53 protein-coding genes and 1 CRISPR repeat array (2 of these 54 only partly in view) are annotated in these 57,404 nt (G+C 70.6%); of the genes, 43 read left to right on the top strand and 10 right to left on the bottom strand.

All coding sequences use genetic code 11. The features are described from left to right. From infB to OHB21_RS34775, 7 genes are all read left to right on the top strand, one after another. Nucleotides 1-1,899: the 3' portion of a translation initiation factor IF-2 gene (gene infB / locus OHB21_RS34805; protein WP_113974927.1), read on the top strand. The gene continues 1,038 nt to the left of window position 1, outside the view; 1,899 of the gene's 2,937 nt are visible here — the last part of the coding sequence; its start codon lies beyond the left edge, outside the window; its stop codon occupies nt 1,897-1,899. 108 nt (nt 1,900-2,007) lie between these two features. Beyond that, nucleotides 2,008-2,298: a DUF503 domain-containing protein gene (locus OHB21_RS34800; protein WP_067512966.1), complete on the top strand. Its 291-nt coding sequence runs from the start codon at nt 2,008-2,010 to the stop codon at nt 2,296-2,298. Between the two features lie 56 nt (nt 2,299-2,354). Then, entirely contained in the window at nt 2,355-2,798 is a 444-nt protein-coding gene (gene rbfA / locus OHB21_RS34795) for a 30S ribosome-binding factor RbfA (RefSeq protein WP_067512903.1), read from the top strand. Between the two features lie 12 nt (nt 2,799-2,810). Then, the gene (locus OHB21_RS34790; protein ID WP_067512905.1) at nt 2,811-3,806 is read left to right on the top strand and encodes a DHH family phosphoesterase; all 996 of its coding nucleotides are present in this window, start codon (nt 2,811-2,813) and stop codon (nt 3,804-3,806) included. Between the two features lie 528 nt (nt 3,807-4,334). Further along, the gene (locus OHB21_RS34785; protein WP_067512968.1) at nt 4,335-5,636 is read left to right on the top strand and encodes an MATE family efflux transporter; all 1,302 of its coding nucleotides are present in this window, start codon (nt 4,335-4,337) and stop codon (nt 5,634-5,636) included. Between the two features lie 48 nt (nt 5,637-5,684). Further along, the gene (locus OHB21_RS34780) at nt 5,685-6,686 is read left to right on the top strand and encodes a permease (protein ID WP_195125551.1); all 1,002 of its coding nucleotides are present in this window, start codon (nt 5,685-5,687) and stop codon (nt 6,684-6,686) included. Continuing rightward, the gene (locus tag OHB21_RS34775) at nt 6,683-8,080 is read left to right on the top strand and encodes a TIGR03943 family putative permease subunit (protein WP_195125552.1); all 1,398 of its coding nucleotides are present in this window, start codon (nt 6,683-6,685) and stop codon (nt 8,078-8,080) included. The genes OHB21_RS34780 and OHB21_RS34775 overlap by 4 nt, the downstream gene beginning before the upstream one ends. A 138-nt stretch (nt 8,081-8,218) precedes the next feature. Then, a CRISPR array of direct repeats spans nt 8,219-8,856; the repeat unit is 28 nt; unit sequence GTGCTCCCCACGCACGTGGGGATGGTCC. 75 nt (nt 8,857-8,931) lie between these two features. Here the strand turns inward: OHB21_RS34775 and grpE are convergent. After that, nucleotides 8,932-9,411: a nucleotide exchange factor GrpE gene (grpE, locus tag OHB21_RS34770; RefSeq protein ID WP_067512911.1), complete on the bottom strand. Its 480-nt coding sequence runs from the start codon at nt 9,409-9,411 to the stop codon at nt 8,932-8,934. A 92-nt stretch (nt 9,412-9,503) separates the two neighbouring features. Between grpE and OHB21_RS34765 the strand changes: the two genes are divergently transcribed. The 8 genes from OHB21_RS34765 to OHB21_RS34730 all read left to right on the top strand — a co-directional run bounded on the left by OHB21_RS34765 (nt 9,504) and on the right by OHB21_RS34730 (nt 18,627). Next, the gene (locus OHB21_RS34765) at nt 9,504-11,186 is read left to right on the top strand and encodes an Hsp70 family protein (protein ID WP_067512913.1); all 1,683 of its coding nucleotides are present in this window, start codon (nt 9,504-9,506) and stop codon (nt 11,184-11,186) included. An 8-nt stretch (nt 11,187-11,194) separates the two neighbouring features. Further along, nucleotides 11,195-14,368, top strand: a complete 3,174-nt coding sequence (locus OHB21_RS34760) for a hypothetical protein (RefSeq protein ID WP_195125553.1) — start codon at nt 11,195-11,197, stop codon at nt 14,366-14,368. Nucleotides 14,369-14,594: 226 nt separating this feature from the next. After that, nucleotides 14,595-14,846, top strand: a complete 252-nt coding sequence (locus OHB21_RS34755; RefSeq protein WP_067512917.1) for a FitA-like ribbon-helix-helix domain-containing protein — start codon at nt 14,595-14,597, stop codon at nt 14,844-14,846. Beyond that, nucleotides 14,843-15,259 carry a type II toxin-antitoxin system VapC family toxin gene (locus tag OHB21_RS34750; protein ID WP_067512919.1) on the top strand — a complete coding sequence of 139 codons (417 nt, stop codon included), beginning with the start codon at nt 14,843-14,845 and terminating at the stop codon, nt 15,257-15,259. Before OHB21_RS34755 ends, OHB21_RS34750 begins: the two co-directional genes overlap by 4 nt. 87 nt (nt 15,260-15,346) lie before the next feature. Beyond that, nucleotides 15,347-16,303 (top strand): metallophosphoesterase family protein, encoded by a 957-nt coding sequence (locus OHB21_RS34745; RefSeq protein WP_113974965.1) that lies wholly within the window; start codon nt 15,347-15,349, stop codon nt 16,301-16,303. Nucleotides 16,304-16,405: 102 nt separating this feature from the next. Beyond that, nucleotides 16,406-17,074: a 4'-phosphopantetheinyl transferase Npt gene (gene npt / locus OHB21_RS34740; protein ID WP_067512972.1), complete on the top strand. Its 669-nt coding sequence runs from the start codon at nt 16,406-16,408 to the stop codon at nt 17,072-17,074. Further along, complete coding sequence (truB, locus tag OHB21_RS34735) at nt 17,071-17,988, top strand: tRNA pseudouridine(55) synthase TruB (RefSeq protein ID WP_067512921.1); 918 nt, start codon at nt 17,071-17,073, stop codon at nt 17,986-17,988. Before npt ends, truB begins: the two co-directional genes overlap by 4 nt. A gap of 216 nt (nt 17,989-18,204) precedes the next feature. Further along, entirely contained in the window at nt 18,205-18,627 is a 423-nt protein-coding gene (locus OHB21_RS34730; RefSeq protein WP_067512923.1) for an EF-hand domain-containing protein, read from the top strand. 171 nt (nt 18,628-18,798) lie between these two features. Here OHB21_RS34730 and OHB21_RS34725 read toward each other — a convergent pair whose 3' ends face one another. Beyond that, entirely contained in the window at nt 18,799-19,209 is a 411-nt protein-coding gene (locus OHB21_RS34725; protein WP_228790842.1) for a PNPOx family protein, read from the bottom strand. 1,833 nt (nt 19,210-21,042) lie between these two features. Here OHB21_RS34725 and OHB21_RS34720 point away from each other — a divergent pair. Continuing rightward, entirely contained in the window at nt 21,043-21,873 is an 831-nt protein-coding gene (locus OHB21_RS34720) for a hypothetical protein (protein ID WP_228790845.1), read from the top strand. A 9-nt stretch (nt 21,874-21,882) separates the two neighbouring features. Here the strand turns inward: OHB21_RS34720 and OHB21_RS34715 are convergent, their stop codons facing one another. After that, on the bottom strand, nt 21,883-22,599 hold the full coding sequence (locus OHB21_RS34715; protein ID WP_067512976.1) for a metal-dependent transcriptional regulator: 717 nt from the start codon (nt 22,597-22,599) through the stop codon (nt 21,883-21,885). A 284-nt stretch (nt 22,600-22,883) separates the two neighbouring features. Between OHB21_RS34715 and OHB21_RS34710 the strand changes: the two genes are divergently transcribed. The 9 genes from OHB21_RS34710 (at nt 22,884) to OHB21_RS34670 (ending at nt 32,355) form a co-directional block, all read left to right on the top strand. Continuing rightward, entirely contained in the window at nt 22,884-23,867 is a 984-nt protein-coding gene (locus OHB21_RS34710; RefSeq protein WP_084538057.1) for a bifunctional riboflavin kinase/FAD synthetase, read from the top strand. Between the two features lie 165 nt (nt 23,868-24,032). Next, nucleotides 24,033-24,302, top strand: a complete 270-nt coding sequence (gene rpsO / locus OHB21_RS34705) for a 30S ribosomal protein S15 (RefSeq protein ID WP_067512929.1) — start codon at nt 24,033-24,035, stop codon at nt 24,300-24,302. Between the two features lie 210 nt (nt 24,303-24,512). Continuing rightward, nucleotides 24,513-24,911, top strand: a complete 399-nt coding sequence (locus tag OHB21_RS34700; protein ID WP_267465162.1) for an MmgE/PrpD family protein — start codon at nt 24,513-24,515, stop codon at nt 24,909-24,911. Further along, complete coding sequence (locus tag OHB21_RS34695) at nt 24,863-25,921, top strand: MmgE/PrpD family protein (protein ID WP_324192069.1); 1,059 nt, start codon at nt 24,863-24,865, stop codon at nt 25,919-25,921. Before OHB21_RS34700 ends, OHB21_RS34695 begins: the two co-directional genes overlap by 49 nt. 37 nt (nt 25,922-25,958) lie before the next feature. Beyond that, nucleotides 25,959-26,396: a phosphosulfolactate synthase gene (locus OHB21_RS34690; RefSeq protein ID WP_324192070.1), complete on the top strand. Its 438-nt coding sequence runs from the start codon at nt 25,959-25,961 to the stop codon at nt 26,394-26,396. After that, on the top strand, nt 26,333-26,818 hold the full coding sequence (locus OHB21_RS34685) for a phosphosulfolactate synthase (protein ID WP_328440121.1): 486 nt from the start codon (nt 26,333-26,335) through the stop codon (nt 26,816-26,818). The genes OHB21_RS34690 and OHB21_RS34685 overlap by 64 nt, the downstream gene beginning before the upstream one ends. A 404-nt stretch (nt 26,819-27,222) precedes the next feature. Further along, entirely contained in the window at nt 27,223-29,493 is a 2,271-nt protein-coding gene (locus tag OHB21_RS34680; protein WP_067512935.1) for a polyribonucleotide nucleotidyltransferase, read from the top strand. Nucleotides 29,494-29,588: 95 nt separating this feature from the next. Continuing rightward, nucleotides 29,589-30,884, top strand: a complete 1,296-nt coding sequence (locus OHB21_RS34675; protein WP_067512978.1) for a M16 family metallopeptidase — start codon at nt 29,589-29,591, stop codon at nt 30,882-30,884. A gap of 52 nt (nt 30,885-30,936) precedes the next feature. Beyond that, nucleotides 30,937-32,355: a tetratricopeptide repeat protein gene (locus tag OHB21_RS34670; protein WP_195125554.1), complete on the top strand. Its 1,419-nt coding sequence runs from the start codon at nt 30,937-30,939 to the stop codon at nt 32,353-32,355. 65 nt (nt 32,356-32,420) lie between these two features. Here OHB21_RS34670 and OHB21_RS34665 read toward each other — a convergent pair whose 3' ends face one another. Next, a complete protein-coding gene (locus tag OHB21_RS34665) occupies nt 32,421-32,738 on the bottom strand; it encodes an ArsR/SmtB family transcription factor (RefSeq protein ID WP_067512939.1) in 318 nt (105 codons plus the stop codon). A 97-nt stretch (nt 32,739-32,835) separates the two neighbouring features. Between OHB21_RS34665 and OHB21_RS34660 the strand changes: the two genes are divergently transcribed. Next, nucleotides 32,836-34,047, top strand: a complete 1,212-nt coding sequence (locus tag OHB21_RS34660) for an MFS transporter (RefSeq protein ID WP_067512980.1) — start codon at nt 32,836-32,838, stop codon at nt 34,045-34,047. 1 nt (nt 34,048) lies between these two features. Here the strand turns inward: OHB21_RS34660 and OHB21_RS34655 are convergent, their stop codons facing one another. Beyond that, nucleotides 34,049-34,450: a nuclear transport factor 2 family protein gene (locus OHB21_RS34655; protein WP_067512941.1), complete on the bottom strand. Its 402-nt coding sequence runs from the start codon at nt 34,448-34,450 to the stop codon at nt 34,049-34,051. A gap of 104 nt (nt 34,451-34,554) precedes the next feature. On the opposite strand from OHB21_RS34655, the gene OHB21_RS34650 reads away from it, so the two are divergent. Then, complete coding sequence (locus OHB21_RS34650) at nt 34,555-35,940, top strand: pentapeptide repeat-containing protein (protein WP_067512982.1); 1,386 nt, start codon at nt 34,555-34,557, stop codon at nt 35,938-35,940. A gap of 6 nt (nt 35,941-35,946) precedes the next feature. Here OHB21_RS34650 and OHB21_RS34645 read toward each other — a convergent pair whose 3' ends face one another. From OHB21_RS34645 to OHB21_RS34635, 3 genes are all read right to left on the bottom strand, one after another. Next, nucleotides 35,947-36,339 carry a VOC family protein gene (locus OHB21_RS34645; protein WP_067512943.1) on the bottom strand — a complete coding sequence of 131 codons (393 nt, stop codon included), beginning with the start codon at nt 36,337-36,339 and terminating at the stop codon, nt 35,947-35,949. Between the two features lie 114 nt (nt 36,340-36,453). Then, nucleotides 36,454-37,971 (bottom strand): carotenoid oxygenase family protein, encoded by a 1,518-nt coding sequence (locus OHB21_RS34640; protein ID WP_195125555.1) that lies wholly within the window; start codon nt 37,969-37,971, stop codon nt 36,454-36,456. A 19-nt stretch (nt 37,972-37,990) separates the two neighbouring features. Further along, entirely contained in the window at nt 37,991-39,211 is a 1,221-nt protein-coding gene (locus OHB21_RS34635) for an acetyl-CoA acetyltransferase (protein ID WP_195125556.1), read from the bottom strand. A 135-nt stretch (nt 39,212-39,346) separates the two neighbouring features. On the opposite strand from OHB21_RS34635, the gene OHB21_RS34630 reads away from it, so the two are divergent. The 10 genes from OHB21_RS34630 (at nt 39,347) to OHB21_RS34585 (ending at nt 48,363) form a co-directional block, all read left to right on the top strand. Continuing rightward, the gene (locus tag OHB21_RS34630; RefSeq protein WP_067512986.1) at nt 39,347-40,312 is read left to right on the top strand and encodes a winged helix-turn-helix transcriptional regulator; all 966 of its coding nucleotides are present in this window, start codon (nt 39,347-39,349) and stop codon (nt 40,310-40,312) included. Between the two features lie 151 nt (nt 40,313-40,463). Continuing rightward, nucleotides 40,464-41,642 carry an acetyl-CoA C-acyltransferase gene (locus tag OHB21_RS34625; RefSeq protein ID WP_067512946.1) on the top strand — a complete coding sequence of 393 codons (1,179 nt, stop codon included), beginning with the start codon at nt 40,464-40,466 and terminating at the stop codon, nt 41,640-41,642. A 42-nt stretch (nt 41,643-41,684) separates the two neighbouring features. Next, a complete protein-coding gene (locus OHB21_RS34620; RefSeq protein ID WP_067512988.1) occupies nt 41,685-43,397 on the top strand; it encodes a class I adenylate-forming enzyme family protein in 1,713 nt (570 codons plus the stop codon). Beyond that, nucleotides 43,394-44,356, top strand: a complete 963-nt coding sequence (locus tag OHB21_RS34615) for an NAD(P)H-dependent flavin oxidoreductase (RefSeq protein WP_113974924.1) — start codon at nt 43,394-43,396, stop codon at nt 44,354-44,356. Before OHB21_RS34620 ends, OHB21_RS34615 begins: the two co-directional genes overlap by 4 nt. 66 nt (nt 44,357-44,422) lie before the next feature. After that, the gene (locus OHB21_RS34610) at nt 44,423-45,526 is read left to right on the top strand and encodes an alcohol dehydrogenase catalytic domain-containing protein (RefSeq protein WP_195125557.1); all 1,104 of its coding nucleotides are present in this window, start codon (nt 44,423-44,425) and stop codon (nt 45,524-45,526) included. 273 nt (nt 45,527-45,799) lie between these two features. Beyond that, the gene (locus OHB21_RS34605) at nt 45,800-46,075 is read left to right on the top strand and encodes a type II toxin-antitoxin system Phd/YefM family antitoxin (RefSeq protein WP_067512950.1); all 276 of its coding nucleotides are present in this window, start codon (nt 45,800-45,802) and stop codon (nt 46,073-46,075) included. Continuing rightward, entirely contained in the window at nt 46,072-46,494 is a 423-nt protein-coding gene (locus OHB21_RS34600) for a type II toxin-antitoxin system VapC family toxin (RefSeq protein ID WP_198161873.1), read from the top strand. The genes OHB21_RS34605 and OHB21_RS34600 overlap by 4 nt, the downstream gene beginning before the upstream one ends. Before the next feature lie 163 nt (nt 46,495-46,657). Beyond that, nucleotides 46,658-47,404, top strand: coding sequence for a 4-hydroxy-tetrahydrodipicolinate reductase (gene dapB / locus OHB21_RS34595; RefSeq protein WP_195125558.1), 747 nt, complete (start codon nt 46,658-46,660; stop codon nt 47,402-47,404). A 5-nt stretch (nt 47,405-47,409) separates the two neighbouring features. Continuing rightward, the gene (locus tag OHB21_RS34590) at nt 47,410-47,904 is read left to right on the top strand and encodes a hypothetical protein (protein WP_113974964.1); all 495 of its coding nucleotides are present in this window, start codon (nt 47,410-47,412) and stop codon (nt 47,902-47,904) included. A gap of 6 nt (nt 47,905-47,910) precedes the next feature. Continuing rightward, nucleotides 47,911-48,363, top strand: a complete 453-nt coding sequence (locus OHB21_RS34585; protein ID WP_195125559.1) for a flavodoxin family protein — start codon at nt 47,911-47,913, stop codon at nt 48,361-48,363. Nucleotides 48,364-48,378: 15 nt separating this feature from the next. Here the strand turns inward: OHB21_RS34585 and OHB21_RS34580 are convergent, their stop codons facing one another. Next, nucleotides 48,379-49,002 (bottom strand): TetR/AcrR family transcriptional regulator, encoded by a 624-nt coding sequence (locus OHB21_RS34580; protein ID WP_195125560.1) that lies wholly within the window; start codon nt 49,000-49,002, stop codon nt 48,379-48,381. 345 nt (nt 49,003-49,347) lie between these two features. Between OHB21_RS34580 and OHB21_RS34575 the strand changes: the two genes are divergently transcribed. The 4 genes from OHB21_RS34575 to OHB21_RS34560 all read left to right on the top strand — a co-directional run bounded on the left by OHB21_RS34575 (nt 49,348) and on the right by OHB21_RS34560 (nt 54,179). Then, on the top strand, nt 49,348-50,046 hold the full coding sequence (locus OHB21_RS34575) for a DNA-binding response regulator (protein ID WP_067512995.1): 699 nt from the start codon (nt 49,348-49,350) through the stop codon (nt 50,044-50,046). Beyond that, nucleotides 50,010-51,323, top strand: coding sequence for an ATP-binding protein (locus OHB21_RS34570; protein ID WP_228790848.1), 1,314 nt, complete (start codon nt 50,010-50,012; stop codon nt 51,321-51,323). The genes OHB21_RS34575 and OHB21_RS34570 overlap by 37 nt, the downstream gene beginning before the upstream one ends. Next, nucleotides 51,316-52,332: a hypothetical protein gene (locus tag OHB21_RS34565; protein ID WP_067512960.1), complete on the top strand. Its 1,017-nt coding sequence runs from the start codon at nt 51,316-51,318 to the stop codon at nt 52,330-52,332. Before OHB21_RS34570 ends, OHB21_RS34565 begins: the two co-directional genes overlap by 8 nt. Nucleotides 52,333-52,988: 656 nt before the next feature. Then, the gene (locus tag OHB21_RS34560; RefSeq protein ID WP_195125561.1) at nt 52,989-54,179 is read left to right on the top strand and encodes a winged helix-turn-helix domain-containing protein; all 1,191 of its coding nucleotides are present in this window, start codon (nt 52,989-52,991) and stop codon (nt 54,177-54,179) included. Between the two features lie 194 nt (nt 54,180-54,373). On the opposite strand, the gene OHB21_RS34555 is transcribed toward OHB21_RS34560, so the two are convergent. After that, entirely contained in the window at nt 54,374-54,871 is a 498-nt protein-coding gene (locus OHB21_RS34555) for a toxin-antitoxin system HicB family antitoxin (RefSeq protein WP_067512962.1), read from the bottom strand. A gap of 147 nt (nt 54,872-55,018) precedes the next feature. Between OHB21_RS34555 and dapA the strand changes: the two genes are divergently transcribed. Continuing rightward, nucleotides 55,019-55,927, top strand: a complete 909-nt coding sequence (dapA, locus tag OHB21_RS34550; RefSeq protein WP_195125562.1) for a 4-hydroxy-tetrahydrodipicolinate synthase — start codon at nt 55,019-55,021, stop codon at nt 55,925-55,927. Then, nucleotides 55,924-57,404: the 5' portion of a ribonuclease J gene (locus OHB21_RS34545; protein WP_113974922.1), read on the top strand. 616 nt of this gene lie beyond the right edge of the window; 1,481 of the gene's 2,097 nt are visible here — the first part of the coding sequence; it begins with the start codon at nt 55,924-55,926; the stop codon falls past the right edge of the window. Before dapA ends, OHB21_RS34545 begins: the two co-directional genes overlap by 4 nt.

Here is a 57,404-nt window from a genome sequence, read left to right as displayed (position 1 = left end):
CGTCCCGGTGGCGCCCCGCGTCGCGGACGCAAGTCCAAGCGCCAGAAGCGCCAGGAATACGACTCGATGCAGGCGCCCGCCGTCGGCGGCGTGCGGCTGCCGCGCGGCAACGGCGAGATCATCCGGCTCGCCCGCGGCGCGTCGCTGTCGGACTTCGCGGAGAAGATCGACGCCAACCCGGCCTCGCTGGTGCAGGCGCTGTTCAACCTCGGCGAGATGGTCACCGCGACCCAGTCGGTGAACGACGAGACCCTCGAGCTGCTCGGCAGCGAGATGAACTACGTCGTGCACGTCGTCAGCCCCGAGGACGAGGACCGCGAGCTGCTCGAATCCTTCGACCTCACCTACGGCGAGGACGCGGGCGGCGAGGACGATCTCGTGCAGCGTCCGCCGGTGGTCACCGTCATGGGTCACGTCGACCACGGCAAGACCCGACTGCTGGACACCATCCGCAAGGCCAACGTCCGCGAGGGCGAGGCGGGCGGCATCACCCAGCACATCGGCGCCTACCAGGTCATGACGCATCTGGGCGAGGAAGACCGGCTCATCACCTTCATCGACACCCCGGGTCACGAGGCGTTCACCGCCATGCGTGCCCGCGGTGCGAAGGCCACCGACATCGCGATCCTGGTGGTCGCCGCCGACGACGGCGTCATGCCGCAGACGGTGGAGGCGATCAACCACGCGCAGGCGGCCGACGTGCCGATCGTGGTGGCGGTCAACAAGATCGACAAGGAAGGCGCGAACCCGGAGAAGATCCGGCAGCAGCTGACCGAGTACAACCTGGTGGCCGAGGAGTACGGCGGCGACACCATGTTCGTCGACATCTCCGCCAAGCAGGGCACCAATATCGACGCCCTGCTGGAAGCGGTCCTGCTCACCGCGGACGCGGCGCTGGACCTGCGCGCCAACCCCGATATGGACGCCCAGGGCGTGGCCATCGAAGCGCACCTGGACCGCGGTCGCGGCCCGGTGGCGACGGTGCTCATCCAGCGCGGCACGCTGCGTGTCGGCGATTCCATCGTCGCGGGCGACGCCTACGGCCGCGTGCGCCGGATGATCGACGAGCACGGCGACGACGTCGAGGCGGCCCTGCCGTCGCGGCCCGTCCAGGTCGTCGGCTTCACCTCGGTGCCGGGCGCGGGTGACAACCTGCTGGTGGTGGACGAGGACCGCATCGCGCGGCAGATCGCCGACCGCCGCAACGCCCGCAAGCGCAACGCCCTGGCCGCGCGCAGCCGCAAGCGGATCAGCCTGGAAGATCTGGATGCCGCTCTGAAGGAGACCTCGGAGCTGAACCTGATCCTCAAGGGCGACAACTCCGGTACGGTCGAGGCCCTCGAGGAAGCTCTCATGGGCATCGAGGTCGGCGACGAGGTGCGCCTGCGGGTCATCGACCGCGGTGTCGGTGGCGTCACCGAGACCAACGTCAACCTGGCCTCGGCGTCGAACGCGATCATCATCGGGTTCAACGTGCGCGCCGAGGGCAAGGCGACCGAGCTGGCCAACCGCGAAGGCGTGGACATCCGGTACTACTCGGTGATCTACCAGGCCATCGACGAGATCGAGAAGGCGCTCAAGGGCCTGCTCAAGCCGATCTACGAAGAGGTCGAGCTGGGCCGCGCCGAGATCCGCGCGATCTTCCGTTCCTCGAAGATCGGCAATATCGCCGGCTGCATGGTCACCTCGGGTGTGGTCAAGCGCAACGCGAAGGCGCGCCTGCTGCGCGACAACGTGGTGGTCGCGGAGACCACCACCATCGCGTCGCTGCGCCGGGAGAAGGACGACGTCACCGAGGTCCGCGAGGGCTTCGAATGCGGTCTGACGCTGACCTACTCCGATATCAAGGAAGGCGACATCATCGAGGCCTACGAGCTGCGCGAAAAGCCGCGCGACTGAGGCCGATCCGAGTTCCGAACGCCGCACCGGCGTGCGGTCGCCCCGCTAGGGGTGGCCACGCGGGGTGCGGCGTTCGCCTCGGTCCGACCAACACAAGAAGAGGTGTGCGTGTACCTGGGGGCGCTGGAGTTCGACATCCTGCTCGGCGATGTGCACTCGCTGAAGGAGAAGCGGTCGGTGATCCGTCCGGTGCTGGCCGAGCTCCAGAAATTCGGGGTGAGCGTGGCCGAGGCGGGGGAACACGACCGGTACCGGCGGACGTTGCTGGGGGTGGCCATGGTCAGCTCCGGCATGGACCACCTGACGGCCGTGCTGGACAAATGTGAACGCCACGTGGCGGCCCGTCCGGAGTTAGAGTTGCTGGCAGTACGCCGCCGCATCTTCGGACCGGAAGACTGACCTGACGGCACGCGGGCCCTCCGCCGCCGTCTCATCGAAGTGAGGAGGAACAGGCCATGGTGGATCAAGCCAGGGCGCGCCGACTCGCGAAGCGGATTTCCTCGATCGTGGCGACCGCGATCGAATACGAGGTGAAGGATCCGCGGCTGCGTTTCGTGACGATCACCGACGCGAAGGTCACCGGTGATCTCCGCGAGGCCACGGTGTACTACACGGTGATGGGCGAAACCATCGACGCCGAACCGGATTACGAGGCGGCGGCGATGGGGCTGGAGAAGGCCAAGGGCGTGCTGCGTTCCAAGGTCGGCGCGGGCACGGGCGTGAAGTTCACCCCCACGCTGGCGTTCGTCCTGGACAAGGTGCCCGATGCCGCGCGCGAGATGGAGGAACTGCTGGCGCGCGCCAAGGCGGCCGACGACGAGGTGGCCAGGGTGGCGGCCAACGCCACCCCTGCGGGCGACGCCGACCCGTACAAGACCGACCGCGACGACGACGAGTAGCGCGCGGCGCGGATGACGAACGGTGATCCCGGCCTCGACGCCGCCGTCGAGGCGCTGACCGGTGCGCGATCGGTCACCGTGCTGTGCCACGTGCAGCCCGACGCCGACACCATCGGCAGCGGGCTCGCGCTGGCGCTGGTGCTGCATCGCCGGGGCGTGCCGGTGTGGGTGTCGTTCGCCGAGCCCGCCGAGCTGCCCGCGTCCATGCGGACGCTGCCCGGGGTCACGCATCTGGTGCCGCCCGACGAGGTACCGCGCGCCGTGGATCTGGTGGTGGCGGTGGACTGCGGCAGCGCGAATCGGCTCGGCGCGCTCGCCGACCGGTTGGACGGCGCGCGCACCACGCTGGTGGTCGACCACCATCGGTCGAACACCCGTTTCGGGCAGCTGAACCTGGTGGATCCCAGCGCGGAGTCCACCACCAGCGTGATCGCGCGGCTGCTCGACGCGTGGGGCGAACCGATCGATGCCGAAGTGGCGCACTGTCTTTACGCCGGACTCGTCACCGACACGGGATCGTTCCGCTGGGTGCGTCCCGGCACGCATCAGCTCGCCGAACGGCTGCTCGCCACCGGCATCGATGGCGCCGAGATCGCGCGCGCCTTGCTCGACACGCACCCGTTCGACTGGCTGCCCATGCTTTCCCGCGTGCTCGGTTCGGCGCGGCTGGAGCCCGGCGCGCGCGGCGGCACCGGCCTCGCCTACGCGTTCGTGCGCCGCGACGACGTGACGGGCGTGGGCCCGGAGGAGATCGAGAGCGTCATCGACATCGTGCGCACCACCGCCGAGGCGGGAATCGCCGCCGTGTTCAAGGAATCTCGCACCGTGGACGGCCGCTGGACGGTTTCGTTGCGCTCCCGCGACACCGGACCGGGCGCGCGCGACGGCGTGGACGTCGCGGAGATCGCGACGGCGCTCGGCGGGGGTGGGCACCGGTACGCGGCGGGGTACACGACCCACGGTGGGCCGGAGGATGTGGTCCGGGCGCTGCTCGTGGCGCTGGGGTAGTGATGGTGCCGACGGATGTGATGCCGGTCCGCCCACGTCGGTTCCGGAGCACGATCGATCCGCCGCGGAGGTGCCCGATCGGAGAAGCGACAGGTCGACCGGTATCCGGTGCCGGCGAGCGCGACTCGCACAGCGTGTTCGAGGTGATCTGCCGCACCCTGCCCCGCGTGTTCCTGGACGTCGGGTCGCCGATGGACGCGGCGCACGGCCTGGCACGCCGCGGGTGGATCGCGTGACGTGGCGGCACATCCCGGCCGCCGCTGTGCCGGACGGAATGTCTCAGTGGCACCGGGCGCGACCGGGTTTGCCGCAGCCGTCGCGAGTCGCACTGTGCTGGTCGGGTCAGCCGAGGAATGCGGCATTACGGCGGTGCGGGCGGTACGCCGCGGAGTGCGGCGACCGACGCGGCGCGGACGCGGGGACCTATCAGCGGGCTTTCTACTCGGATGGTGAGAATCGTTGAGCAGCAATGAGATCGAGAAAGGCAGCGCGGCCGCAGCCGATCCGTCCGACGCCGGGCCGAAACGGATGCTGGCGCTGGCGCTGCCCACGCTCGGCGTGCTCGTCGCCGAACCGCTGTATCTGCTGTTCGATCTCGCCGTGGTCGGCAGGCTGGGGGCGCTCGCGCTGGCCGGGTTGGCGGTCGGCGGACTGATCCTCTCGGTGGTGAGCACGCAGCTCACGTTTCTGTCCTACGGCACCACGGCGCGGTCGGCGCGGCGGCACGGCGCCGGTGACGAGCGGGGCGCGGTGACCGAAGGCGTGCAGGCCACGTGGCTGGCGTTGCTGATGGGCACGGGGATTCTGATCGTCATGCAGATCGTGGCCGGGCCGGTCACCGCGGCAATCGCGGGTGGGGGCGATATCGCGGCCGAGGCGCTGGACTGGGTGCGGATCGCGCTGTTCGGTGTGCCGCTCATCCTCGTCGCCATGGCGGGCAACGGGTGGTTGCGCGGAGTGCAGCAGGTGCGCCGTCCGCTGTTGTATGTCGTTGCCGGGCTGGGCCTTTCGGCGGTGCTGTGCCCGCTGCTGGTGCACGGGCTGTTCGGTGCGCCGGATCTCGGGCTGGTCGGGTCGGCGGTCGCCAACGTGATCGGGCAGACGGTGACGGCCGCGCTGTTCCTGAGTCCGCTGCTGCGCGCGGGTGTTCCGCTCGCGCCGCACTGGTCGGTGATGCGCGCCCAGCTGGTGCTCGGCCGCGACCTGATCGTGCGCAGTCTGGCGTTCCAAGCCTGTTTCGTGTCGGCGGCGGCGGTGGCCTCGCGTTTCGGGGCGGCGTCGGTGGCGGCGCACCAAGTGGTGCTGCACCTGTGGAATTTCCTCGCGCTCACACTGGATTCGCTCGCCATCGCGGCGCAGACCTTGGTCGGCGCGGCACTCGGCGCCGGGAACGCCGGGGGAGCGCGGCGGCTGGCCCGGCGCGTCACCGCGTGGTCGGAAGTGTTCGCGGTGGGGCTGGCGCTGGTCTTCGCCGCCGGCTACGCCGTGATCCCGCGCCTGTTCACCGACGACCCCGACGTGCTCGAGCGCGCCGGTGTGGCGTGGTGGTTCTTCGTCGCGCTGATCCCGGTCGCGGGTGTGGTGTTCGCGCTCGACGGTGTGCTGCTCGGCGCGGGCGACGCCGCCTACCTGCGCACCACGACGCTCGCCTCCGCCCTGCTCGGGTTTCTGCCCGCGATCTGGCTGTCGCTGGCGTTCGACTGGGGACTGGCCGGCATCTGGACCGGGTTGGCGGCGTTCATGCTGCTGCGGTTGGCCGCGGTGGTGTGGCGGGCGCGGTCGGGAGCCTGGGCGCGCGTGGGCGCGGAGGTGCCCGCCGGGCGGGCGTGATCGGCCGCGTCGTTCGATAACGACTTTCATTCCTGGCAAGATGTGGGCATGCTCGAGCAGCTACCGGGGCGGGGTCTGCGGACCAAGGTGTCCTCCACGTATGTCCTGATCGGCCTGTTGGCCGTGGGCGTGCTGACGCAGGCGTGGTTGATGTCGGCGGTCGACTCGAGCGCGCGATTGCAGACCGCCATGACGATGTTCGTCGGCGTATTCGTGCAGGCTGTCCCGTTCCTGGTGCTCGGTGTGGTGGTGAGCGGAGTGATCGCCGCGTTCATATCGCCGAACCTGTTGCGGAAGGTGTTGCCGCGCAATGAGAAGGCGGCCATCGGTGTCGGGGGATTGGCGGGGGTCGCGCTGCCGGGGTGTGAGTGCGGTGTGGTGCCGGTGGCGCGACGGTTGATCGATCAGGGGGCGCCGAGTTCCGTCGCTTTGGCGTTTCTGCTGTCGGCTCCCGCCGTGAATCCGGTGGTTCTGGTGTCGACCGCCGTCGCGTTTCCCGGTGAGCCGGGGATGGTGGCGGGGCGGTTCGTCGCGTCGCTGGCCACGGCGGTGGTGATGGGGTTGCTGTGGTCGCGGTTCGGGAGTCCATCGTGGATGCTGCCGCGCGGCGGTGCCGACCACTGCGTCAGCGGGCGCACCCGCGCGGCGGTGTTCGTGGAGGCCGCGCGTCACGACCTCCTGCAAGCCGGAGCGTTCCTGGTGCTGGGCGCCGCGATCGCCGCCGCCCTGCACGTGATCGTGCCGCCGCACTGGTACGAGCAGCTGGCCACGCAGATGCTGCTGGCGATCCTGGTGCTCGCGATCCTGGCCGTGGTGCTGGCGCTGTGCTCGGAGGCCGACGCGTTCGTCGCCGCGAGCATGTCGTCGCTGCCGCTGCTGCCGCGCCTGGTGTTCCTGGTCGTCGGTCCCGCTGTCGACGTGAAACTGTTCGCGATGCAGGCAGGGACTTTCGGGCGCGCGTTCGCGCTGCGTTTCGCACCGGTGACCTTCGTGGTGGCCGTTGTGTGCGCGACGGTGGTCGGGTACGTGACGCTCGGCGGTGCGCGATGAGGCGCGAGACGCAGAATTTGCTGCTGTTGATCGTGGGCGTGGCGGTTCTGCGGACCACGCTGGATGGGACGTATCTGCGGTATGTGAAGGAAGGGTTGTATCCGTTTCTGCTGGTGAGTGGGGTGGTGATCGTCGGGCTCGCTGTGTATGCGATCGTGCGCGACATCGTCGACGAACGTTCTCGGCGTAGGGGGTTCGGGGGCGGACACCACCATGGATCTCTGGTGCTGGGGGGTTCGCCGGTTCACGAATCCGCCTGGCACGAACCGGATATCGGGCCGGCGGTCGGACCGGCAGGGATTCTCGTGCATCGGCACGGACCCGTGGGGTTCTCAGCCCGACGGGGTGTTACCGCAGCGGCTTCCGGCCACGAGGCCGATGCCGGAGCAGACTCCGCGACCGCCGCCGGCGCGGTTGGTATGGGAGCCGCCTCGGTGTACGAGGCTGATGCGGCGGCCTCCGATCGCGCGGTTGGTACGGGAGTCGGCTCGGCGGACGGGGCTGACACGGCGGCCTCCGATCGCGCGGTCGGTACAGGAGCGGCCTCCGCTTCCGGGGCTGGCGTGGCGGCCTCTACTCACGGAGTCGGTATGGACGCGGCCTCTGGCCGCGGGGCCAGCACCGCGGCGGCCTCCACCCGCAAGGCTGGTGCGGAAGCGGCCTCTGCTCACGGAGTCGGTGCGGCAGTGACCTCTGCCCGTGGGATCGGCGCGGCGGCGGCCTCTGCTCACAGGGTCGGCGAGGCTCCGGCTTCCGCCCACCGGGTCGGTGCCGCAGCGTCCACCCACAGGGGCGGCGCGGCGGCGGCCTCGGCTCACGGAGCCGACAACGCAGCGGCCTCCGCCGAGGGCGCCGGTACATCACCCGACCACTCCCACGAACACGGGCGCGTCCAATGGCTACTTCTCGCCCCCGTCATCGCCCTACTGGTCTTCACACCGCCCGCACTGGGCGCGAACGGAGCTCCGACGGGCGGCTCGGCGCGCCCGGCAGCTGTGTCCGAGATCCCCGAAATGCGCGAATTCCCGCCCCTCCCAGCCGAACCCGCCCCCACCCTCACCCTGATCGAGGTGATGAACCGCGCCAACCTCGACTCCACCCACTCCCTCGACGGCCGCGAAATCACCCTCTCCGGCTTCATCCTGCGCGCCGAACACGGCGACGGCCTCGACCTCGCCCGCGTCGCCATCAGCTGCTGCGTAGCCGACGCCCGCTACGTCCGCCTCCACCTCACCGCCCTCCCCCAACCCCTCCCCGAAGACACCTGGATCGAAGTCCGCGGAACGGTAGTCCCCAACAGCGCCCCCACCGACCCAGACCTGACCCCGACCCTGACAGTCCACGACTTTCGCTTGATCGAGCGACCGGAGAACTCCTACGAACGAATCCGCTGAGTGCGAGAGTCGACCCCATCGAGACTTCGCCAACTCGGCACAATTCACGAACCGCCCCGACGCGCCCTCCCGGAAGCCCGGATCGGAGTAGTGGTCGAAAAATGGGTTACCCACCGGTAGAGTGCCTGGTCAGGAAGTGTGCTCCCCACGCACGTGGGGATGGTCCTTTGGCGGGTTCCGCCCAGGTTTGGGTATCTCTGTGCTCCCCACGCACGTGGGGATGGTCCGGAACAGTCGCACGATGACCGACGAGAATGACCGTGCTCCCCACGCACGTGGGGATGGTCCGCGTTCGGCCTCACCACGGTCGGCAGCCTCGACGTGCTCCCCACGCACGTGGGGATGGTCCGTCATCACGTGACACGCGAGTAAGCTGGTCGTTGTGCTCCCCACGCACGTGGGGATGGTCCGAACGCTCCGCCGCGCCGCCGAACCCCTCTCCAGTGCTCCCCACGCACGTGGGGATGGTCCCTCCGCAGGAATCGGCGGAGGAGGCGGTGTCGGGTGCTCCCCACGCACGTGGGGATGGTCCTGCCTGAGATCCCCGAACCCACCGTCCGCTGCAGTGCTCCCCACGCACGTGGGGATGGTCCGTGGTGCGCCATCTCTCGGCGGGCGCGCGGCCAGTGCTCCCCACGCACGTGGGGATGGTCCGCCCTCATTGGTGACGATGACGCGCCGCGGACCGTGCTCCCCACGCACGTGGGGATGGTCCCCTGGCGACCGGCGCGCACGGAGTGATCCAGGGGTGCTCCCCACGCACGTGGGGATGGTCCGGAGTGAACGGCGATGCCTGACACCACGACCCGGTGCTCCTCACGCTCGTGGCGGCGTGTCGGGACGGTACGCAGTCAGTCCGACTCGGATTTGGCGAGTTGGCGCACCACCACGCTCGCGGGGCGGAGGGAGCGGGTGCCGACGGTGAGGCCCGGGGCGATGAGCGCGTCGACGGTGCGGTCTTCGGATGGGTCGGTGGTCGACACCACGTCTGTGGCTTCCATGGTCAGCGAGTCGAACGCTGTTCCGGGGCCCGGGGTGAGGAGGGTGGCGCCGCGGCCGGTGAGGAGGCGCTCGATGCGGGTGGTCACGGCGTCGAAGGCGGCGCGTTCGCGCTCGGATTCGGCGGTGGCGGCGCAGGCCGAAGTGTCGCCGTGGAGGGCGAAGAGCTCCACAACCAAGGGCAGGTCCGCCCCCGCGCGGTCGCGGCGGTCGCGCTCCTTCGCCTCGTCGGCCAGGCGGTCGAGGGTGGCGGCTTGGCGGGTGACCACGCGGGTCAGGTCCTCGACGCGTTCGGCGAGTTGGGCGAGGGTCTGCTCGACGGGATCGGTCATAGGCGCACTGTAGCCGCGCCGATCGGGTTGCGCGTCAGCCGGATTCGCCCGTCACGGGCCGGTGTCGGAGGGGACTGCTACCATCGCGTCCCATGGGGGTCTACGGCATCGACCTGGGCACTACCAATTCGGCGATCGCGCGAATCGACGCCGACGGCAGGCCAGAAGTACTCATCGGCATGAGCGGTGAATCGACGGTTCCGTCCGTCGTGCTGTTCGCGTCCGCGTTCGATCACCTGGTGGGTGAGGGCGCGCGCCGCCAGGCCCGGCTGGACCCCGAGCACGTGTGCTCGCTGGTCAAACGCCGGATGGGTGACGCGCAGTGGCGGTTCGCCGCGCACGGGGAGACCTGGTCGGCCCCGGCCGTCTCGGCGCTCATCCTCAAGAGCCTGGCCGCCGATGCGGAGTTCGGCGGCGGTGAGCCGGTGCGCCGCGCCGTGATCACGGTCCCCGCCTACTTCGGAGACGAGGAGCGCCGCGCCACCATCCAGGCCGGCACCTACGCGGGCCTCGACGTCGCGGGCGTGCTGTCCGAGCCGATCGCCGCCGCCTTCTCCTACGGTTTCGGCAGGCTCGACGGCAGCGTCGACGTCGGCAAGGGCGGCGCCCGCGAGACCGTGCTCGTCTACGACCTCGGCGGCGGCACCTTCGACGCCACCGTCATCGAACTGGCCGACCGCCGGATCTCGGTGCTCGCCGTGGAGGGCGACCACCAGCTCGGCGGCGCCGACTGGGACGAGCGCATCGCCCTGTATCTGTCGCAGCAGTTCTGCGCCGCCAACCCCGACGCCGAGGACCCGCTCGACGATTCGGCCGGTTCGCAGATGCTGGTGCTGGCCGCCGAGCGCGCCAAACGTGAACTCAGTGAGGCCGACAGCACCGAGGTGGTCGTCGCGCACGACGGCGTCCGCGCGGTCGTCACCCTCACCCGCGACCAGCTCGAGTCCATGACGGCCTCGCTCCTGCGCCGCACCATCGACCTCACCCGCGACTGCCTCGAGGCCGCCGCGAAACGAGGCATCACGCACGTCGATCGGCTGCTGCTCGTCGGCGGCTCCTCGCGGATGCCGATGGTGGCGCGTGAGCTGAAGAACGAACTGGGCCTCGTCGGCGAACTGCGCGACCCGGATCTGTCGGTGGCGCGCGGTGCCGCGCTCTACGGCGAGAAGCTGGAGATGGAGCGGCTCATCGTCGCCGACCTCGTCACCCGCGGCCGGCTGCGCGACGGCGCCACGCTGAACGAGGCGGCACCGGCCGATCTCGAACAGTCGGTGTCGCGGGTCGCCGCGTCGTTCGGCCAGCCGGTGAGCCTGGTGCGGCGCATGCTGGAGATCCAGGTCGACACGGTGGTGTCGCGCGGATTCGGTGTGCTCGCGCTCGATTCGCACTACGGCCTGGCCGCGGCGTGGCTGGTGCACCGCAACCAGACGCTGCCGGTGCGGGTCCGCCGCTCCTTCGGCACGGTCCGCGAAGATCAGGACCAGATCGAGCTGACCATCGTCGAGCAGCAGGGCCAAGCCGCGTCGGTGCGCCCCGAGGACACGAAAGTCCTTGTGGAGGGCCGTATTCGCGGCATCCCACCCGGGTATCCGGCGGGCAGCGAGGTGCGCGTGACGTTCGAGATGGGGTTCGACGGCGTCCTGCACGTCACGGCGCATCACGTGGACGCCGATATGCCGCTCACCTTGTCGGCGCAGACCGGGGCCACGCTCTCGCAGTCGGAAGTGGCGCGCGAACTCGACCAGGTGCAGCGCACGCGCCGCCGCGACAGCTGAGCCGCCCCATGCACGCCTTCGACCCGAACGACTACCGCAAGCGCGTCCTGGCCGCCGTCGAGCGCCGTGGCGGGCCCGAGCACTCGGATCCGTTCGAACTCTACGACATTCCGCTGGACGAGGCCGAAACCCTCAGCGACGCTGAGGTTTCCGCGCGGGTCGACGAGGTGTGGGGGTTCTGGCAGAAGCAACGTGACCACCCCAAGTACCGGGTGCTCGTCGGGTTGCTGGTGGAAAGCCACGACCGGCTGTCCTACCTGCTGCTCAACGCGTCGGCGCGGGGGGCCGAAGCCCTGCGGATCCGGCAGGAACGCGAACTGCGCGACGCCGAACGCTACGAGATGCTCGACACCGCCATCTCCCGCCTCGTGCAGCGCCACGGCGGCATTCCCGCCGCCAAGGTGGCCGGGCTCGAGGAGATCGGGGCGATGGGCGGGCTCACCGCCGCCGAGATAGCCGCCCGGTTGCGCAGGCATCGGGTCATCCAGGAAGCCCCGGCGCCCGCCGCGTCCGCTCCGGCCACGGTGCTCACCGACCAGCGGCGCAAACAGATCAAGCAACTACTCGGCGAATGGGAAAGGCTGGTCGACGGCCCGCCCGCGCCGACCTTGCTGGGGCTGCTCGGTCTCGATCCCACCCGAGCCACCCACACCGGCGAGATCCGTTTGCGCGCAGAAGCTTTGCGCGCGCGGGCGCGGGAACTGCCCGCCGGGCGGATGCGCGCGGTGCTGGACGAACTGCTCGTGCACGTCCAGGATCTGCTGGAGCCGGGTGGCGCCGTGGTGGCGGAGTACGTCGCGGCGATCCGCGAGGACGTGGCGGCCGAACTGCGGCCGAAGGTGCGCGCGGCGGTGCTCGTCGAGGACGAACTCGTGGGGGAGGACTACGAATTCCTGCGGGACGAGGCGATCGAGCTCGGGCTCGATCACGCGGGCGCAGTCGCGTTGCTGGCCGAACTGGCCGCCGATCTCGGTGCGCGCGTGGGGGAACCGACCGGGCCGAACTCCTTCTCGCAGGGGGCGGCGGCGTCAGGTTCGCACTCGCATGCACCCGCACCGGCGTCCGGCTCCTACTCGCAGACCCCCGGGGCTCGCTCGCGAACCCCAGCTCCAGGGCCCGGTTCCCATTCGCGAACCCCGGCCCCCGGGCCTGGCTCCTACTCCCGGTCGCCCGCTGCTGGTTCTCCCGCGCCGTCACGTCGGCAGTGGGAGGAGCCGCTGAAGGAGGCGCGCGCCGCGCTGCGGGCGGGCCGCGCGCAGGAAGCCGCCCGCCACATCGCGCGGGCGCGGCAATTCGACCCGGCCGGTGATGGCGCCACCCCGATCCGGTCGGTGTCCGACGAGGTGGAGCGCGTGCTGTCGGAGGCCGCCACGCACTGGCGCGTCGCGCTGGCCGCCGTCGCCGCCAAACGCTACGTCGAGGCGCTGGACCGACTCGGGCAGTTGCGCCGCACCGCGGCCGACGTGCCGCCGCCGAACGGGTCGGCGTCGGGACTGGACCAGCTCATCGCCGATGCCGAGCGTGCGGTCGCCGAGGTGGATCGCCTTGTCGCGGCTGCTGATTCGGGTCCGGCCGCCGACCGTTCCCGCACGTTGCTCGCCGCTCGCGACATGTGCGTCGACCACCCCGGTGTGCTCGAAGCGCTCGCCGCCACCCCTTTGGCCTCGCCCGGCGCGGTGCGCGCCTCGCGCCTGCCGAGCGGTTCGGTGGAGATCAGGTGGGAGCCGTCGTCCACCGCGGGTGTGAGCTACCGCGTCACCCGATTGCAGCCGGACGGTTCGTGGAAGGTTGTCGGCCGTACCCGCACCACCGATATCGAAGACGGTGGTGCTCCGGCCGGTGAGCTGGCGGTGTACGCGGTGGCTGCGGCGGATTCCGGTCGGTACTCCGAGGCGGTTCGCTCCGACGCGCCCCGAAGTCCTTCGGTGAATGAGAGTTCGGCGCCCGGTATCGGTGCGGTCGGTGGTGCCACGGCAAGTGCCGGTGCGAGTTCCGCGCAGCCCCGGTACGTCGCGCCTGCCTCGGGTTCGGCGACGGCTGGGAACGCCGCGACCGGGGAGGACGTCGCGAGTGCCTGGACCGCTACGACGTCCGAACACGGTGCAACCGCGCCGACATCCGGGCCGGACGTGAGCGCCGCGGCGGTGGACCCTACGGTAAGAGGTTCCGAGCCCGTCGCGGGCTCCGCAACGGGCACCGGGCCGACCACCGCCCCGGGCGGGCAGGAGCGAGTCGCTGATGCTCCGAATGCCGGTGGTGCCAAGAAGATCGACTACCGGCGTCCACCGCGCGCGGCGCGGGCCACCGCCCCCGCACCCACCCCCTCCGCGTCCACCGTCGAGACACACGTCCCCTCGGCGGATCCGGCGCAGCGTGAACTTCCTTCTGCCGGTGCGGAATCCAGCGCCGAACACTCGGTCGCCGAGGGGTCGGAACCGGGTTACGAACAGGTGCGCGCGGCGTCGATCCCGAACCCGGGCGATGCTGCCACCGGTGCAGTGGCCGGGCACTCGGGCGGCCGACTCGATGAGAGCGGCGAAGCATCGGCTGCCAGCGCGACGGCCGCAGCGCCCGCGGAGACCGTTCGATTCCCCGCGGGTTCCGTGCCGCAGCGTGATCCGTCTGCCGGCGCAGAATCGCCGTCGGGATCGCCCGGGGACGTCGCACCTGCGAGAGCCGCTGCGCCCCAGGGTGATCCGTCCTCGGGTACGGGATCATCCGCCGGAGCGCCCACTGCATCGCCTCCTGCCGCCGCGGGTGCCGTCTTGCCGCAGGATTCGCAGTCGCCCGACACGGCGGAGCCGAGTGCGATGTCGGCCGCAGCGGCCACCACATCGAATCACGCCGCACCGCAAGGTGATCCGATGCCGGACGGCATCCCCGTCGTCTCCGCCCTCCGCGAAAACGGCGGCCTTCTCCAGTTCGACTGGCCCACCGGCGTCACCGAGGTGATGGTCGTGGCACGCCCCGACGCGCCCCCACTCACCCCGGACGACCCGCAGGCCCGCGCCTGGAAGGTCACCAATATGCGCTACGAGATCGACGGCGGCGTCCGCGTCCCCGCCGACCTCCCGCGCCCGTGCCACGTGGCCGTCGCCTCCTGCCGCCGGGAACCGAACGGCCGGCTCATCGTCGCCGGCGGCTTCGCCCCCACCACCCACATCCTCTGGCCCCATCCCTGACTCCGGTTGACCGCGCCTGGGCGGTTGATTCCTGGGGCAGTGGTCATAGGCGATGAGGGATCTGGGGGTGTCCGCCGCTTCGTTCGTGGTCGGTCACCGATCCATCCGGCCGGATTCGAGCCGCCTGGTTCGTCGTGTCTGGAGGCGGAAGTCCGCGCGCCCGACAGGGTGCATGCATCGGGCGTACGATGACTGCATTGACAGCATTACGGGAGGGGTGAGGGCAGTGGTCAACCTGACGGTGCGGAACATTCCGGACGAAGTGCACCGTGCCCTGCGGCTGCGGGCGGCGGCGCACGGTCGGAGCGCGGAGGCGGAGTTGCGGTCGATCATCGCCGAGGCGGTTCTGCCGCCCGGTCGCGTGGAGCTGGGGTCTGTCCTGGTCGAGATCGGGCGGGAGGTGGCGCTCGGCGACGACGAGGTCGACGCGCTGGCGGCCCGTGATCGGACCCCGGTGCGGCCGATGGAGTTCGGGTGATCATCCTCGACACGAACGTCATCTCCGAACCGCTGCGCAAGACACCCGATCCGCGCGTCGTCGCCTGGCTCGACGCGCAGAATGTGGCGACCCTGTACCTCTCGGTCATCACCATCGCCGAGTTGCGGTTCGGTGTCGCGGCCATGCCTTCGGGAACGCGGCGAGATCTGTTGCGCGACAACCTGGAACGCCGGGTGCTGCCTTTGTTCGATGGGCGAATTCTCGACGTCGATATCCCGGCGTCCGGCGCGTACGCCGATCTCATGGTGACGGCCCGGTCGGCCGGAGTGGCGATCGGGATAGCCGACGGGCTGATCGCCGCCACGGCGGCGGCCTCCGATATGGCGGTCGCCACCCGCGATGTCGAGCCGTTTCGCGCCGCGGGGGTGCCCGTGGTCGATCCGTGGCAGTGAGGGGTCCGGAATGGGATCGCGCCGGGGAGCGTTCGCATCGGGCATGGTCGGGTGGCGGAAGGAGCTCGGTATGACAGGGTGGGTGTGGTGATACCCAAGTTGATGGCGGTGAGCGACATTCATGTCGGCCACCAGGGGAATCGTCCCGTCGTGGAGGAGATCCGGCCCGATTCGCCGGAGGACTGGCTCATCGTGGCCGGTGACGTCGCCGAGAAATCCGACGACATCCGGTGGGCGCTGGAGCTGTTGCGCAGCCGGTTCAAGCAGGTCATCTGGGTGCCGGGCAACCACGAACTGTGGACGACCGCCAAGGATCCGGTGCAGATGCACGGCGTCGCCCGTTACGAGTACCTGGTGTCGATCTGCCGCGATCTGGACGTGATCACCCCGGAGGATCCGTTCCCCGTCTGGCGCGGCGCGGGCAGCGAACAGTACGGCGGCGCGGTCACCCTCGCGCCCCTGTTCCTGCTCTACGACTACTCGTTCCTGCCGGAGGGCGCCACCACCAAGGCCGAGGGCCTGGCGATCGCCCGCGAACGCAACGTGGTGGCCACCGACGAATTCCTGCTCTCCCCGGAGCCGTACCTCACCCGCGACGCGTGGTGTCACGCCCGCGTGCAGGTCACCAAACGCAAGCTCGACGCACTCGGACCCGACACCCCGGTCGTGCTGATCAACCACTTCCCGATGGTCCGCCAGCCCACCGACGTGCTGTTCTACCCCGAGTTCGCGCTGTGGTGCGGCACCGAACTCACCGCCGACTGGCACACCCGCTACAACGTGGTGTGCTCGGTGTACGGGCACCTGCACATCCCGCGCACCTCGCACTACGACGGCGTCCGCTTCGAAGAGGTGTCGCTCGGCTATCCGAGAGAGTGGCAGCGGCGCGGGCTGCCCGACCGGCTGCTGCGCCAGATCCTGCCCGCCCCGGAGTACCCGCCCGGCACCCTCAACAAGTGGGGCGGCCACTTCCAGGTGACACCCGAGATGGAGGCGGCCGCCGCCGAGATGCGCAGCCGCGCCCAGCGTCGGCGGGGCGTCTGAGCGGCCGGTAGGCTCGATCGGGCTACGGAGTTGGTGGGCGCACGGGCGATCCGCCCGGCGGGAGGACGGTCCGCACCCGGACCGCGCGGAGAGGTGAAGACGCTGATCGAGAACATTCTGCCCGGCGGGATCGCCTCGGCGGAACTGCTGGACTACCCGGATGATCTGAAACCCCATCCGGCGGAAGAGCATCTCATCGCCAAATCGGTGGAGAAGCGCCGCCGCGACTTCATCGGCGCCCGGCATTGCGCCCGCCTCGCGCTGGAACAGCTCGGCGAGCCGCCCGTCGCCATCGGCAAGGGCGAGCGCGGGGCGCCGGTGTGGCCGCGCGGCATCGTCGGCAGCCTCACCCACTGCGACGGATACCGGGCGGCGGCGCTCGCGCACAAGATGCGGTTCCGTTCCGTCGGGATCGACGCCGAACCGCACGGCGCGCTGCCCGAGGGCGTGCTCGAATCGACCAGCCTCCCGGAGGAACGCGCATGGCTGGCGTCCACCGACACCGGCCTGCACCTGGACCGGTTGCTGTTCTGCGCGAAGGAAGCCACCTACAAGGCGTGGTTCCCGCTCACCACGCGCTGGCTCGGCTTCGAGGAAGCGCGCATCACGTTCACCGTCGACGAGGTGGGGGAGGGCACCGGCTCGGGCACCTTCCGCAGCGAACTGCTGGTGCCCGGCCAGACCCATGACGGCGGCCTGCCGCTCACCTCGTTCGACGGGCGCTGGCGCATCGGCGACGGTCTCATCCTGGCCGCGATCGCGCACGCATGACCGACGCCGGAACCCGCCCCGACGTGCTCGGCGGCCTGCTCATCGTCGACAAGGACGGCGGGTGGACCAGCCACGATGTGGTGTCACGCTGCCGGAAACTGTTGCGCACCAAGAAAGTCGGGCACGCGGGCACCCTCGACCCGATGGCCACCGGCGTGCTGGTGCTCGGCGTGGAACGGGCCACGAAACTGCTCGGCCTGCTGACGCTGACCACCAAGGCGTACACGGCGACCATCCGGCTCGGCGCGGCCACCAGTACCGATGACGCGGAAGGGGAAACGCTCACCACCTCGTCGGCGCTGCACGTCACCGACGCCGAGATCGCGGCGGGGGTCGCCGCGCTGACCGGCGAGATCCAGCAGGTCCCCGCCACGGTCAGCGCGATCAAGGTGAACGGGGAACGCGCGTACGCCCGCCATCGCGCGGGCGAGGAGGTGAAACTGGCCGCCCGCCCGGTCACGGTGTCGCGGTTCGACGTGCTGGCGCGGCGGGACGTCGCCGACGGTGGGTACGTCGACCTGGACGTGGTGGTGGAGTGCTCGTCGGGCACCTACGTGCGCGCGCTCGCCCGCGATCTGGGCGCGGCGCTGGGTGTCGGCGGCCACCTCACGGCGTTGCGCCGCACCCGAGTGGGCCCCTTCACCCTCGAGCACGCGCGCACCCTCGAAGCGCTCGCCGACGATCCCACCCTGAACCTCGGCATCGACGAGGCCATCCGAATCGCCTTCCCGCACCGCACCATCGACGCGGACGAAGCCGAATCCCTGCGCGACGGGCGCTGGCTCGACCCGGTCGGTATCGAGGGCGTGCACGCCGCCCTCACGCCGGAGGGGATCGCCATCGCGTTGCTGGAGGAGAAGGGCAAGCGGTCGTCGCCGGTGTTCGTGGTGCGCCCGCGCGGATTGGTGGACTGAGGGACTTGGGCGCCTCGCCAGTTGCGAGTGCGCCACGTGGTCGGGGGCAGTGCCGATTCCGTCATTCGCTGCCGTCGCGGGAAGGCGAGCCGCCGCCGGGTGTTCGAGGGAGCAGGCCCGAATCCCGGTGTGGCCGTGGGCTGCTGGGGGCGGGCGGTCCCCGTACAGTGGGCGGTGGTTGTAAGCGCCGGATTGTGGGCCGGGAAGGCAGTGGGTATGAGTGAGAAGCCGGTCGACACGTTCGAGTTGTGGGATCGGGATGGCGACGGGCTCGTCTCGGTGCGCGACATCGTCGAGGGCATCGGGTCGCTGGGGCTCGAGGTCGACACCGAGGCCGTGGAGCGGATGGTCGCGGCCGCCGACACCAACGGCGACTTCCTCGTCTCGCGTGCCGAATTCGACGCCGCGCTGGTGGCCGGGCGTCTCGACGTGAACGACGCCGACGCCGCCTTCCGCGTCTTCGACGCCAACGGCGACGGGCGCATCTCCGTCGAGGAACTGGAGAACCTCATCCGCCACGTCGGTGCGGGCCTGATCGATACCCCGGCCGCCGACCTCCTCGCGGCGGCCGACCACGACGGTGACGGTTACCTCTCCCCGTCCGAATTCCGCGCCCTCCTGGACGAACTCGCCCGCTGAGCGGGAGGCCGCGAGAGCGAGCGTTCCCCTCCGAAGTCCCGCCCCTGCGGGACGACCTGGCTCGCTGAGCGGGAAAGCCGCGCGAGCAGCCGTCGGCTGAGTCGTAACGCGCGTCGGTGAAGTCGCCGAGGCCCGTGGGTCGACCGGCCCCGGCCCTGACGGTGTGCGGGATCAGCCGACCGGTGGCATCGGGGCGGTCTCGTGGACCGTCACCACGACGGCGAGATCGCCGTACGGGGCGGAGCCCAGTGCCATCCGGTGGTACAGCTCGGCCAGTCCCAGACGCATGCCGTATTTGAGTTCCAGACCCGCCGTGATCTTGTCGAACAAGGGTCCCGCGTGGACGACTTCGGCGACGCCTTGATGCTGGCGGGAGCCGACCGCGGGCCTGCCGCGCCAGTCCCCGGCCTGCACGATCACACGCGGATCCCGAGCCAGCTGCCGCGCTTCGCTGGACCCGGACGAGAGACGGAACGCGAGCCGGCCGCGATCGATCGGGATCACCAAGTGGGCGACGGTCGGCCAGGGTCCCGATGCCACCGACCGGGTCACCCGCACCGTGCTCGCGTCCCACCAGAGCATGCCGGGATGCCATTCACTCGGCCGGTCGTGCGTCCCGGCCGGAGCGACAGGCGCGGCCGGAGGACGAGGTGCCGAGAGCAAATCGGCCGGTGCGGAGTTGCGGCCGGGCGGGGTGGGTCCGGGTGATCCGCCACCCGGGCCGGGAGGTGGGGGAACAGGGACTCGAGGCGTAGTGGATGCGACAGCACGGCTGGGAGGTGCGGCGACCACGGCGGCACGACCGTGGGGTGTGGCGGCGTGGACAAGGAGTTCGGTGGGTGCGGAGCCGGAAGTCGGAGTCTCGGTGGACGCGGCGCCGACGCTGTGCGTAGCGGTGGCACCGGGTGCGTCAGCTGCGCCGAGAGGTGTGCTGGGTGGGGCGGGCGCGGTGGCGCGACCGTGAGGTGCGGCGGCGGGCGCGAGAGCCTTGGTGGGTGCGGCCGCACGAGTCGGAGTCTCGGCGGCGACAGAGTCGCGCGTCTCGGTGTGGGTGCCAGGTGTGGTGACCGAGCAGCGAGTGGCGGCGGGGTCGCGGGGTGTTGCGGTGGCCACGAAGGGCTTGGTGGGTGCGGCGGGAGCCGGAGGCTTGACAGGTGTGGTTACGGCGCGGGGCGAACCCGTCGTTGTGGTGGCCGCGACTGCGTTGCGAGGCGCTCTGGGTGTGGCCGGTTCGCCGGTGCGACCGTGGGGTGCGGCGGTGTGCGTGAGGGGCTTGGCGGCGGCACGAGTCGGGGTCTCGGCAGCCGCGGCGGCGCTGCGTGACGCGGTGATGGCACCGGGTGCGTCGGCGGCGCGGAGAGGCGCGTTGCGTGCATCGGGTTCGGTGGCGCGGCTGTGGGGTGCGGAGGCCGGCGCGACAGGTGCGGCGCCCTCGCTGGGAGTCGTGGTGGGCGCGATCGGTCCAGCACCGCCGCGGGGTGCGGCGACCGGATGGGGTGGTGTGGTCGAGGTGGTGGCGAGGTCGAGGGGTGTGGTGAGTGAGCCGTCGAGGCTCAGCTCGAGGGTGGGGGGTGCGATGTGGTTGAACGGGATGGTGGGGGCGATGTTGTCGAGGGCGCCGTACATGGGTCGAGACCTCCGGTGACAGGTCGAGCGTCGGTGGAGTGGCGCACCGGGACCGGGTGCGGAACGTCGTCGTACCCGCACGCGGATTCCGGGCGGTAGGTGCGAGGGCGGAGCAGGTGTTCTCCACTGAGTGGTGGAGAAAATCTGACTACCACAACATAGATTTGATATAGCACTGAGTTGAAGTCTCTGCAATGTGATCTTGTGTCGGCCCAGATCTGTTGGCCGACAGCTGTTCTCGTCGTTGTTCGCAGCGGTCCCGGAAATGTTCGTCCCGGATGTGGAGAGCGGTCCGGCGTCGCCACCAACTGCCGCCCGCGCCGGCCGATTCCTACCCCCCCTCGGGGGCCGCCGGGATCGGCCCGAACGCGACCGGCGACAGCGGGGTCCGGACCTGCGCGGCATCCCGGATCGCCGAAGCGGCGTCCAGGGTCGCCGTGGCGTGCGGTCGGGATCGCTGAGGTTGGGTCCCCGGGGTCGCTGGGGCGTGCGGTCGGGTCGCCGAGGTTGGGTCCCCGCGATCGCCGAGGCTTGCGTTCGCGGTCGCCGAGGCGCGCATCCGCGACCACCGAGGCGCGCATCCGGCCCGGTTTCCCCACGCACTCCCCGCAGCAGGCGGATCATCTACCTCGACAACGAAACTTCAGGCGACCACGTGCGGTCCCGCGACCACACCGATCACGGATGGGCGCGGGCCGGTAACTCCCTGGCTCACTTGACCGGTGCGGGCTGACGCGGGGGTCGTGCGCTCGATAGGCCGGGTGTCAGCGGACTCTGCGGAGGTGTGTGGTGAAGCGGTGGTTCGGGTGTGTGATGGCGGTGTGCGTGGCGGTCGCGGTGGCCGGGTGCGCGAAAGACCGGGCGGCGGAGCAGGTCGACAGCTTGCCGAGCATCACCCTGCCCGATGCGACGACCGCGCCGACACCGCAGAGTCCGGGGATCGCGGCCGCGCCCACCGCGCCCGGCGGCGGGCAGCCCAGTCCGGTGCAGCCGCCCTCGGCGCCGCCGCCCGCCATTCCGCCGGAGTCGCCCGCGCAGGGGACCGTCGTGCTGGAGACGGTGACGCTGGGTGGTGCGGCCGTCCCCGGCGTGCCGGTGACGCTGATGCGGATGCAGCCCTGCGACCAGGCGAACAACGATATCCCGTTGGGCGCCACCGAGATCGGGCGCTGGGACGCCACCACCGGCAGCGACGGGCGCGCCACGTTCACCGCTCCGGTCGGCTGCTACCGCTTCCGCATGGACCCGCCCGCCGGCACCGATCCGGTCCCCGAAGGCATGCACACGCTGTTCGTCACCCACGCCGGCCAGCACGTCACCGGGCAGCTGCGGTTCAACGACCCGGTGTCCGGACCGGAGTGCGCGGTGACGCGGATCGTCGACGATCTCGGCCGCCACGGTGAACTCGGCGAACTCGGGAACTACGTCCCCTCGGTCTCCGGCTGCGACGGCGGCTGGGCGGTCATCGTGTGGGACATCCCCGGCGACAGCCAGCGCATCGTCCGCCACGGCCCCGACGGCTGGCGCACCTACGTGCGCTTCCCGCACAACCAGTGCTGGAGCGAAGCCGTCGCCGACGGCGCCCCGGCCCGCCTGGATATCTACTTCACGGCGTGCTGACCGCGACCCTCAGGTCGTGATCCAAATGGCGTCCGTAGCGGGACGCCCCAGGTCGATCGGCGCTTCCGCGTCCCCGATCCGCACCGCGATGGTCCCCGCGAAATCGCGCCGCTCGACCACCGTGATCAGGGTGTCCAGCGCGATCCCGACCGAGTCGAAGTAGCGCAGCATGTCGGGGTCGGAGTCGGAGATGCGGGCGACGCGTCCGCCCTGGTTCGCCTCGAAATCGGTGAGCTGGCGGGCCGGGGGCGTGGGCACCGCGCCGTCCACCGAGGGGATGGGGTCGCCGTGCGGGTCGCGGTCGGGGTAGCCGAGTTTGGCGTCGATGCGCGCCATCAGCAGTTCCGACACCGCGTGCTCGAGCACCTCGGCCTCGTCGTGCACCTCGTCCCAGCCGTAGCCGAGCTCGTTGACGAGGAACGTCTCGATGAGCCGGTGCCTACGCACCATGGCGACGGCGGCGCGGCGGCCGTGGTCGGTGAGCGTGATCGATCCGTACCTGGCGTGTTCCACCAGACCCTGGTCGGCGAGCTTGCGCACGGCCTCGGACACGGTGGACGCCGAGACGCCGATGCGTTCGGCCAGCAGCTTGGTGGACACCTTCTCCTGCGACCACTCCTGGGCGGTCCAGATGACCTTCAGATAGTCCTGGGCAACCGAGGTCAGCTCCGGTGCGAGGGTGGCGGTGCTGCCCGTCGGCTCGGTCGCCGCGGAGCCGTCGCTCAACTCGCGGCGGGTGGCGATATCACGTTTGCCTGGCACATACCCGAGCTTATGCACATCGCCGCATTTTCACACAGTCGGACACCGGGATGCGGCCAAGTCGTGTTCGGCCGTCCGCCCGGTCGCGATCGCCCCCGTGACCAGTCGCGACGGCGGGCCGCGTACCCCTCGGTGACCGTCCGGCGCGGTACGCCGCGGTGTCGCGTGCGCGACCGGCGGGGAAGCGTTGTGTGACATCCGGTACGCCCGAATAGGGTTCGTTCCGGGGCTTGCGTAGGCTGCGAACTGTGCAGAGATGGCGAAGTCTCGACGAGGTGCCCGCGGACTGGGGACGGTGCGTGCTCACGATCGGCGTATTCGACGGGGTGCACCGCGGTCACGCGCAGTTGATCAGCAGGGCGGTGAAATCCGCGGCGGCGCGTGGCGTGCCGTCGGTCCTGATGACGTTCGATCCGCATCCGATGGAGGTGGTGCGGCCCGGCTCCCACCCGGCGCAGCTCACCACCCTCACCCGGCGCGCGGAACTGGTCGAGGAACTCGGTGTCGACGTGTTCTGCGTGATGCCGTTCACCCACGAGTTCATGAAGCTGACCCCCGGCCGCTACGTCCACGACCTGCTGGTCGAGCGCCTGCACGTGGCCGAGGTCGTGGTGGGCGACAACTTCACCTTCGGCAAGAAGGCCGCGGGCACCATCGAGACCATGCGCGAGCTGGGCGACCGGTTCGGCTTCGAGGTCGACGGGGTCACGCTGCTCGGCGAGCACGCGGTGACGTTCTCCTCCACCTACATCCGCGCTTGCGTCGACGCCGGTGATATGGCCGCCGCGGCCGAGGCGCTGGGCCGCCCGCACCGGGTGGAGGGCGTGGTCGTGCACGGCGACGGCCGCGGCCGCGAACTGGGCTATCCCACCGCGAACGTCGCGCCCCCCATGCACGCGGCGATCCCGGCCGACGGCGTGTACGCGGGCTGGTTCACGGTGCTCGGGCCCGGCCCGACGATCGGCACCGTCACGCCGGGCCAGCGCGCCATGGCGGCGATCTCGGTGGGCACCAACCCCACGTTCTCCGGTCGCGCGCGCACGGTGGAGGCCTACGTCATCGACGGTGACGCCGATCTGTACGGCCAGCACGTGGCGGTGGACTTCGTCGAGCACGTGCGCGGTATGCAGAAGTTCGACTCGATCGACGCGCTGCTCGCCGAGATGGGCCGCGATGTGGACAAAGCTCGCGGGTTGCTCGAGAGCGCCGAGCGCCGCGCCGCCTCGTCGTAGCGCGGGGTCGCTCCGGGTGCGGCACCACCTCGGGACGGACCCGATTCGGTGCCGAAATCCACCTCCGGTAAGGTGGACCCTCGGGTTTGCTGCGGTCCGCGGCGGCGCCCACCCGGTTCGCCGGTCACCTCACACGCGGAACTGAGAAACAGGAGTGGATGCCCCGTGGCGCTGACCACCGAGCAGAAGACGGCCATCCTGGCCGAGTACGGCCTGCACGAGAAGGACACCGGTTCGCCGGAGGCCCAGATCGCGCTGCTGTCGAAGCGGATCGCCGACATCACCGAGCACCTGAAGGTCCACAAGCACGACCACCACACCCGCCACGGCCTGATGGCGCTGATCGGTCGTCGCAAGCGGCTCTCGAAGTACCTGCAGGACAAGGACATCCAGCGCTACCGTTCGCTGATCGAGCGCCTCGGCCTGCGCCGGTGACCCACTGATCGCCCGGCTCGCCGCGCGGCGGGCCGACCGATCTCGCGAAAGCCGGTGGACGGTTCACACCGTCCACCGGCTTTTCGTTTGCCCGGGCGCGAGTGTGCCGTGCGTCATACTCCTTGACTCCTAACAGTACGAGCGTACGGTGAGAATTGTAAGGCAAGCCTTACCTAATTCACTCGGTCTGTTTCGGCTCGAGGAGGCTGTATGACCAGTACGCTCGCCCCACGAACAACCACCGAAGTCCAGCGTCTCGCGGACTTCGTCACCGCGGCGGATTTCGACCGAATACCACCGGATGCGCTGGAGCAGTTGAAGATTCGCGTCCTCGACACGCTCGGCGTCGCCATCGGCGCGCTCGACGCGCCACCCCTGATCGCCATTCGCGGGCTGGTGGAGGATCTGGGCGGCGACCCGCGTTCCACCATGATCGGCGGCGGTCGCTCCGCGCCCGACCGGGTCGCCTTCTACAACGGCGCGCTCAGTCGCTACCTCGATTTCATGGACTCGTTCATCGGCCGCGGCGAGACCAACACCCGTCCGACAACCTGGGCGCGGTGCTCGCCGCCGCCGAGAGCGTGGGCGCGTCGGGCCGGGAGTTCCTGACCGCGCTGGCCGTGGCCTATCAGGTGCACGTGCGCCTATCCGAGGCGGCGCCGGTGCGGGACAAGGGATTCGACCACACCACGCAGGGCGCGTACGCCGCGGCGGCGGGCGCGGCGAAGGCGCTCGGACTCGACGCCGCCCAGACCGCCAACGCGATAGCGATCGCGGGCACCGCCAATAACGCGCTGCGCGTCACGCGCACCGGCAATCTCTCGCACTGGAAAGGCTTGGCCTACCCCAACACGGCCAAGGAAGCCACCTTCGCGGCGCTGCTGGCGAGCCGGGGGATCACCGGACCCGAGGCGGTGTTCGAGGGCAACAAGGGATTCAAGGACGCCATCGCCGGGCCGTTCGAGATCGATTGGGCGGCAGAAGGTCTCGACGCGGTGCTGCGGACGATCGTGAAGAAGCACAACGCCGAGATCCACTCGCAGTCCGCGCTGGACGCCGCCCTCGACATCCGCGCGCAGGACGGTTTCACCGCGCGGGCCGTGCGCGCCGTGCGGCTGCGCACCTTCGACGTGGCGTTCTCGATCATCGGCGGCGGCGAGGAGGGCGGTAAGCACGACATCCGCACCAAGGAGGAGGCCGACCACTCGCTGCCCTACATGCTGGCGGTCGCCCTGCTCGACGGACACCTCACCCCTGAGCAGTACACGCCCGAGCGGATCGCCGCCGACGACGTGCAGGAACTGCTCGCGAAGGTCGAGGTGACCCCCTCGCCCGAGCTCACCGCGAAGTTCCCCGGGCTGCTGCCCGCCGAACTCGAGGTCGAACTCGCCGACGGCACCGTCTTCGCCGCCGCCCGCGACGACTACCGGGGCTTCGTCACCGATCCGCTCACCTGGGCGGTGGCCCGCGCCAAGTTCGACCTGCTGGCCGCCCCGTTCGCCGATACCGCGCTGCGCGAGGACATCGCCGACGCCGTGCGGCGGCTGGAGGACCTGGACGTCGCCGCCCTCACCGCGCTCCTGGCCCGCGTGTCCACCGTCCGGTCCGACGCGCACTGACACCGGGCGAACCCTCACCACCCGAAAGGCAACCACCATGACCACCACCGAAATTCGACCGGTCGACAATGCCGCGGGCCTGGCCCCCGGCACCGCCTTCGACTTCATCCCGCGCGCCCACCGGCCCGCCAAGCCGCGCGCCTACGGGCTCACCGAGGTCCGCGGCCCCTACTACTCCACCTACGGTGTGCGGCACCTGGCCGACGTGCTCGAGGTCGCCGGGCAGTGGGTCGACGGCGTGAAGTGGGCGGGCGGCTCGTTCGCGCTGCTCCCGCGCGAGCAGGTCCGCGCCTTCAGCGATCTCGCGCACGAACACGACGCCTACATCTCCTCCGGCGGCTGGCTCGAGACCGTGCTGCGCTACGGCGACCAGTACATCGACCGGTATCTCGCCGAGGCCAAGGAGGTCGGATTCGACGTCATCGAGATCTCCACGGGCTTCATCTCGGTGCCCACCTCCGGGCTGCTGCGCTGATCGAACGCGTCAAGAAGGCCGGACTGAAGGCCAAGCCCGAACTCGGCATCCAGTTCGGTTCGGGCGGCGACTCCACCGAGGCCGAACTCGCCGCCGAGGGCAAGAAGGACGTCGGCGATCTGATCGAGCGGGCCAAGCGCGCGCTGGACGCGGGCGCCGACATCATCATGATCGAGTCGGAGGGCATCACCGAGAACGTCGCCGACTGGAACACCGGCGCGGTCGCCCAGATCATCAACGGCGTCGGCCTGGAGAACGTGATGTTCGAATCCGCCGATCCGCTGGTCTACGAGTGGTACATCAAGAACTACGGCAACGAGGTCAACCTCTTCGTCGACCACTCGCAGGTCCTGCAATGGGAAGGGTTGCGGCAGAACATCTGGGGCAACAAGAGCACCTGGGGCCGCATCGTCAACGTCTGAGGCAGGGCCACGAGCGGCCGTCGCGTTCTGTGCGGTGGGATTTCCGGCGACACGCGGCCCGGCAGAGGCGATCGATGGACCCTAGGTGGTCGGACGTACAATCTTTTCGTTGGCTATCCGTGCGCGAACGCCGAACAGTATTCTGCGCACGGCAACACCGCACAGCCGTACGCACCCGAACGCGTGGCGTCGGTCTTCGGTAGTGGCCTCTCGGCCGGTGAGAAATCCGCCGTTGGGCTTCGATCGATGACCGCCTCCGCGTCGCCGTCTCCAAGGGGACACGGCCGGGTGTGCGCGTCGCGGCCGAGAAGGCTGCCGCGCGCCCGTGCCGGGTACGGCTGACGACAGTCGGCTCGCGCTCGCATGCGCTCGAGCCGGCGAGACGAGAGGTTGAGAGAAGAGAGATGACCGAAACAACTGAACGCAAGTCCTCGGCCGTGGAGGTCGAGCCCGGTGTGTTCGAATCCGTCGCGCTGATCGATAACGGCAGCTTCGGCACCCGCACCGTGCGTTTCGAGACCGGACGCCTGGCCCGCCAGGCCGCCGGCTCCGTCGTCGCCTACCTGGACGACGAGACCATGCTGCTGTCGGCGACCACCGCCAGCAAGGCGCCCAAGGACCAGTTCGACTTCTTCCCGCTGACGGTGGACGTCGAGGAGCGCATGTACGCCGCGGGCCGCATCCCCGGCTCGTTCTTCCGTCGCGAGGGCCGCCCCTCCACCGACGCGATCCTGACCTGCCGCCTGATCGACCGCCCGCTGCGCCCGTCGTTCGTCGACGGCCTGCGCAACGAGATCCAGGTCGTGGTCACCGTGCTGAGCCTGGATCCCAAGGACCTCTACGACGTGGTGGCGATCAACGCCGCGTCCGCGTCCACCCAGATCGCGGGCCTGCCGTTCTCCGGCCCGGTCGGCGGCGTGCGCGTCGCGCTGATCGAGGGCCAGTGGGTCGCGTTCCCGACCAACGAGCAGCTCGAGGACGCCGTGTTCGACATGGTGGTCGCGGGCCGCGTGGTCGAGTCCGGTGACGTCGCCATCATGATGGTCGAGGCCGAGGCCACCGAGAAGGTCATCGCGCTGATCGAGGGCGGCGCGCAGGCGCCGACCGAGGCCGTGGTGGCCGAGGGCCTCGAGGCCGCCAAGCCGTTCATCGCCCGCCTGTGCCGCGCGCAGTCCGACCTCGCCGAGCTGGCCGCCAAGCCGACCGGTGAGTTCCCGGTGTTCCTGCCCTACGAGTCCGACGTGTTCGAGGCCGTCGAGGGCACCGCGAAGGTGGAGCTGAACCAGGCGCTCAGCATCGCCGACAAGCAGGAGCGCGAGGCCAAGATCGACGAGGTCAAGCTCGCCGTGCTGGACCGGCTGGCCGACGACTTCGCCGGCCGCGAGAAGGAGCTGGGCGCCGCGTTCCGCTCGGTGACCAAGAAGCTGGTGCGCCAGCGCATCCTCACCGAGGGCTTCCGCATCGACGGCCGCGGCCTGGCCGATATCCGCGCCCTGTCCGCCGAGGTGGCCGTGGTGCCGCGCGCGCACGGTTCGGCGCTGTTCGAGCGCGGTGAGACCCAGATCATGGGCGTCACCACCCTCGACATGGTGAAGATGGCGCAGCAGGTCGACTCGCTCGGCCCGGAGACCTCCAAGCGCTACATGCACCACTACAACTTCCCGCCGTACTCCACCGGTGAGACCGGTCGCGTGGGCTCGCCCAAGCGCCGCGAGATCGGCCACGGCGCGCTGGCGGAGCGGGCGCTGATCCCCGTGCTGCCCAGCCAGGAGGAGTTCCCGTACGCGATCCGTCAGGTGTCGGAGGCGCTGGGCTCCAACGGCTCCACCTCGATGGGCTCGGTGTGCGCCTCCACCCTCGCGCTGCTGAACGCCGGTGTGCCGCTCAAGGCGCCGGTCGCGGGCATCGCGATGGGCCTGGTGTCCGACACCGTCACCAACGACAAGGGCGAGGACGAGGTCCGCTACGTCGCGCTGACCGACATCCTGGGCGCCGAGGACGCGTTCGGCGATATGGACTTCAAGGTCGCCGGCACCCGCGACTTCGTCACCGCGCTGCAGCTGGACACCAAGCTGGACGGCATCCCCTCGCAGGTGCTGGCCGGCGCGCTGAGCCAGGCGCACGACGCCCGCGTCACCATCCTGGACGTGATGGCCGAGGCCATCGCCACCCCGGACGAGATGAGCCCGTACGCGCCGCGCGTCACCGCGATCAAGATCCCGGTCGACAAGATCGGCGAGGTGATCGGGCCCAAGGGCAAGGTCATCAACCAGATCACCGAGGACACCGGCGCCAACATCTCCATCGAGGACGACGGCACCGTGTTCGTCGGCGCGACCGACGGCCCGTCGGCGCAGGCCGCGATCGACGCGATCAACGCCATCGCCAACCCGCAGCTGCCGAAGGTCGGCGAGCGCTTCCTGGGCACGGTCGTCAAGACCACCGCCTTCGGCGCGTTCGTCTCGCTGCTGCCCGGCCGCGACGGCCTGGTGCACATCTCCAAGCTGGGCAACGGCAAGCGCGTCGCCAAGGTCGAGGACGTGGTGAACGTCGGCGACAAGCTGCGCGTGGAGATCGCCGATATCGACAACCGCGGCAAGATCTCGCTGATCCCGGTCGAGGAGAACGCCGAGGAACCCGCCGCGGCGGATGCCGTCGAAGCCGGAACCGAGTAGTACTGGTCTTTGTGACGACGAAGAAGACGGCAACCCCCCTGCTCCCGACCGGGCAGGGGGGTTCGTCACTGGAGCGGCGGGTGGACGAGACGACGATGGTGGACACCGGGGTCCGGCGCACGGAGTTGCCCGGCGGACTGCGGGTGGTCACCGAACATCTACCCGGTGTGCGTTCGGCCTCCATCGGCGTATGGGTCGGCGTCGGCTCGCGCGACGAGGGCCGCACGGTCGCGGGCGCGGCGCACTTCCTGGAACATCTGCTGTTCAAGGCCACGCCGAGTCGCACCGCCCTGGACATCGCGCAGGCGATGGACGCGGTCGGCGGCGAGCTCAACGCGTTCACCGCGAAGGAACAGACCTGCTACTACGCGCACGTCCTCGACGAGGACCTGCCGCTGGCGGTGGACCTGGTCTCGGATGTGGTGCTCAACGGGTTGTGCCGCGCCGAGGACGTGGACGTGGAGCGGCAGGTGGTGCTCGAGGAGATCGCGATGCGCGACGACGACCCCGAGGACCTGGTCGGCGACGCGTTCCTCACCGCCCTGTTCGGGGATCACCCGATCGGGCGGCCGGTGATCGGCTCGGTGGAGTCCATCGAGGCCATGCACGCCGCGCAGCTGCGCGGCTTCCACCAGCGGCGCTACCGGCCGGACCGGATGGTCGTGGCGGTCGCGGGCAACGTGGAGCACGACCACACCGTGGAACTGGTGCACCGCGCGTTCGAGAACCGGCTCGACCCGTCGGCCAAGCCCGCGCCGCGCCGCGAGGGCCGCTTCCGGCCGACCGGCGCTCCGTCGCTGCACTGGAGCCACCGCGACAGCGAACAGGCGCACCTCGCGTTCGGCGTGCGCGCGTTCGGCAGGCACGAGGGCGAGCGCCGCTGGCCGCTGTCGGTGCTCAACACCGTGGTGGGCGGCGGGCTGAGTTCGCGCCTGTTCCAGCGCATCCGGGAGGAGCGCGGGCTGGCGTACTCGGTGTACTCGAGCGTGGACACCTTCGCCGACACCGGCGCGTTCTCGGTGTACATCGGCTGCCAGCCGGAGAACCTGGGCAAGGTGGCGTCGCTGGCGCGCACCGTGCTCGAGGAGGTCGCCGAACACGGCATCACCGACGCCGAATGCGCCCGCGCGAAGGGGTCACTGCGCGGGGGATTGGTGCTGGGACTGGAGGATTCGGCGTCGCGGATGAACCGCATCGGCCGCAGCGAACTCAGCTACGGCAACCACCGCAGCGTCTCGGAGACGCTGAGCCGCATCGACGCCGTCACCACCGAGGAGGTCAGCGCCGTCGCCCGCACGCTGCTGTCGCGGCCGTACGGGGTGTCGGTGGCCGGACCGTACCGGCGCAGGCGGGACCTGCCCGCGGCGGTGCGGCGGTTGGTGGACGCCTGACGGGCGAAAGACGGTGCGGGACGGGGTGATCCGGCCCGCGGGAGGGGGAACTGTGCACGTCGAGACGCGGCTGGAAAGGGCGCGCGCCGCCAAGAAGCTGGGGCGCTTGGACGAAGCACGGCGCATCGCGGGGGAGGCGCTGGCGAGCGCGCCGGACGATCCCGCGCTGCTCGAGTTGCTGGCCGATGTGGCGTACCGGTTGGACGACACCGACGAGGCGCTGCGGCTCGGGCGGCAGGCCATCGCCGCCGATCCGGCGCGGGTCGACGCGTACCTGACGGTCGCGTGGGCCTCGGCCGGGCTCGGGGACAAGGACGAGGCGCTCCGGTGCGCGCGCGAGGCCGTTCGGCTCGCACCGCACAGCACACCGGTCCTGCTCGCCCTGGCCCTGCTGCTCGCGGTCTACTCGGCACAGGACCCCGCGATCAGCGCGGAGGCCAAGGAACTGGTCGAGCGCGCGGTGGAGCTCACCCCCGGCGACGCCGACGTGCACGCGTCCGCCGCCGACGTGCTCCACCAGTTACACGAGCGCGAGGCCGCCCAGGCGCACGTCGACGCCGGACTCGCGGAAGACCCCGCCAACGAGAACCTGCTGCGGATCAAGGCCCGGCTGGAGGTGGACGGGTTCCACCGGTATCGCGCGGCCGCCACGCTGCGCGGCCTGCTCGGGACCCGGCCCGGTGACGCCGAGGCGCGCCGGATGCTGGCGTCGATCCTGTGGCGCGCGTTGCTGGGATTGGTGACAGTGCTGTGGGTGTACGTGCTCGCGACGGCGACGCTGTCGATGCTGCTGCCGATCTCCGCGCTTCGGGGTGCCAGCGCGGTGTTCTTCGTGCTGGTGCCGTTCGCGTGGTTCGGCGTCTTCCGGAAGTTGCGGCGCAGGCTGCCGCCGCGCTACATCCGCACCAGGCTCCGGGACAGGCCGTCGGCGGTCCTCGCGTTGGTGATGCTGGTCGGCGTGACCCTGCTGGCCTGGTTGGGCGGGGTGCTCGTGCGCGCCGAGTTGACGACCGGGCTCGTTCGCCTCGGCTACTGGGTGATGCTGTTCGCAGTGGTCGCCGCGGCGCTGTCGCATCTGGCGCTGTATCGGGCGTGGATGCGCGGCTACGCCGACGAGGCCGAACACGACGGGCACGAGACGTACGTGATGGTGGGCCTGGTGGTGGTCGTGCCGGGTGGCGTGATCCTGCTCGCCGCCTTGGGGATTCTCCGGTTCTTCGCGCGCCAGCCGGTCGCGTTCGCGGTGGTGATGACCACGCTCTGCCTCATCGCGCTCACCTTCGTGGTGGAGGCGGTGCGGGCCTTGGTCGCGCGGTGGGGAGAGTGGATCGGCCCGGGGAAGATCCTCGCGGGACTGCTCGCGGTAGGCGCGCTGGCGATGGCCGGAATGTGGTGGGGCACGGTGCATTTGACGACCGACCATATTCCCGGGGTGCCGCAACGGTACGGGATGGAGTCGTCTGTGCCGTAGCCGGCTGGTGTGGCTTGCCCTGCCACGGCCGACCCGTCCCCGCTCGGCCGGAAACGGGGCCGCGCTCAGTCCCCGCTGGCGCGGTTGGCGGCGTCGACGATCGCCGGAAGCACGCCCGGCAGTGCGGATTCCAGGTCGTCGGCGCGCAGGCGCTGGCAGGTGTGGCCGTCGATGACCAGGCGTTCGATGATGCCCGCTTCGCGCAGGATTCTGAAGTGGTGGGTGGCGGTCGATTTGTTGATCACGTCGTAGAGGGCGCCGCAGCGCACGGCCGTGCCCGCATTGCTGAGGCGGCGCACCATCTCCAGCCGCACCGGGTCCTGCAGGGCGCCGAGCACCGTGGGCAGGGGCGCCACCGGCGCGAGGGTCTCGGTCTCGGTCATGATCCACCTCACACAATAGGGGGTTTGATGATCATCGAACCGGGTTGTAGGGTCGATGGAGTTCGATCAACGTCAAACTTACCTGATCGGGAGCATGATGACAGCGTCAACGGCCGTGGTCGCCGACGAGCGGATCGCCCAGCGCTGGGCATACGGTCTCGTCCTGGCCGCGAGCGGCGTCGCCCTGGGCGTCTCCGGCGTGCCCGCCCCCTTGTACGGCCTCTACGAACAGGAGTGGCACCTCTCGCCGCTCACCACCACGGTGGTGTTCGCGGTGTACGCCGTCGCGGCGTTGGTGGCGGTGCTGGTGTCGGGGCGCATCTCCGACGTGGTGGGCCGCAAGCCGGTGCTGCTGGGCGCGTTCGCGACCATGATCGCCGGGCTCGCGGTGTTCGTGGTGGCCGATTCGGTGCCGATGCTGTTGCTGGCCAGGGCCTTACACGGCATGGCGGTCGGCGCGACCGTGGTGGCCGGCGCGGCCGCGCTGCTGGACCTGCGCCCCGATCGCGGCGCGCGCTCGGGGCAGCTCAGCGGTGTGGCGTTCAATGTCGGTATGGCCGTGGCGATCATGGGCTCGGCCCTGCTCGCGCAGTACGCGCCGTACCCGCTGCGCACGCCGTACGTGGTGATCACCGTGGTGTGCCTCGCGATCGCCGTGGGTGTGCTGTGGTTGCGCGAACCGCACGGCGCGCGGGTCGCGGGGCGCATTCGTATCGCGAAACCGGCTGTGCCGCATGAGATCCGCACCGACTTTTGGTTCTCGGCGATCGGCGTAATGGCGGCGTGGTCGGTGCTCGGTGTGCTGCTCTCGCTCTACCCGTCGCTGGCGGCGCGCCAGACCGGCATCCACAACCTGGTGTTCGGCGGCGTGGTGGTGGCCACGACCGCGCTGGCGGGTGCCACCGCGCAGTTGTTCGCGACCCGCATCCCCGCGCGCCGGGCGGCCATTGCCGGCGATATCGGTATGGCGCTGGCGCTGCTGCTCACGGTGCCGGCGCTGGCCACCCACAGCTGGGTGGCGGTGCTCGGCGCGGGCGTGGTGCTCGGCGCGACCTTCGGCCTCGGCTTCGGCGGCTCCCTGCGCCACCTCTCGGAAGTGGTGCCGCAGAACCGGCGCGGCGAGACCATGTCGGCGTACTACCTGCTGGCGTACTCGTCGATGGCGCTGCCCACCGTGGCGGCGGGGTGGGCCGCGACGACCTGGGGTCTGGACCGGGTGTTCCCGTGGTTCGTGGCGGTGGTGGCGCTGGCCTGCCTGGTGGCGGCGGGCTTGGGTGTGCGGCGCGGGCGGGTGCGCGCGGAAGCGTGAGTCACCGGTCGGGCAGGGCGGTTTCGTGCACCGTGAGCCACCGGAATGAATCGCCTTGCGCTAGTAGGACTGCCGTGACACGTCGCGCGGAGGTGTGACCGTCCCTGCGGTGGCTTTCCAGGAACCGGACCACCGCCTGATCCCCGGCCCGCGCCACGACGGTGATGTCGGACACGTCGATCGTCAAGCCGGGGGCGGTGTTTCGCGCACCACCCAATCCTTCGAGCAGTGCGGTCCGGTGCGCGATCTCACCCGACACCGTGACGATCGTGAAGTCCACGTGCTGCGCGGCGGCGAAACGCTCGAAGACCTCGGGCGCGGCCGCCGACCCGAGCCAGGCGGCCAGATCGTCGTGCAGGTTCCGGACCGCCGCGATGAGGTCGGCGTGCGCTTCGCTGGTCACGAGACGAGCTTAGCGACGCGGCGGCCGTGAAACCGGTTGCGCCGCTGCGGCGGCCGTCCACGACGGGGTGGTCGCCCGGTGCCGGTCGGGCTAACATGCAGCTCATGCGAAGGCGGGGGAGGACGATCAACCGATTACATCGCGCCGGGCTGTTGCTGGCGGTCATCACCGTGGTGCTGGGCGCGCTGGCGATCGCGGGCCTGGCGTGGTGGGTGCTGTGGTGGGTGTTCGGCGCGCGGGCCGAGACGCCCACGCAGATGGACCTCGCCAAGATCGCCGTGTCGGTGGCGGCGTTCGTCGGCGCGGCGATCGGCCTCGTCGTGGCCTACCGCAGGCAGCGCGACTCCGAACGCGGGCGGTTCGCGGAACTGTTCGGCGCGGCCGCGGCGCAACTGGGCGACACCGATCCTGCCGTGCGGATCGCCGGTGTCTACGCGATGGCCGGTGTCGCCGACGAGTTCTCGGCGCCGAGCAGGCGCCAGCAGTGCATCGACGTGCTGTGCGGATATCTGCGACTGCCCTACGACCCCGAGGACGGCGCGAACCATCTGGTGTCGCGCACGGAGGCGGTCGAGGAGGCCGGGCGCCGGGTCGAGCGCGTGCAGCAGTTGCGGCACAACGACCGCGAGGTGCGCAGCACGATCGTGCGCGTCATCGCCCAGCACCTGCGGCCGTTCTCCGATGTGTCGTGGTCACGGTGCGATTTCGACTTCACCGGCGCGGTGTTCGAGAACGCGAATTTCGAGGCGACGGAGTTCGGCGGGCGGCGCACCCTGTTCGCCAAGTGCGTGTTCGTCGGTGACCGGGATGCCTACTTCCATCGCACCCGGTTCACCGGCGTGCACGTCACGTTCCGCGGCGCCACCTTCCGGGTCCCGGTGGTGAACTTCGACAAGGCCGAATTCCACGCGGGTCGCACCACTTTCGACGACGTGGTGTTCGACAGCGCCAAGACCACCTTCGCCGAGTCCGTGTTCACCGGCGACCGCACCGGATTCACCGGCGCGCGGTTCGCCGGTCCCGCCACCTCGTTCCGCGCGGCCACCTTCCGCGCCGACGACACGATCTTCGAGAAGGTCGTGTTCGACGGCGACAAGACCGACTTCGACCACACCCGCTTGGCGGGCCGTCGCGTCACCTTCGCGGGCGCGCTGTTCTACGCCACCGCCGTGTCGTTCGAGGAGGCCGAACTGGGCGCCCCGGCGCGCAGACGCGGCCGGGGCACCCGCGAGATCGGTTTCACCGGTGCGGAATTCCACTCGGCGGTGAGTTTCGCCCGCGCCGGGTTCGCCGGTCACCTCATCGACTTCGCCGAAGGCGATTTCTTCGGCGACATCTCGTTCGTGGCGGCGCGCTTCACCGCCACCGAGATCCGTTTCGACCGCCCGAAGGCGTGGGTGGGTGTGCGATTCGACTGGGACGACGACGCGTCCCGCAAGCCCACCTCGGTCACGCCGAACCAGTGGCCACCCACGCCGCCGAGCGCCTGACCCGGGTTACGCCGGCCAACCGCCGTAGGGCACGGTGATCAGCTCCAGATAGTGGCCGGCGGGGTCGAGGAAGTAGACGCCGCGGCCACCGTCGTGGTGGTTGATCTGCCCCGCGTCCTGCTGGCGCGGATCGGCCCAGTGATCCAGCTTGTAGCGCAGGATCTTGGCGTAGGCTGCGTCGAACTCCTCCTCGGAGACGAGGAAGGCGTAGTGCTGCGGCGCCATCTCCGCATGGGGCGGGATGTCCGCGAAATCGAAAGTGACGCCATTGGCCACGGGAAGCGGGATGAACGGGCCCGCTTCCGCTCCGGGGGTGAGGCCGAGCATGTCGGCCCAGAACTCCGCCGATTCGCGCTTGTCGCGCGCCGCGACGATCGTGTGATTGAACTGGATGGACAGGGGATTACTCCTGAGATTCGTGACGGTCCCGACCCTGGGCTCGGTACAAGGCGGCCGACAGGAGCACCATCACGGCGAACCAGACCAGACCGCCACGGTGCCGCTGACAACCCCTCACAGGCCGACGGCGCTCGCCGCGTGATCGGTCTCGTGCCACCGCCGCAGTTCCTCGCCCGCCGCCCACGTCGCATGCGTGCCGCTGGAGATCCGCTCGGGCAGGGCGAGCGTGCAGACCGGTCCGTCCTCCACCCGCGCCGCGTCGAACACCAGGCAGAACGAGGCGTCCCGGTTCATATCGGTGGTGAGCGTGATCAAGTAGCCATCGTCCTCGGCCGTCGCGCCGGCCCGGGGCGCCATCGCGGTCTCGCTGCCGTAGACGCCCTCGCCGTAGGCGTAGTGCCGTTCGGCGCCCGTGCGGACGTCGTGGCGGACCAGCCCGTCGAACAGGAACCAGCCCGGCTTGCCCGTCGAGGCGTAGATGTAGCGGTGCGCCCGGCCGCCGAAACGCGGGTTCAGCATGCCGAATTCGGTGATCCGCTCGGTGAGCCGCTCCTCGCGCACCGCGCCGGTGCGCAGGTCCAGGCGCCACCGGTGCAGCCGCGATTCGAAGCGGTCGAGCGCCAGGTAGCGGAACGCGCGCTGCCACTTGTCGGCGTGCACGTCGTCGGCGGGTTCGGGCTCGTCCTGGAAGAAGCCGTCCAGGACGATGGTGTCGCCGTCCTCGTAGGCGTTGACGAAGTGCAGCACGTAGGTGGGATCGGCCTCGAACCAGCGGATCTGCTCGGGCCCGCCCCGGCGCGGGAGCACGGCGAAGCGGGACGGCACGTCGCGATGGAAACGCGGCACGTGCGCGCCCTCGGCCAGCAGTTTCTCGTCCCAGAACAACGGCAGATCGTTGAGGATCGCGTAGTTCTCGGTGAACGCCATATCGTGCGGCAAGCGCGGACCGGGCAGCGGTATGTCGGTGTAGTGCACCAGGTCGTCGTTGCCGTCCACCACGCCGTAGTGCATGTACGGCGCGTCCTTCCCGAAATTGAAGAACAGCATCTCGCCGGTCGCGTCGTCGATTTTCGGATGCGCGGAAACGCCTGCGCGCGAAGGGAATGCGCCGCCCCACGTCGACTTGCCGAGCGTGTCGGCGGTGTAGGGGTTCACGCGGTAGAGATCGCCGCACTGGTAGAAACTGGTCAGCGCGATCCCGCGGTGCACGACCACGTCGGTGCTGGACGCGTCCTTCATCCGGCCACGCGCGCCCCAACCGTCTTCGCGCGCCGACCATTCCGGCATCTCGGAGATGCCCGCCCACAGCGGCCCGCGCGCCTCGCTCTCCGCGAGCAGTCCGTCGGTGCGGATGAACCTGTTGCGGTAGAAGGCTTTTCCGTCCCGGAACCCGACCACGTGGATCATCCCGTCGCCGTCGAACGGGTGGTAGTTCTTGATCGCGGGGTGCAGCGGGTTCTCGGTGTTGCGCAGGTAGATCCCGTCGAGGTCGCGGGGGATCTCGCCGGCCACCACGTCGAGGTCGTCGGCGTCGCGCTCCACGGTCTGCGGCCGCCACGGGCCGGTGCGATAAGGGTGGTCGTCCTCGGGGGACAGCGTCGACAGCATCCGGCCGACGATCTCGACATCCATGACGAATTCCTCTCCGGTCTCAGGCCGCGTCGACGACGAAGCTCACGACGGTGGCGGTGCTTCCGCCGAAGTTCAGCGTCGCGAACCGCGACGCCCCCTCGACCTGATACGCACCGGCCGTGCCCGCGACCTGCTTCGCGGCGTCCAGCACCATCCGCACCCCGGATGCGCCGACCGGGTGCCCGCCGCCGATCAGCCCGCCGCTCGGGTTGATCGGGAACCGGCCGCCGATCGCGATGTCCCCGTCCTCGATGGCCCGCCACGATTGTCCCGGATCGGTCAGGCCGATGTGGTCGATCGCGACATACTCGCTCGGGGTGAAGCAGTCGTGCGTCTCGAGCCCGTGCACGCCCTCGAGATCGGTGCGCGCCCTGGTGAACGCGTCGGACACGGCGCGGCGCAGGTGCGGGAAGATGTAGGGCTCGCCGGCGGCGCGGGACAGTTTGGCCGCGAGGTCGAGCGCGGCCGTGCGGTGCCCCCACCCGGCGATCCGCGCCACCGGCTTCGCGCCGGGGTGGGCCTTCAGGTAGGCGTCGCTGACCACCACCAGGCCCGCGCCGCCGTCGGTGATCTGGCTGCAATCGAAGCGCCGCAGCCGGCCGTCCACGAGCGGGTTGACCTCGTCGCGCGCGCCCTCGGCGGCCAGATCGGGGACCGACCAGGTGCGGGTCTGGGCGTTCGGATTGCGGCGGGCGTTGGCGAAGTTGAGCTCGGCGATGCAGTGCAGGTACCGCTCGTCCAGGCCGTAGCGGCGGTCGTACTCGTCGGCCACCACCGAGAACATATGGGGCCACACGAATTTCGCGTCCTCGCCTTCGTGGCCCACCCAGGCGGCCGCGCCCAGGTACCCCGACGCGTCGTCGCCCGGCACGGTCTTCTCCAGTTCCGCGCCGACCACCAGCGCGCAGTCGTGGTCGCCGGTGCGCAGGTCCGCGATCGCGGCCAGCAGCGCCACAGAGCCCGACGCGCACGCCGCCTCGTGCCGCGTCGCCGGGACGCCGTGCAATTCCGGGACCACCGTGGCGGGCATGGCGCCCAGATGGCCCTGGCGCGCGAACATTTCGCCGAAGGCGTTGCCCACGTGGATAACTCCGATATCGGCGGCCGGTGTCGCGGCCGCCTCGAGGGTGCCCGGGACCACTTCGGCGAACAGTCCGGCGAAGTCGACGCCCTCGCGCGCCAGGTTCCTGGCGAAATCGCTCTGATAGCCACCGAGAATCCAGATCGACGTATCGGTCATCGCATAGTCCTTCGCAGACGGCAGCGCGCGGATCCGCGCGTCTCTACTACTATTAACAGAGTCACTGGGGTTCGTCCAGGGTGGTGCGGGTTCCGGCGCCGTGCGGCGGGGCCCGGTCGGTAGGATGTGGAACTCATGTGCGGCAAGCGATCGCCTTCCGAGCTGCGAGCGGGCGGCGACAACGCGATCGCCGTGACGCTCGGTCTGCTCGGCGACGAATGGAACCTGTGGATCCTGCGCCACGCGTTGCGCGGGGATCGCCGGTATCTGGACTGGATGTCGCGCGGGGGCATCTCCAACGCGGTGCTCACCCACCGGCTCAGCCAGCTCACCGACGTCGGGCTGTTCACCCGGTCCGCCTATCAGGACAATCCGCGGCGCTACGAGTACCTGCTGACCCCGCGCGGGCGCGGCGTGTGGCCGATCCTGCTGGGACTGTGGAACTGGGAACTGCGCTGGTCGTCGGCCGCGGTCGACCTGCCGCGCATCGTGCACGCCGACTGCGGAGCGCCGTGCGTGCCGGAGCTGCGCTGCGGGATCTGCGCGGAGGTGCTCGACCTGGACTCCGTCGTCGCGGACCCCGGTCCCAGCGGGGAGTGGGGACGCAGCGTGCCTGCCGCGTCGGGGCGCAGGCGGTCGTCGTCGGCGAGCGCGGCGGCGATCCTGCCCGACACCATGCGGCTCATCGGCAATCGCTGGTCGGTCGCGGTACTGGGCGCGCTCATGCTGGGCACGCACCGTTTTCGCGACTTCAGCGCGCGGGTGGGCGCGTCGCCGGCGATCATCGCGGGACGTTTGCAGGACTTCGTCGCGGCGGGCGTCGCCGAGGCGGCACCGAACCCCGACCGGCCCGGCTGGGTGTGGTATCGCCTCACCGACAAGGGCCGCGACTTCTTTCCCGTGATCTACCTGATGATCACGTGGGGGCAGCGCTGGTTCCGCGCGCCGGAGGGCGACGCGCTGGTCTTCCGGCATCGCGACCACGAGCACGCGCCGGAGCCGCGCTGGGTGTGCGATCAGTGTCACCAGCCGATCAGCGGTGGCTCGATCATCGAGCGTCCGGGCCGTCGGTCCGGGGTGCGGGGTCGTTCGCCCGCCTGACGGACCACGGTCGGAAACTTTCGGAATCCCCTTCGCGGGGTGGCCGGATCGTGCTACTTTGCGACTGGTTCAATTAACAGAGTGACTTGCTCGCGGGATGCGGTGAGTCACTGCCCGAGGTGCGCGCGGCGCACCGTCAAGGAGATCTCCGATGGACGGCGTGTACGTCTACGACGCGATCCGGCTGCCACGGGCGCGCGTGCGCCGGGCGGGCGGAACGCTGGCCCAGGTGCCGCCGCACCGCCTGATCGCCCACCTGCTGTCGGCGCTCGAGAAGCGGCACGGCGTCGCGAACTCGGTCGAGGAGGTGGTGCTGGGCATCGGCACCGTGACCGGTGAACAGGCGGGCGATCTGGCGCGCGTCGCCGTGCAGGCCGCCGGCTGGCCGGATGCGGTGCCCGGGGCGGTGGTGTCGCGGCTGTGCTGTTCGGGGATCGACGCCCTCGGGCGGGCGGCCGCGGCCGTGAGCTGCGGGATGAGTGATCTGGTGGTCGCGGGCGGGGTCGAATCCATGTCGCGGGTGCCGATGCTCAGCGACCGGCCTCTGTTCGCCGCCGACGAGAGCTTGGGCGACACAACGGGTTTCGTCACCATCGGGGTGTCCGCCGATCTGACCGCCGCCGTGAGCGGGTTCACCCGGGATCACCTGGACCGCTACGCGGTGGAGGCGCACCGGCGGGCGTCGGAGGCTCCCGAGCAACCCGGGATCGTCGCGTATCAGGATTCGGAGCGCTTTCTCGAGCGAGACGAGGGCGCTCGCGCTGGTCTCGGGCTCGACGCATTATCCGCACTGCCTGCGCTTTTCACCGAGGACCCCGGCTGGGCGCGCATCGCCCGCGAACTGCCGGACCTCCCTCGCCCCGAGGCGGGGCTGCACACCCTCGCCACCGCACCCGCGCTCTGCGATTCCGCGTCGGCGGCCCTCGTCGGCAGCGAAGCCGCCGGTGCCGCGCATGGATTGCGCCGGCGCGCGCGGATCGTCGCGGTGACGCACGCCGCGGTCCGGTCGCCATTGCTGACCGCGACCGTCGAGGCGAGTCGCCGGGCGCTGGCCGCGGCGGGGATCGCGGCCGCGGATCTGGACGTGGTGGAAGTGAACGAATCCTTCGCTGTCACACCGCTTTTGCTCACCCGGGAGCTGGCGCTCGATCCCGGCATCGTCAACACCGACGGCGGCGCGCTGGCTTTCGGCCATCCGCTCGGCGCCACCGGCGGCATCCTGCTCACCACCGCGCTCGACCGCCTCGAACGCACCGGCGGCACGCACGCGCTGATCACCGTCCCGGCGGCCCTCGGGCTCGGTTCGGCGCTGGTGCTGCGCCGCGAATGAACGGCTCCGTCTCGTAAGTCCTCTGCTGACAAGGAAATGCCCATGCTCGACGCACAACCCCGCACCGCCGGACCCCTCGATCTGCTCGGCTGTCACCCGCGCGACCGGGTCGACGACTACCTCGGCAAGGGGTGGTGGCACGCCGAGACCATGCTCGACCTGTTCGACGACGCCGTCGAACGGCGGGGCGACGAACCGGCGGTCACCGACCCCGCCAACCTCTCGTCCTTGACCGGTGCGACCCCCGAATCGGTGACCTGGCGGCAGCTGAACGAGCGCGCCGACGATCTCGCCACGACCCTGTGGCGCAACGGAATACGCGCGGGCGACGTGGTGGCGATGTGGCTGCCCAACACGGTGACGCAGGTGGCCGCCTACTTCGCGCTGTGGCGGCTGGGCGTGACCGCCACACCGATGCCGATGGCGTACGGCCGGCACGAGCTGTCCACCGTGCTGGCGCGATCGGGGGCTCGGGCGGTGATCACGGTGGGCGCGTTCGGTGACTCGGCACCGGCCGAGGTCGCGTCCGGCGGCGATATCCTCGTCTTCGCCACGGGCACTGGGCTTCCCGAGGGCGTCATCGACCTCGGTGTACGGCCCGGCGCCGACGACGTCGGCGACATGCGGGAGTACCGGTCCCACATCCGGCACACGGTGAACGACCGCATCACGATCTGCTGGACCAGCGGCACCGAGGCCGCGCCGAAGGGCGTGCCGCGCTGCCACGGGGATTGGCTGGCCGTCGGACACGGTGTGCAGGACGGGATCTCCGTCGCGGAGACCTCGGTGGTGCTCAATCCCTTCCCGCTCGTGAACATGGCCGGATTCGCCGGATCGCTCATGCCGTGGCTCATCGGCGGTGCGCACCTCGTGCAGCACCAGCCGCTCGATCTGGCGGTGTTCCTCGGGCAGATCGAGCGGTATCGGGCGACGCACACGATCATGGCGCCCGCGATCCTCACGCTGCTGCTCCAGCGGGCGGAACTGCGTGCGTCGGTGGATCTTTCGTCGCTGCGCACGGTGGGATCGGGGGGCTCGGCGCTGCCGCCTGGGGTGGTGCGCGCCTGGCAGGACGATCTCGGCGTGGAGGTGACCAACTTCTTCGGCTCCAACGAAGGCGTGTGCCTGATGGGAACCTACGCCGACACCCCCGATCCGACCGTGCGGGCGCAGCACCTGCCCAACTACGGGTACCGGGGCCGCGAGTGGACGGCGCGGCTGGCCGCGCACACCGAGGTGGCGCTGGTGGATCCGCGCACGGGGGAGCGGGTGACGACGCCGGGCGGGATCGGCGAGCTGCGCATCGCCGGGCCGACCGTGTTCGCGGGCTACCTCGGGGGGACCGAGGCCGCCGACCCGTTCGACGCGGACGGGATGCTGCGCAGCGGTGACGTGTTCGAATTGTGCGCTCCCGACGGGGAATACCTGCGATTCGTGGAGCGCAGCAAGGAGATCATCGTGCGCGGCGGGATGAACATCGCCCCGGCCGAAGTGGAAGGACTGTTGATCGACCACCCGGGGATCGCCGACGCCGCCGTGGTCGGCTACGACGATCCCGTGATGGGCGAGAAGTGTTGCGCGGTGGTGGTTCCCGCGCCCGGCGCGGACGTGACGCTGGAGTCCGTGCGGGACTTCCTCACCGGGCGCGGTGTGGCGGGGTTCAAGATCCCCGAACGCCTCGAGCTGGCGGAGGCATTGCCGCGCAACCCCGTCGGCAAGCTGCTTCGCCGCCGGATCAAGGAGAGCCTGTCGTGACGACCGATCTGCTCGGGGCACTGCGGATTCCCGTGGTCGCCGCGCCCATGTTCCTGGTGTCGGGTCCTGGCCTCGTGATCGCCGCCGGTGCGGCCGGAATCCTCGGCTCCTTCCCGACCCAGAACTGCCGCACCGCCGCCGAACTGGATCAATGGATGGGCCGCATCAGCGATGCGCTGAATCCCGCTGGGGCGCGATCCCGTCCGTGGTCGGCCAACCTGATCACGCACAGCAGCAACGCCCGGCTCGCCGACGACCTGCGGCTCATCGCCGAATACCGGCCGCCGGTGGTGATCACGGCCCTCGGTTCGCCCCGGCCCGCACTGGAGACGGTGCACGGCTACGGCGGCCTCGTCCTCGCCGATGTGGTCGACCTGCGGCTCGCGCGCAAGGCCGCGGAGTGCGGCGTCGACGGGCTCGCGTGCATCGCGGCGGGCGCGGGCGGGCACACCGGCCACCTGTCTCCCTTCGCCTTCGTGTCGGCGGTCCGCGAATTCTTCGACGGCCTCGTGATCGTAGGCGGCGGCATCGGCGACGGTCATGGCGTCGCGGGCGCCGTCGCCGCCGGGGCTGACCTCGTCTACCTGGGAACCCGCTTCCTCGCCACAGCCGAGAGCATGGCGCCGGCCGAATACAAGACGATGGTCGTGGACCACGGCGCCGACGACCTGGTGGTCAGCGCCGGTATCACCGGCACCCCCGCATCGTGGTTGCGCCCGAGCCTGCTGGCCAGCGGCCTCGACCCGGATCGGCTCGACCCGGCCGCCGTCTCCCGCAACTATTCGGCCGGAGGTGACGCGATCAAGCGGTGGAAGGATCTGTGGGCCGCGGGGCAGGGGCTCACCACGATTCGGTCGGTGGAGAGCGTCGAGAATGTGGTGGAACAGCTTGCGGGGGAGTATCACTCGGCGCTGGATCGGGTGGTGGGGTTGCGGGGGCGAGCGGTGCCGGTGCGGTAGTGGGTTGATTGTCCGGGCTGGAGGGAAGTGATCCGGCGCGCGCGGGGCCGGGGTAGCGTCGCGAGAATGAAGATTCGAGGGGCGGTCCTGGAGCGGATCGCGGCGCCCACACCGTTCGCCGAGTCGGCGCCGATCACCGTCTGCGAGCTGGACCTGGGCGAACCGGGGCCGGGTGAGTTGCTGGTGCGCATCGAGGCGGCCGGGTTGTGCCATTCGGACCTGTCGGTGGTCGACGGGAACCGCGTGCGCCCGGTGCCGATGCTGCTCGGGCACGAGGCGGCCGGGCGCGTCGAGGCGGTCGGGCCGGGCGGCGGCGATATCGCCGTGGGGCAGCGCGTCGTCATGACCTTCCTGCCGCGCTGCGGCGACTGCGCGGGCTGCGCCAGCGAGGGCCGGACCCCGTGCGGGCCGGGCAGCGTCGCGAACAACGCGGGCGAACTCCTGGGCGGCGGGCGGCGCCTGCACCGCGACGGCGGCGAGGTGCACCACCACCTCGGGGTGTCGGCGTTCGCGACGCACGCCGTGGTGGACCGGCGCTCGGTGGTGCCCGTGGACGACGACGTCCCGCCCGAGGTGGCCGCCGTGCTGGGGTGCGCGGTGCTGACCGGCGGTGGGGCGCTGCTGAATTCGGCGCGTCCCGGGCCCGCCGACCGGATCATGGTGGTCGGCCTCGGCGGCGTCGGCATGGCGGCCGTGCTCGTCGCGGTGTCGCTCGGCGCGCCCGAGGTGATCGCCGTGGACACCGTGCCCGAAAAGCTCGCGCTGGCAAAGGAACTCGGCGCAACCTCGGCCTACACACCCGCGCAGGTGGTGGAGTCCGGCAGCCAGGCCGAGGCCGTGGTCGAAGCCGCGGGCAACGTGCGCGCCTTCGAAACCGCCGTCGCGGCGACGGCTGCGGGCGGCGTTACCGTCACCGTCGGCCTGCCCGCTCCCGACGCCCGCGCCGGCATCTCCCCGCTCGGCCTGGTCGCCCAGGGCCGCTCCATCGTGGGCAGCTACCTCGGCTCGGCCGTCCCCGCCCGCGACATCCCCGAATACGTGCGGATGTGGCGCGAAGGCCGCCTGCCCGTCGAGCGCCTGATCTCGGCGCACATCGGCCTGGACGAGATCAACCGCGCGATGGACGAACTCGCGGCGGGCCACGCCCTGCGCCAGGTGATCGTCTTCTGAGGGTTCGGTTCGGTGCGTGTCCCTGAGCCGCGCGGGGGCCGGTCGAGGTCGGAGCGTTGTCGGGGGTGCGGAGCTCGGGTACGCGCTCGGTGTCGAACGTGTGTCCGGAAGTCGTCGGCGATGCCGCGCACTCTCGGCCGGAGCGTGCCGCCCCACGCGGTGTGGGCACTCGCCGAAACGCTTGGTGCGGTGGGTGATCGGCTGCTACTCTCGACTATGACCAGAGTGGTCAGAATGGTCGTATCGGGCGCGATCGTCGCGAAGGGGTGACTCATGCCGGATCCGGACGAGGTGCGGGCGGATGTCGCCTGGCCGGTCGCCACCGCCAAGGCGAAGTTCTCCGAATTGATCGACACGGTGGAAAGGGAGGGGCCCCAGGTGATCAGCAAGCACGGGCGGGAGATCGCGGTCGTGGTACCGATCGAAGAGTGGCGTCGCAAGACGCGCCGATCCGGGACCCTCGCCGAGTTCCTCGCGCGCTCGCCGCTGCGCGAGAGCGACCTGTCCATCGAACGCGTGCGGCTCGGCGCGCGCGACGTGGAATGGTGACCGGGTACCTACTCGACACCTGCGCCGTCTCGGAATGGGTGCGGCCGCGTCCGAACCCCGGCCTGGTCCGCTGGCTCGACGAGGCCGACGAGGACCGCCTGCACCTGAGCGTCCTCACCCTCGGCGAAATCCGCACGGGCATCGAACGATTGGACGACTCGGTGCGCAAGCGGCAGCTGGTCGAATGGTTGACGGTCGCGCTGGTCGAGCGATTCAGCGGCCGCCTGCTGCCGGTAGACGAGACCGTCGCGCAGATGTGGGGGAGGGTGCTCGGGCGCGCGCACTCGGCCGGCCGCGCGATCGCGCCCGCCGACGCGCTGCTCGCCGCCACGGCAGAGTCCTACGAACTCGAGGTCGTCACCCGGAACGTGCGCGACTTCGAGGCGGTGGGCGCGACGGTCGTGTGCCCCTGGGAGTGACCACGGGCCCGCGATGAACGTATGACGCTATGCGCGCCTATGCATGCGTCAACGCGGCAATTCGACGTCGGGTGCGCTCCGTCACCACACGGCACCGACGAGGGGGAGGGGGCCGGGCAAGCAGTAGGCTGACCCGGGAACACCAGCGGAACGAGGAGGTGCGGTGACCATTCGGGTCGGAGTGCTCGGAGCACGCGGAAAGGTCGGACAGGCGATCTGCGCGGCCGTCCAGGCGGCGGACGACCTGGAACTGTCCGCCGAGGTCGACAAGGGCGACGCCCTGGAGACCCTCACCGCCACCGGAACGCAGGTCGTGGTCGACTTCACCCACCCCGACGTGGTGATGGGCAACCTGAAGTTCCTGGTGGAGAACGGCATCCACGCCGTCGTCGGCACCACCGGCTTCGACGCGGGCCGCCTCGAGGAAGTGCGCGGCTGGCTCGCGGGCAGCCCGTCGACCGGCGTGCTCATCGCGCCCAACTTCGCCATCGGCGCCGTGCTCTCCATGCGGTTCGCCGAACAGGCCGCTCGGTTCTTCGAATCGGTCGAGGTCATCGAACTGCACCACCCGAACAAGGCCGACGCGCCCTCGGGCACCGCCTACCGCACCGCCGGTCTCATCGCCGAGGCGCGGGAGAAGGCCGGGGTGGGCCGCAGCCCCGACGCCACCACCGCCGAACTCGAGGGCGCGCGCGGCGCCGACGTGGACGGTGTGCGCGTGCACTCGGTACGCCTGGCCGGACTCGTCGCCCACCAGGAAGTGCTGTTCGGCACCCAGGGCGAGACCCTCACCATCCGGCACGACTCGATCGACCGCTCCTCCTTCGCGCCCGGCGTCCTGCTCGGGGTGCGCGGGATCGCCGAGCGCCCCGGCCTGACCGTCGGACTCGATCCGTTCCTGGACCTGTGAACGCGGTGGCGGAGACCGGCGCGGGCCGCGGCGAGATCATCCGGATCGTCGGGCTGATCGGCGCTCTCGTACTGGCCTGCGTCCTCTACATGATCGCGCTGGGCGGCATCGCGTTCGTGCTGATCGGGTCGGGCGAGATCGCCGGTATCGCCATGGGCATCGGCGTGCTGTTGCTGCCGTTGATCGGCGTGTGGATCGTCGTCGCCACCCTGCGCGCGGCACTGGCCCACCAGCGCCTCGCCCGCCGCATGCACGCCGAAGGCCGCGAACTCGACATCTCCGACCTGCCGCGCCGGGCCTCCGGCCGCATCGAACGCGCCGCCGCCGACGCACTGTTCGACCAAGTCCGCCAGGAATGGGAAGCCGCCCCCGACGACTGGCAGGTCAACTACCGCCTCGCCCGCGCCTACGACTACGCGGGCGACCGCCGCCGCGCCCGCGACACCATGCGCCGAGCCGTCGCCTTGGAAAAACTGGAACGCGACACCAGCGGAGGGTAACGAAAAGTGGCCCGGCTCTTGCTCATCCACCACACCCCGTCCCCGCACACGCAGGCGATGTTCGAGGCGGTGGTGTCCGGCGCCACCGATCCGGAGATCCAAGGTGTGGAACTCGTCCGCCGCGCCGCCCTGGCTGTCACCGCCGTCGACGTCCTCGAGGCCGACGGCTACCTCCTCGGCACCCCGGCCAACCTCGGCTACATCTCCGGCGCCCTCAAACACGCCTTCGACACCTTCTACTACCCCTGCCTCGACTCCACCCGCGCCCGCCCCTACGGCCTGTACCTGCACGGCAACGAGGGCACCGAAGGCGCCGAACGCGCCGTCGACAGCATCACCACCGGCCTCGGCTGGACCAAAGCCGCCGACTACGTGACCGTCTCGGGCAAGCCGGCCAAAGCCGACCTGGAAGCGTGCTGGGAACTCGGCGCGACCGTCGCGGCCCAGTTGATGGACTGAGCCCTCTGGACCCCGTCAGGCGATGCGGGCGGGGAGGTCGCAGTGGTGGGGGGTGAGGGGGAGTTGAGAGAGGCCGCCCCAGTAGAGGGCGACGATGGTGTCGGCGGCTACGTGTTTGGGGATCGGGCGGCCCGCTTCGAGCCAGTGGCGGGCCGTGTAGCGGCTGGCGCCGACCAGGCCCGCCGCGAGCATGCGGCTGCGCACGGGGTCCAGGCGGGAGTCGCGGCTGATCGCGTCGGCGATCAGGGTGATGCAGGTGTCGACGGCGGTGTCGACGCGCCACTGGACCGAGGGCTCGTCGAGGACGTCCGCTTCGAAGATCAACCGGAAGCCCTGGGACTGCGAGTCGATGAAGTCGAAGAGCGCGCCGACCGCGGCCTGGATGCGGAACAGGTTGCCGGATTCGGTGGCCAGCGCCGCGCCGATCGCCGTCGACAACGTCGCGACGTGGTGGTCGAGGACCGCCAGGTACAGCTCCAGTTTGCACGAGAAGCTCTTGTACAGAACAGGTTTGGAGCACTGCGTCAGGCGCGCGATATCGTGCATGCCGGTGCCGTGATAGCCGCGGGCCGCGAACAGCTCCGACGCGACAGTGAGGATGAGCTGCCGGCGTTCCTCTCGCCATCCCTCTGCGCGCATGTCACTACTCTTCCGTTCCGGGTGCAGGCCGAGGTGCCGCGCACGCCACGAGATGAACCAATACAAGATTCACTTGCGTGTACTGTACCGAACTGGGCCCAGATTTCTGATGGCACATCTCATATCGCGGGCGCTTAAATGGATTCACTTAGGGCCGCCGGCAGACCGCCGCGCCGGCGAAGGAATCCGGTGCCGGCACACCCGCGGGCCCATGACGCGAGACCTGTGCACCCACGAGCGAAACGCCGACACCCCTTATTTCTGGTGTCTGACCATGAGTGCGCGCGGACCGGCATACTGCGAGGTGACGTTATTGCGGTGGGGACTGTGGGCGAGTTGCTCGGGATGGGAGTTGTCGAGGTGACGAGGGCCGAAGGGGGCGAGTCGCCGCGGCGGATCGCATTGGTCGAAGACCACGAATCCGTCGCGATCGGACTCGCCGCGATGCTGGCGGCGGAACCTGACCTCGAACTGGTGCACACCGCCGGAACCGTGCCGGAACTGCTGGCCGCGACCGGGCCACGGCCCGAACTGGACCTGGTGGTGCTGGATCTGCGGTTGGCCGACGGTTCCGCGCCCGAGGACAATGTGCGCGCGCTGCGCGAACGCGGCGTCGAGGTACTGGTGTTCACCGGCGCGGACAACGCGTTCCTGGTGCGGTCCGCGGCCCGCGCCGGCGTGCTCGGCGTGGTGCGCAAGTCCGAGGACGCGTCCACCGTCGTCGCGGCGGTGCGCCGTGCCGCGTCGGGCGAACAGGTGGTCACCACCGACTGGGCCGCCGCCATCGACGGCGACCCGCAGCTCTCCGACGTGGGCCTGAGCCCGCGCCAGGAGGAGGTGCTCACCCTCTACGCCTCCGGTGAGAAGGCGTCCAGGGTGGCGCGGCTGACCGGCCTGTCCGAACAGACCGTCAACGACTACCTGGGCCGCATCCGGCAGAAGTACGCCGACGCGGGACGGCCCGCACCCACCAAGACCGACCTCTACAAGCGGGCCGTGGAGGACGGATGGCTACCGGTACCCGAGCGGCATCCGCGCGGATGATCTCGTCCAGCACGCTGGACACCGCACGTTTCGCGACCGACCCCGCCGCACCGGCGTCCCGCCGGTGGCGTGGGTTCGCCGCGGTGTCCCCGACCCGGGAGGACGAGCCCGCGTCCGACCGCATCCTGCGCCGCCTCGGGTTGACCTTCGGCCTGGCCGGCGTCATCGCGGCTGTGGTGCAGATTCCCGAGATCGCCGATCAGAGCCGATTCGCGCCGGTGGGCTGGACGCTCGCCGCGATGCTGCTGGTGTTCGGGCCGTTCGCGGTGCTCGCCGCCGTCTCGCCCCGGATGAGCAGGCGGGTGATCCAGACCGTCGCGGGCGTCGCGGCCGTCGGGTATCCCACCGCGATGGTGGTGCTGATTATCGCCTATCAGCAGCCCGAGACCGACGCGACCTCGCTGTGGTTGTACCGGATCTTCGCGCTCGGCGTGCTGGCCGCCGCCCTGGCCTGGCGACCGGCGATCGCCATCGGCTATCTGCTGGTCGGCGGGATGCTGGCCGCCTGCGCGAACATGTACATCCTGCCGCACGGCACCGCGTTCACCCTGTTCGTCGACTTCGCCAGGGCGGCCGGGCTGTGCGCGCTGTTCCTGTGGTGCGCCATCTTCGCGCGCGCCGCCGCGGCCCGGGTGGACCGGGAATCGACGCTGGCGGGCAGCCGGGCCGCCGCGGTGGCCGGCGCCGCCGCGCGCGACCGGGAACGCGCCCGCTTCGCCGCGCTCATCCACGACGCGGTGCTGTCCACACTGCTCGACGCCTCGCGCGGCGGCACCGAATCGCCGGTGCTGCGCAAACAGGCCGAACGCACCCTCGCCCAGCTGGACGAACTGCGCGGCACCGAAGCCGAACCCGACCGGCTGGGTGCCCAGGCGGCCGTCGGGTTCCTGCGCGCGGCCGTGCACGAGGTGAATCCGGGGATCGAGTTCGGGGTGCGGCGCTGGCCCGGCGTGGACGACCTGCGCCTGCCCGTCGACGCGGCGGGCGCCATGGCCGCCGCGCTGGCCGAGGCGGTGCGCAACAGCCTGCGCCACGCCGCTACGCCCGGACGCGAGGTGCACCGGTCGGTGACCGTGACGTTGAGCGCGGGCGGCATCCGGGCGGTCTTCCGCGACGACGGCGCGGGCTTCGATCCCGGGCAGGTCCCGGCCGACCGGCTGGGGATCTCGGTGAGCATCCTCGGCCGGATGCGGCGGCTGGCGGGCGGTGCGGCCTTCGTGGAATCGCAGCCCGGTGAGGGAACGACGGTGACTCTGGTGTGGGGTAGTGATGGGTGACGCCGATTCCGAAGTGGGACTGCGGGATCTGCTCGGCCTGCGCGACGCGGCGGCGTGGCTGTTCCTGCTCATCCTCGAAGTGACCATCGTGATGTACATGGCGCGCACCTTCTACGACGGGGCGCCGCTGAACGCCGCGATCGCGGTGGGCCTGCTGGTCGTGGCGGGCGTGCTGGTGCTGGTGGTGCCGGTCGATCCGCTGCCCTGGCCCGCCACCGTGTTCGTCATGGCCGCCGGACCCGCCGCGACCGCGCTGACCACCACGCGGATCGACGCGGACTGGACCAAACCGCTGTGGTCGGCGTTCGCCTCCTCGTATGTGCTGGCGGTGCTGGTGCTGCGCGGGCGGCTCGGCGCGGCCTGGGTGGGTATGGCCGGCGTCGCCGCCGTGGTGGCGGGCGTCGGCATGACCGCGGGCGTGGCCGGGCGGGTATTGCTCGGCACGATGGTGCCGATCGCGACCGTCGCGGGCGTGTCGGTGTGTGCGGCGATCATGCGCCCGACCCAGCGCTCCCTGCGTCTGCTGCGCGAGGAAGCCACGATGCGCGCCGCCGCCGAGGCGACGATGGCCGCCGAGAACGGTGAGCGCGATCGTCAGCTGGCTCGGCTGGACAAGGTCGCGCGTCCCATCCTGGAGCGCATCGCCGACGGCGCCGAACTCACCTCCGCCGAACGCGAACAGTGCCGCCTGCTCGAAGCCGAACTGCGCGACGGTCTGCGCGCGCCCCAACTCGTCACCGACGAACTCAGCGCCGCCGCCCGCGGTGCCCGCTCCCGCGGTGTGGAGGTGGTGCTCCTCGACGACGGCGGGTTCGCGGGGGTGCCGCGGTGGGTGCGGCAGAACGTGATCGACGCGGCGACAAAGGAACTCGACGCCGCGAACGCCGGATCGGTGACCGTGCGGGTGCTGCCGATGGGGCGGCGGATCGTCGCGACTGTTCTCGCGAACGCGCCGGATCTCGATCGGCGGACCGAGATCGACACGGCGGGAACGGTTTCCGTCGCTTGAGGGCATGCCCGCCGTGCGGGGTTCTGTCGGAGGGATCGATCGCGTGGCGCTGCCCGCCCGACGCCGCTTCCACTTCATAGATGCGTCGTCCGGTACGCCGATGTGGCGGACTGCCGCCTCGGCCCCCTCGTCGATACGCCGTCTCGAGGTCATGTGCCGGGCTGGCGGAGCAGGCCGGTGACGAGCAGGCCAACGAGCCGGCGCGCGTCGTAGCGTGGATCCTGCTCGGCGAATATGCAGAGGTTGCCGATACCGCTTTCATGACGTCAGAGGAAGCGCGGCGCCCGACGCAGATCAGCCCGGCGGAAGGGCCCACCGCTCATGCAGTATCGAACGCTCGGACGCACCGGCGTCCGGCTCTGCTCGACCCGGCCCTCCGGAGGCGCTGAGAACGCACTCGAACCGGTAGACGGACAGGTGCCTTTTCGCCGCGTTCCGTGATCGGCGCACCCGTCAGGGATGTTGCCGAACAGGCACCGGAGCACCGCAAGGGCCGGATCATCTGATCTCGGGACTCGGGTCGGTGGCCGTAGCGAATGCGCCGGGGCGTTTTTCTGTCGGTGGGCTGACGTAGGGTGCGCGGCGTGGTGGGTATCGAGGTGGAGACGGTAGGGGGGTCGCGGGGGCGGCGTGGGGCGCCGAAGGGTGGGAAGGGGGTGAGTGCTGCGGCTGCGCGGCGGATTGCGTTGGGGGCGCAGGGGTTTGGGAAGAGGAGGCCGGGGCGGGCTACGCGGCGGACCGTGCTGGATGTGGTGAGCAAGACGCAGGTGTTGCAGTTGGATTCGGTGTCGGCGGTGGTGCGGGCGCACTATGCGCCGGTGTTCAGCCGGATCGGGGCGTACGACCGGGCGTTGCTGGATGAGGCGGCGTGGAGTGATACCGCGCGCAGGCCGCGGCGGTTGGTGGAGTATTGGGCGCACGAGGCGGCGCTGATTCCGGTGGAGGACTGGCCGCTGATGCGGTGGCGGATGGAGAAGTACCGGCACGGGCGGTGGGCGGGGATGCGGGAGATCGTCGCACGCAATCCCACGCTCGGCGACGACATTCTCGACGTGATCACCGAGGTCGGCGCGGCGACGGCGGGGGAGGTGGAGAAGCACCTGGAGATGGACAAGCCGCGGCCGAAGGGGTCGTGGTGGAACCTCAGCGATACCAAGATGATCTGCGAGCAGCTGTTCGCGGCGGGCGCGCTGTCGGTCGCGCGGCGGGTCGGCTTCGCCCGGCACTACGACCTCGCCGAACGCGTGGTCGGGCCCGAGGTGATGTCGCGCGTGCCCGACGAGGCGGACGCCGTCCGCGAGCTGGTGCGCCGCGCCGCGACCGCGCTCGGCATCGCCACCGAACCGGACCTGCGCGACTACTACCGCCTGCACCGCAGCCAGACCGAACCCGCCCTCGCCGACCTGGTCGACGCGGGTGAACTCGAGCCGGTGACGGTGACGGGCTGGGACAAGCCCGCCTACCTGCACACGGCGGCGGCCACGCCCCGGCGCGTCGAAGGGGCGGCGCTGCTGTGCCCGTTCGATCCGCTCATCTTCTTCCGGCCGCGCACCGAGCGGATCTTCGACTTCCACTACCGCATCGAGATCTACACCCCCGAACCCAAACGGGTGCACGGCTATTACGTCTTCCCCTTCCTTCTGAACGGGGAACTGGTCGGCCGCGTCGATCTGCGCGCCGAGCGCGCCAACGGCCGCCTGCTGGTCCCGGGCGCGTTCGCCGAACCGGGCCGCGACACACCGGAAGTCGCCGCGGCGCTGCGTATTTCGCTGCGCGAGATGGCCGATTGGCTGGAGCTCGACGACGTGGTGATCGGCGAGCGCGGCGACCTGGCCCCGCTGCTGTGAACGCGGGCCGGGTCCGCGTCCGACGGATCCCGTCGGACAGATCCGTCGGCCACCTGGATCGCACGACGGGGACGTCGGGTGTCGAGGCGTTTCGCTGACCGCACTTGGGCCCCCTTCGACGGGACTCGACCACAGTGGCGCCGGCGCGAATCAGCGCATGTCGGGTGGACGGCGTCTGCGATCTGCCCGCGAGATCAGTCCTCCCGCTTGGTCTCCGGATCGCGCGTGGATTCCGTATCCCGCCATGGCCCCGGATCGCGGCGCGGCCCCGGCCCGCGCATCTGATCGCGCAGCGCCCCGTATACGGCGTTCGACATCCACGAGTTCAGCGAGACGCCGCTGGCCGCCGCGGCCTCCTCGGCCTTGGCCTTCATCTGCTCCACCAGGCGCAGGGTGACGCGGCTGATGTCGCCGGTCATCTCCTCGATGGTGGGCGGCTCGTCGGCGGTGGTGTTCTTGCGCACGTCCACGGTGGCGGCGGCGCCGTCCATGGTGACGCGCACGGTGCGATCCTCGAGCGCCGCGCTGACCTCGGCGGCGAGGTCGGAGAGCGCGGCGAGCAGGACCAGCCGCGCGGAGGATTCGGTCGCCGCGGCGAGCGCGGCGGCGGTGGCCTGGGTCTTCTCGTCACCGAGCGCGGCCGCGGCGATGAGGTTCTCGCGCAGCTGCGCGGTGTACTTGTCGAGTTCCATGACATCAGTGTGACGCCACGAATGATGTCACGCAAGGAAGTCGATGATGTCATTGTGATGTCGAACGGTGGCGGAGAACCCGCACGGACAGGCCGAACGGTGTCAGGGTGTCGAGAGCGACCAGGGGACCGGGTAGCCTTTTCGACCATGACGAACGGTGAATCGACGCCACCGGAGCTGCGTGCCTCCGGCACGGTTGGTGTCGCCATGGTGACCCCCTTCAGCGCCGACGGGAAGCTGAACGTCGACGCCGGAGTGACGCTGGCCCACCGTCTCGTCGACCGCGGCGTCGATCTGCTCGCGATCTCCGGCACCACCGGGGAATCGCCCACCACCACCGAGTCCGAGAAGGCCGATCTGCTGCGCGCCGTCGTGGACGCCGTCGGCGACCGCGCCACCGTCATCGCGGGCGCCGGTACCTACGACACGGCGCACTCGATCGAACTGGCCCGCAACGCCCAGCGCGCGGGCGCGCACGGACTGCTCGTCGTCACCCCGTACTACTCGCGCCCCACCCAGGACGGGCTGATCGCGCACTTCACGGCCGTCGCCGACGCGACCGATCTGCCGGTCACCCTCTACGACATCCCGCCGCGCTCCATCATCCCGATCGGCCCCGAGGCGCTGCGCGTGCTGGCCGAACATCCGCGCATCGTCGCGGTGAAGGACGCCAAGGGCGATCTGAACGCGGGCGCGGAACTCATCGCCACCACCGGGCTGGCCTTCTACTCCGGCGACGATTCGCTCAACCTGCCGTGGTTGTCGATCGGCGCGACCGGATTCATCAGTGTCATCGGGCATCTGGTGCCCGAACGACTGCGCGAACTGCACGACGCCTACTCGGCGGGCGATGTGGCGCGCGCCAGGGACATCAACGCGAGTCTGGTCCCGCTCAACCACGCGATGGCGCGATTGGGCGGCGTCGCCATGACGAAAGGTGGTCTGCGCTTGCTCGGCATCGATGTGGGGGAACCGAGGCTGCCGCAGCTCATGCCGCCCACCGATCAACTCGACCGGCTGGCCGAGGATCTGCGTGTCGCGGGGGTGCTCGCATGAGTGACGGTCCGGCACCAGCCCGCCGCCCCCGCCGCACGGCAGCCCGCGCCGCGGGCGCACCCGAGCCGGCGCCCGCCACCCCGCCGCCCGCGGAACGTCGTGACGAGCAGGCCCCGGTCGCCGCGGAAACGCCGGCCGCCGGGCAATCCGCACCGGCAGCCGAGCAGCCCGCCGCTGAAAAGCCCGCCGCCGCAACGGAAGTGACGTCCTCGCGCGCGGAATCGGTGCGTCGCTCCGACCGCGCCAAGGCCACCCAAGCCAAGCAGGACCAGCCCAAGGCCGACGCCGAGCCCGCGCGCCAGAGCCGGGGCAAGCCCCAGGACTCCGGCCAGCAGGGCCGTCGCGGCGGTGGCCGCGGCCGCCCGTCCGGTCGCGGCCGCGATCAGGCGCCCGCCGAACCTCCCGTGGTCGCCGCGCAGGACCGCCTCGGCACCCCGCCGAAGCTGCCGAAGAACGGCCTGCGCATCTTCGCGCTCGGCGGCATCGGGGAGATCGGCCGCAACATGACCGTCTTCGAATACGGCGGCAAGCTGCTGATCGTGGACTGCGGCGTGCTGTTCCCCGAGGACCAGCAGCCGGGCGTCGACCTGATCCTGCCCGACTTCCGTCCCATCGAGGACCGGATGGCCGACGTGGTCGCCATCGTGCTGACCCACGGCCACGAGGACCACATCGGCGCGGTGCCGTTCCTGCTGAAGATGCGCGGCGACATCCCCGTCCTCGGCGCGAAGTTCACCCTCGCGCTGGTGGCGGCCAAGTGCCGTGAGCACCGCTTGCAGCCCAAGCTGATCCAGGTCGCCGAGGGCGAGACCACCGTGCACGGCCCGTTCGAGTGCGAGTACTTCGCGGTGAACCACTCGATCCCCGACGCGCTCGCCGTCGCCATCCGCACCCCGGCCGGGGTCGCGCTGCACACCGGCGACATCAAGCTGGACCAGTTGCCGCTGGACGGCAGGCTCACCGATCTGGCCGGCTTCTCCCGGCTCGGTGACGAGGGCGTGGACCTGTTCCTGGTCGACTCCACCAACGCCGAGGTGCCCGGCTTCGTCACGCCGGAACGCGAGATCGGCGGCGTGCTCGACACCGTCATCGGCAAGGCGCGCAGCCGCGTGATCGTGGCGTCGTTCGCCAGCCACGTGCACCGCATCCAGCAGGTGGTCGACGTGGCGCAGAAGTACGGGCGCCGGATCTGCTTCGTGGGCCGCTCGATGGTCCGCAACATGCAGATCGCGCAGGATCTGGGCTACCTGACCGTGCCCGACAATATCGTCGTCGATCTCGATCAGGCCGCCACCCTGCCCGGCGACAAGCTGGTGCTCATCTCCACCGGCTCGCAGGGCGAACCGCTCTCGGCGCTGTCGCGGATGGCCCGCGGCGACCACCGCCAGATCAACATCCGCCCCGACGATCTGGTGGTGCTGGCCTCCTCGCTGATCCCGGGCAACGAGAACTCGGTGTTCGCCGTGGTCAACGGGCT

Origin of the sequence: Nocardia puris, assembly GCF_036051655.1 — a bacterium.
In the GTDB taxonomy this organism is placed as follows: domain Bacteria; phylum Actinomycetota; class Actinomycetes; order Mycobacteriales; family Mycobacteriaceae; genus Nocardia; species Nocardia puris.
This window is presented reverse-complemented; position numbering and strand designations above follow the sequence as displayed.

Bases quoted from the DNA above. Each gene is read 5' to 3' on its own strand.
- OHB21_RS34625 (WP_067512946.1), top strand. From the start codon at position 40,464: ATGGACGGCGTGTACGTCTACGACGCGATCCGGCTGCCACGGGCGCGC.
- rbfA (WP_067512903.1), top strand. From the start codon at position 2,355: ATGGTGGATCAAGCCAGGGCGCGCCGACTCGCGAAGCGGATTTCCTCG.
- OHB21_RS34610 (WP_195125557.1), top strand. From the start codon at position 44,423: ATGAAGATTCGAGGGGCGGTCCTGGAGCGGATCGCGGCGCCCACACCG.
- OHB21_RS34780 (WP_195125551.1), top strand. From the start codon at position 5,685: ATGCTCGAGCAGCTACCGGGGCGGGGTCTGCGGACCAAGGTGTCCTCC.
- OHB21_RS34765 (WP_067512913.1), top strand. From the start codon at position 9,504: ATGGGGGTCTACGGCATCGACCTGGGCACTACCAATTCGGCGATCGCG.
- OHB21_RS34635 (WP_195125556.1), bottom strand. From the start codon at position 39,211: ATGACCGATACGTCGATCTGGATTCTCGGTGGCTATCAGAGCGATTTC.
- truB (WP_067512921.1), top strand. From the start codon at position 17,071: ATGACCGACGCCGGAACCCGCCCCGACGTGCTCGGCGGCCTGCTCATC.
- OHB21_RS34620 (WP_067512988.1), top strand. From the start codon at position 41,685: ATGCTCGACGCACAACCCCGCACCGCCGGACCCCTCGATCTGCTCGGC.
- OHB21_RS34730 (WP_067512923.1), top strand. From the start codon at position 18,205: ATGAGTGAGAAGCCGGTCGACACGTTCGAGTTGTGGGATCGGGATGGC.
- OHB21_RS34680 (WP_067512935.1), top strand. From the start codon at position 27,223: ATGACCGAAACAACTGAACGCAAGTCCTCGGCCGTGGAGGTCGAGCCC.
- OHB21_RS34640 (WP_195125555.1), bottom strand. From the start codon at position 37,971: ATGGATGTCGAGATCGTCGGCCGGATGCTGTCGACGCTGTCCCCCGAG.
- OHB21_RS34785 (WP_067512968.1), top strand. From the start codon at position 4,335: ATGCTGGCGCTGGCGCTGCCCACGCTCGGCGTGCTCGTCGCCGAACCG.
- OHB21_RS34690 (WP_324192070.1), top strand. From the start codon at position 25,959: ATGACCACCACCGAAATTCGACCGGTCGACAATGCCGCGGGCCTGGCC.
- OHB21_RS34700 (WP_267465162.1), top strand. From the start codon at position 24,513: ATGACCAGTACGCTCGCCCCACGAACAACCACCGAAGTCCAGCGTCTC.
- OHB21_RS34650 (WP_067512982.1), top strand. From the start codon at position 34,555: ATGCGAAGGCGGGGGAGGACGATCAACCGATTACATCGCGCCGGGCTG.
- OHB21_RS34570 (WP_228790848.1), top strand. From the start codon at position 50,010: ATGGCTACCGGTACCCGAGCGGCATCCGCGCGGATGATCTCGTCCAGC.
- dapA (WP_195125562.1), top strand. From the start codon at position 55,019: ATGACGAACGGTGAATCGACGCCACCGGAGCTGCGTGCCTCCGGCACG.
- OHB21_RS34775 (WP_195125552.1), top strand. From the start codon at position 6,683: ATGAGGCGCGAGACGCAGAATTTGCTGCTGTTGATCGTGGGCGTGGCG.
- OHB21_RS34790 (WP_067512905.1), top strand. From the start codon at position 2,811: ATGACGAACGGTGATCCCGGCCTCGACGCCGCCGTCGAGGCGCTGACC.
- OHB21_RS34580 (WP_195125560.1), bottom strand. From the start codon at position 49,002: ATGCGCGCAGAGGGATGGCGAGAGGAACGCCGGCAGCTCATCCTCACT.
- OHB21_RS34605 (WP_067512950.1), top strand. From the start codon at position 45,800: ATGCCGGATCCGGACGAGGTGCGGGCGGATGTCGCCTGGCCGGTCGCC.
- OHB21_RS34565 (WP_067512960.1), top strand. From the start codon at position 51,316: ATGGGTGACGCCGATTCCGAAGTGGGACTGCGGGATCTGCTCGGCCTG.
- OHB21_RS34675 (WP_067512978.1), top strand. From the start codon at position 29,589: ATGGTGGACACCGGGGTCCGGCGCACGGAGTTGCCCGGCGGACTGCGG.
- OHB21_RS34660 (WP_067512980.1), top strand. From the start codon at position 32,836: ATGACAGCGTCAACGGCCGTGGTCGCCGACGAGCGGATCGCCCAGCGC.
- OHB21_RS34725 (WP_228790842.1), bottom strand. From the start codon at position 19,209: ATGCTCTGGTGGGACGCGAGCACGGTGCGGGTGACCCGGTCGGTGGCA.
- OHB21_RS34555 (WP_067512962.1), bottom strand. From the start codon at position 54,871: ATGGAACTCGACAAGTACACCGCGCAGCTGCGCGAGAACCTCATCGCC.
- OHB21_RS34575 (WP_067512995.1), top strand. From the start codon at position 49,348: ATGGGAGTTGTCGAGGTGACGAGGGCCGAAGGGGGCGAGTCGCCGCGG.
- OHB21_RS34760 (WP_195125553.1), top strand. From the start codon at position 11,195: ATGCACGCCTTCGACCCGAACGACTACCGCAAGCGCGTCCTGGCCGCC.
- OHB21_RS34665 (WP_067512939.1), bottom strand. From the start codon at position 32,738: ATGACCGAGACCGAGACCCTCGCGCCGGTGGCGCCCCTGCCCACGGTG.
- grpE (WP_067512911.1), bottom strand. From the start codon at position 9,411: ATGACCGATCCCGTCGAGCAGACCCTCGCCCAACTCGCCGAACGCGTC.
- OHB21_RS34630 (WP_067512986.1), top strand. From the start codon at position 39,347: ATGTGCGGCAAGCGATCGCCTTCCGAGCTGCGAGCGGGCGGCGACAAC.